This is a genomic window from Paenibacillus luteus (assembly GCF_006542765.1).
GTDB classification, from domain to species: Bacteria; Bacillota; Bacilli; order Paenibacillales; family Paenibacillaceae; genus Pristimantibacillus; species Pristimantibacillus luteus.
This window is the reverse complement of the sequence record NZ_SKCD01000021.1, coordinates 57,672-115,342: the sequence shown is the minus strand read 5'-3', so window position 1 is coordinate 115,342 and position 57,671 is coordinate 57,672. Positions and strand designations below refer to the sequence as shown.

General features: G+C 45.4%; 60 protein-coding genes and 1 pseudogene (1 of these 61 only partly in view). 4 read left to right on the top strand and 57 right to left on the bottom strand.

Translation table 11 applies throughout. The features are described 5' to 3' along the window. Positions 1–1,134 carry the 3' portion of a hypothetical protein gene (locus tag E0496_RS16770; protein WP_141502922.1) on the top strand. 411 nt of this gene lie to the left of the window's left edge, so only the last 1,134 of its 1,545 coding nucleotides appear in the window; its start codon lies beyond the left edge, outside the window; it ends in the stop codon at positions 1,132–1,134. Positions 1,135–1,729: 595 nt separating this feature from the next. On the opposite strand, the gene E0496_RS16765 is transcribed toward E0496_RS16770, so the two are convergent. The 3 genes from E0496_RS16765 to E0496_RS16755 all read right to left on the bottom strand — a co-directional run bounded on the left by E0496_RS16765 (position 1,730) and on the right by E0496_RS16755 (position 10,156). Beyond that, positions 1,730–1,984 carry a hypothetical protein gene (locus E0496_RS16765; RefSeq protein WP_141502921.1) on the bottom strand — a complete coding sequence of 85 codons (255 nt, stop codon included), beginning with the start codon at positions 1,982–1,984 and terminating at the stop codon, positions 1,730–1,732. A 5-nt stretch (positions 1,985–1,989) separates the two neighbouring features. After that, positions 1,990–2,421, bottom strand: coding sequence for a hypothetical protein (locus E0496_RS16760; RefSeq protein WP_141502920.1), 432 nt, complete (start codon positions 2,419–2,421; stop codon positions 1,990–1,992). Between the two features lie 445 nt (positions 2,422–2,866). Continuing rightward, positions 2,867–10,156 carry an S-layer homology domain-containing protein gene (locus E0496_RS16755; protein ID WP_161601451.1) on the bottom strand — a complete coding sequence of 2,430 codons (7,290 nt, stop codon included), beginning with the start codon at positions 10,154–10,156 and terminating at the stop codon, positions 2,867–2,869. A 185-nt stretch (positions 10,157–10,341) separates the two neighbouring features. Here E0496_RS16755 and E0496_RS16750 point away from each other — a divergent pair. Beyond that, positions 10,342–10,590: pseudogene (locus E0496_RS16750) on the top strand (MFS transporter); the annotation flags it as partial. Positions 10,591–10,619: 29 nt separating this feature from the next. On the opposite strand, the gene E0496_RS16745 reads toward E0496_RS16750, so the two are convergent. The 33 genes from E0496_RS16745 to E0496_RS16585 all read right to left on the bottom strand — a co-directional run bounded on the left by E0496_RS16745 (position 10,620) and on the right by E0496_RS16585 (position 37,275). Continuing rightward, positions 10,620–11,678 (bottom strand): oxidoreductase, encoded by a 1,059-nt coding sequence (locus E0496_RS16745; protein WP_141502936.1) that lies wholly within the window; start codon positions 11,676–11,678, stop codon positions 10,620–10,622. Further along, positions 11,668–12,447: a DeoR/GlpR family DNA-binding transcription regulator gene (locus tag E0496_RS16740; protein ID WP_141502918.1), complete on the bottom strand. Its 780-nt coding sequence runs from the start codon at positions 12,445–12,447 to the stop codon at positions 11,668–11,670. The genes E0496_RS16745 and E0496_RS16740 overlap by 11 nt, the downstream gene beginning before the upstream one ends. Before the next feature lie 197 nt (positions 12,448–12,644). Next, positions 12,645–12,827 carry a twin-arginine translocase TatA/TatE family subunit gene (locus tag E0496_RS16735; RefSeq protein ID WP_141502917.1) on the bottom strand — a complete coding sequence of 61 codons (183 nt, stop codon included), beginning with the start codon at positions 12,825–12,827 and terminating at the stop codon, positions 12,645–12,647. A gap of 24 nt (positions 12,828–12,851) precedes the next feature. Further along, positions 12,852–14,045, bottom strand: a complete 1,194-nt coding sequence (locus tag E0496_RS16730) for a ZIP family metal transporter (protein ID WP_141502916.1) — start codon at positions 14,043–14,045, stop codon at positions 12,852–12,854. 17 nt (positions 14,046–14,062) lie between these two features. Beyond that, positions 14,063–15,106: a multicopper oxidase domain-containing protein gene (locus E0496_RS16725; RefSeq protein WP_141502915.1), complete on the bottom strand. Its 1,044-nt coding sequence runs from the start codon at positions 15,104–15,106 to the stop codon at positions 14,063–14,065. Positions 15,107–15,374: 268 nt separating this feature from the next. Continuing rightward, positions 15,375–16,319 carry an alpha/beta fold hydrolase gene (locus tag E0496_RS16720; protein WP_141502914.1) on the bottom strand — a complete coding sequence of 315 codons (945 nt, stop codon included), beginning with the start codon at positions 16,317–16,319 and terminating at the stop codon, positions 15,375–15,377. Positions 16,320–16,887: 568 nt separating this feature from the next. Beyond that, complete coding sequence (locus E0496_RS16715; protein ID WP_141502913.1) at positions 16,888–17,310, bottom strand: class I SAM-dependent methyltransferase; 423 nt, start codon at positions 17,308–17,310, stop codon at positions 16,888–16,890. Between the two features lie 136 nt (positions 17,311–17,446). Next, the gene (locus E0496_RS16710; RefSeq protein WP_141502912.1) at positions 17,447–18,526 is read right to left on the bottom strand and encodes an AI-2E family transporter; all 1,080 of its coding nucleotides are present in this window, start codon (positions 18,524–18,526) and stop codon (positions 17,447–17,449) included. Between the two features lie 27 nt (positions 18,527–18,553). Continuing rightward, positions 18,554–19,642, bottom strand: a complete 1,089-nt coding sequence (locus E0496_RS16705) for a sensor histidine kinase (RefSeq protein WP_241674835.1) — start codon at positions 19,640–19,642, stop codon at positions 18,554–18,556. Then, positions 19,620–20,327 (bottom strand): response regulator transcription factor, encoded by a 708-nt coding sequence (locus E0496_RS16700; protein ID WP_141502934.1) that lies wholly within the window; start codon positions 20,325–20,327, stop codon positions 19,620–19,622. The genes E0496_RS16705 and E0496_RS16700 overlap by 23 nt, the downstream gene beginning before the upstream one ends. A 38-nt stretch (positions 20,328–20,365) precedes the next feature. Then, positions 20,366–20,707, bottom strand: a complete 342-nt coding sequence (locus tag E0496_RS16695) for an Asp23/Gls24 family envelope stress response protein (RefSeq protein ID WP_141502911.1) — start codon at positions 20,705–20,707, stop codon at positions 20,366–20,368. Positions 20,708–20,916: 209 nt separating this feature from the next. Continuing rightward, positions 20,917–21,651 (bottom strand): DUF3105 domain-containing protein, encoded by a 735-nt coding sequence (locus E0496_RS16690; protein ID WP_141502910.1) that lies wholly within the window; start codon positions 21,649–21,651, stop codon positions 20,917–20,919. Positions 21,652–21,706: 55 nt separating this feature from the next. Continuing rightward, the gene (locus E0496_RS16685; RefSeq protein ID WP_141502909.1) at positions 21,707–22,564 is read right to left on the bottom strand and encodes a M56 family metallopeptidase; all 858 of its coding nucleotides are present in this window, start codon (positions 22,562–22,564) and stop codon (positions 21,707–21,709) included. Beyond that, the gene (locus E0496_RS16680; RefSeq protein ID WP_141502908.1) at positions 22,561–22,980 is read right to left on the bottom strand and encodes a BlaI/MecI/CopY family transcriptional regulator; all 420 of its coding nucleotides are present in this window, start codon (positions 22,978–22,980) and stop codon (positions 22,561–22,563) included. Before E0496_RS16680 ends, E0496_RS16685 begins: the two co-directional genes overlap by 4 nt. A 345-nt stretch (positions 22,981–23,325) precedes the next feature. Continuing rightward, entirely contained in the window at positions 23,326–23,838 is a 513-nt protein-coding gene (locus E0496_RS16675) for an acyl-CoA thioesterase (protein ID WP_141502907.1), read from the bottom strand. Between the two features lie 6 nt (positions 23,839–23,844). Beyond that, a complete protein-coding gene (locus E0496_RS16670) occupies positions 23,845–24,807 on the bottom strand; it encodes a nucleoside hydrolase (RefSeq protein WP_141502906.1) in 963 nt (320 codons plus the stop codon). Between the two features lie 113 nt (positions 24,808–24,920). Beyond that, positions 24,921–25,652, bottom strand: coding sequence for a ZIP family metal transporter (locus E0496_RS16665; RefSeq protein ID WP_141502905.1), 732 nt, complete (start codon positions 25,650–25,652; stop codon positions 24,921–24,923). A 72-nt stretch (positions 25,653–25,724) separates the two neighbouring features. After that, positions 25,725–26,189, bottom strand: coding sequence for an SRPBCC family protein (locus E0496_RS16660; protein WP_338325865.1), 465 nt, complete (start codon positions 26,187–26,189; stop codon positions 25,725–25,727). A 19-nt stretch (positions 26,190–26,208) separates the two neighbouring features. After that, the gene (locus tag E0496_RS16655) at positions 26,209–27,009 is read right to left on the bottom strand and encodes an inositol monophosphatase family protein (RefSeq protein WP_141502903.1); all 801 of its coding nucleotides are present in this window, start codon (positions 27,007–27,009) and stop codon (positions 26,209–26,211) included. Between the two features lie 22 nt (positions 27,010–27,031). After that, positions 27,032–27,727, bottom strand: a complete 696-nt coding sequence (locus E0496_RS16650; RefSeq protein ID WP_175598076.1) for a hypothetical protein — start codon at positions 27,725–27,727, stop codon at positions 27,032–27,034. Positions 27,728–27,743: 16 nt separating this feature from the next. Next, the gene (locus E0496_RS16645; RefSeq protein WP_241674834.1) at positions 27,744–28,103 is read right to left on the bottom strand and encodes a glyoxalase superfamily protein; all 360 of its coding nucleotides are present in this window, start codon (positions 28,101–28,103) and stop codon (positions 27,744–27,746) included. A 142-nt stretch (positions 28,104–28,245) separates the two neighbouring features. After that, positions 28,246–29,244, bottom strand: a complete 999-nt coding sequence (locus E0496_RS16640) for an ABC transporter substrate-binding protein (protein WP_421924057.1) — start codon at positions 29,242–29,244, stop codon at positions 28,246–28,248. 152 nt (positions 29,245–29,396) lie between these two features. Further along, positions 29,397–30,131 (bottom strand): alpha/beta fold hydrolase, encoded by a 735-nt coding sequence (locus tag E0496_RS16635; protein ID WP_141502902.1) that lies wholly within the window; start codon positions 30,129–30,131, stop codon positions 29,397–29,399. Positions 30,132–30,164: 33 nt separating this feature from the next. Then, positions 30,165–30,560: a GNAT family N-acetyltransferase gene (locus E0496_RS16630; protein ID WP_141502901.1), complete on the bottom strand. Its 396-nt coding sequence runs from the start codon at positions 30,558–30,560 to the stop codon at positions 30,165–30,167. Beyond that, entirely contained in the window at positions 30,541–31,089 is a 549-nt protein-coding gene (locus E0496_RS16625) for a hypothetical protein (protein WP_141502900.1), read from the bottom strand. Before E0496_RS16625 ends, E0496_RS16630 begins: the two co-directional genes overlap by 20 nt. A 12-nt stretch (positions 31,090–31,101) precedes the next feature. Then, entirely contained in the window at positions 31,102–31,764 is a 663-nt protein-coding gene (locus E0496_RS16620; RefSeq protein ID WP_141502899.1) for an HAD family hydrolase, read from the bottom strand. 61 nt (positions 31,765–31,825) lie between these two features. Continuing rightward, complete coding sequence (locus E0496_RS16615; RefSeq protein WP_141502898.1) at positions 31,826–32,248, bottom strand: hypothetical protein; 423 nt, start codon at positions 32,246–32,248, stop codon at positions 31,826–31,828. A 2-nt stretch (positions 32,249–32,250) separates the two neighbouring features. Continuing rightward, a complete protein-coding gene (locus E0496_RS16610; RefSeq protein WP_141502897.1) occupies positions 32,251–33,189 on the bottom strand; it encodes an aminoglycoside phosphotransferase family protein in 939 nt (312 codons plus the stop codon). 232 nt (positions 33,190–33,421) lie between these two features. Continuing rightward, on the bottom strand, positions 33,422–34,171 hold the full coding sequence (gene hisA / locus E0496_RS16605; protein WP_141502896.1) for a phosphoribosylformimino-5-aminoimidazole carboxamide ribotide isomerase: 750 nt from the start codon (positions 34,169–34,171) through the stop codon (positions 33,422–33,424). Positions 34,172–34,249: 78 nt separating this feature from the next. Beyond that, positions 34,250–34,807 (bottom strand): NUDIX hydrolase, encoded by a 558-nt coding sequence (locus E0496_RS16600; RefSeq protein ID WP_141502895.1) that lies wholly within the window; start codon positions 34,805–34,807, stop codon positions 34,250–34,252. Between the two features lie 33 nt (positions 34,808–34,840). Further along, positions 34,841–35,065: a hypothetical protein gene (locus E0496_RS16595; protein ID WP_141502894.1), complete on the bottom strand. Its 225-nt coding sequence runs from the start codon at positions 35,063–35,065 to the stop codon at positions 34,841–34,843. Positions 35,066–35,203: 138 nt separating this feature from the next. Continuing rightward, complete coding sequence (locus E0496_RS16590) at positions 35,204–36,046, bottom strand: aldo/keto reductase (RefSeq protein ID WP_141502893.1); 843 nt, start codon at positions 36,044–36,046, stop codon at positions 35,204–35,206. Between the two features lie 29 nt (positions 36,047–36,075). Then, positions 36,076–37,275 carry an MFS transporter gene (locus tag E0496_RS16585; protein ID WP_141502931.1) on the bottom strand — a complete coding sequence of 400 codons (1,200 nt, stop codon included), beginning with the start codon at positions 37,273–37,275 and terminating at the stop codon, positions 36,076–36,078. Positions 37,276–37,433: 158 nt separating this feature from the next. Between E0496_RS16585 and E0496_RS16580 the strand changes: the two genes are divergently transcribed. Beyond that, positions 37,434–37,796 carry a winged helix-turn-helix transcriptional regulator gene (locus E0496_RS16580; RefSeq protein WP_141502892.1) on the top strand — a complete coding sequence of 121 codons (363 nt, stop codon included), beginning with the start codon at positions 37,434–37,436 and terminating at the stop codon, positions 37,794–37,796. A 68-nt stretch (positions 37,797–37,864) separates the two neighbouring features. Here E0496_RS16580 and E0496_RS16575 read toward each other — a convergent pair whose 3' ends face one another. Next, positions 37,865–39,058 (bottom strand): oxalate decarboxylase family bicupin, encoded by a 1,194-nt coding sequence (locus tag E0496_RS16575; RefSeq protein WP_141502891.1) that lies wholly within the window; start codon positions 39,056–39,058, stop codon positions 37,865–37,867. A gap of 186 nt (positions 39,059–39,244) precedes the next feature. Between E0496_RS16575 and nagZ the strand changes: the two genes are divergently transcribed. Beyond that, positions 39,245–40,516 carry a beta-N-acetylhexosaminidase gene (gene nagZ, locus E0496_RS16570; protein WP_141502890.1) on the top strand — a complete coding sequence of 424 codons (1,272 nt, stop codon included), beginning with the start codon at positions 39,245–39,247 and terminating at the stop codon, positions 40,514–40,516. A gap of 130 nt (positions 40,517–40,646) precedes the next feature. Here the strand turns inward: nagZ and fabI are convergent, their stop codons facing one another. The 20 genes from fabI to E0496_RS16475 form a co-directional block, all read right to left on the bottom strand. Beyond that, positions 40,647–41,423 carry an enoyl-ACP reductase FabI gene (gene fabI, locus E0496_RS16565; RefSeq protein WP_139998665.1) on the bottom strand — a complete coding sequence of 259 codons (777 nt, stop codon included), beginning with the start codon at positions 41,421–41,423 and terminating at the stop codon, positions 40,647–40,649. A 174-nt stretch (positions 41,424–41,597) separates the two neighbouring features. Beyond that, positions 41,598–41,720, bottom strand: a complete 123-nt coding sequence (locus E0496_RS16560) for a DinB family protein (protein WP_277755862.1) — start codon at positions 41,718–41,720, stop codon at positions 41,598–41,600. Between the two features lie 24 nt (positions 41,721–41,744). Further along, a complete protein-coding gene (locus E0496_RS16555) occupies positions 41,745–41,993 on the bottom strand; it encodes a hypothetical protein (RefSeq protein ID WP_141502888.1) in 249 nt (82 codons plus the stop codon). 92 nt (positions 41,994–42,085) lie between these two features. Then, positions 42,086–42,841, bottom strand: a complete 756-nt coding sequence (locus E0496_RS16550) for a class I SAM-dependent methyltransferase (protein WP_141502887.1) — start codon at positions 42,839–42,841, stop codon at positions 42,086–42,088. A 43-nt stretch (positions 42,842–42,884) separates the two neighbouring features. Beyond that, positions 42,885–43,157 (bottom strand): hypothetical protein, encoded by a 273-nt coding sequence (locus E0496_RS16545; protein ID WP_141502886.1) that lies wholly within the window; start codon positions 43,155–43,157, stop codon positions 42,885–42,887. 44 nt (positions 43,158–43,201) lie between these two features. Further along, the gene (locus tag E0496_RS35875; protein ID WP_175598075.1) at positions 43,202–43,372 is read right to left on the bottom strand and encodes a hypothetical protein; all 171 of its coding nucleotides are present in this window, start codon (positions 43,370–43,372) and stop codon (positions 43,202–43,204) included. 164 nt (positions 43,373–43,536) lie between these two features. Next, a complete protein-coding gene (locus E0496_RS16540; RefSeq protein ID WP_141502885.1) occupies positions 43,537–44,064 on the bottom strand; it encodes a hypothetical protein in 528 nt (175 codons plus the stop codon). Between the two features lie 30 nt (positions 44,065–44,094). After that, a complete protein-coding gene (locus E0496_RS16535) occupies positions 44,095–45,033 on the bottom strand; it encodes an ADP-ribosylglycohydrolase family protein (RefSeq protein WP_141502884.1) in 939 nt (312 codons plus the stop codon). Positions 45,034–45,241: 208 nt separating this feature from the next. Then, on the bottom strand, positions 45,242–46,303 hold the full coding sequence (gene add / locus E0496_RS16530; RefSeq protein WP_141502883.1) for an adenosine deaminase: 1,062 nt from the start codon (positions 46,301–46,303) through the stop codon (positions 45,242–45,244). A gap of 68 nt (positions 46,304–46,371) precedes the next feature. After that, entirely contained in the window at positions 46,372–46,755 is a 384-nt protein-coding gene (uraH, locus tag E0496_RS16525) for a hydroxyisourate hydrolase (RefSeq protein ID WP_141502882.1), read from the bottom strand. Next, positions 46,752–47,717: a factor-independent urate hydroxylase gene (gene pucL, locus E0496_RS16520; RefSeq protein WP_338325864.1), complete on the bottom strand. Its 966-nt coding sequence runs from the start codon at positions 47,715–47,717 to the stop codon at positions 46,752–46,754. The genes uraH and pucL overlap by 4 nt, the downstream gene beginning before the upstream one ends. Positions 47,718–47,731: 14 nt before the next feature. After that, on the bottom strand, positions 47,732–48,232 hold the full coding sequence (gene uraD, locus E0496_RS16515) for a 2-oxo-4-hydroxy-4-carboxy-5-ureidoimidazoline decarboxylase (protein ID WP_175598074.1): 501 nt from the start codon (positions 48,230–48,232) through the stop codon (positions 47,732–47,734). Then, a complete protein-coding gene (locus E0496_RS16510; protein ID WP_141502881.1) occupies positions 48,229–48,714 on the bottom strand; it encodes a nucleoside deaminase in 486 nt (161 codons plus the stop codon). Before E0496_RS16510 ends, uraD begins: the two co-directional genes overlap by 4 nt. Then, positions 48,711–49,211, bottom strand: coding sequence for a (2Fe-2S)-binding protein (locus tag E0496_RS16505; RefSeq protein WP_141502880.1), 501 nt, complete (start codon positions 49,209–49,211; stop codon positions 48,711–48,713). Before E0496_RS16505 ends, E0496_RS16510 begins: the two co-directional genes overlap by 4 nt. Before the next feature lie 6 nt (positions 49,212–49,217). Beyond that, the gene (gene pucD / locus E0496_RS16500; RefSeq protein WP_141502879.1) at positions 49,218–51,494 is read right to left on the bottom strand and encodes a xanthine dehydrogenase subunit D; all 2,277 of its coding nucleotides are present in this window, start codon (positions 51,492–51,494) and stop codon (positions 49,218–49,220) included. 108 nt (positions 51,495–51,602) lie between these two features. Beyond that, complete coding sequence (locus E0496_RS16495) at positions 51,603–52,547, bottom strand: FAD binding domain-containing protein (RefSeq protein ID WP_141502878.1); 945 nt, start codon at positions 52,545–52,547, stop codon at positions 51,603–51,605. Between the two features lie 21 nt (positions 52,548–52,568). After that, positions 52,569–53,498 carry an ABC transporter permease gene (locus tag E0496_RS16490; RefSeq protein ID WP_141502877.1) on the bottom strand — a complete coding sequence of 310 codons (930 nt, stop codon included), beginning with the start codon at positions 53,496–53,498 and terminating at the stop codon, positions 52,569–52,571. 16 nt (positions 53,499–53,514) lie between these two features. Beyond that, positions 53,515–54,645: an ABC transporter permease gene (locus E0496_RS16485; RefSeq protein WP_141502876.1), complete on the bottom strand. Its 1,131-nt coding sequence runs from the start codon at positions 54,643–54,645 to the stop codon at positions 53,515–53,517. After that, complete coding sequence (locus E0496_RS16480) at positions 54,642–56,177, bottom strand: ABC transporter ATP-binding protein (RefSeq protein WP_141502875.1); 1,536 nt, start codon at positions 56,175–56,177, stop codon at positions 54,642–54,644. Before E0496_RS16480 ends, E0496_RS16485 begins: the two co-directional genes overlap by 4 nt. Before the next feature lie 287 nt (positions 56,178–56,464). Next, positions 56,465–57,625 carry a BMP family ABC transporter substrate-binding protein gene (locus tag E0496_RS16475; protein WP_141502874.1) on the bottom strand — a complete coding sequence of 387 codons (1,161 nt, stop codon included), beginning with the start codon at positions 57,623–57,625 and terminating at the stop codon, positions 56,465–56,467. Positions 57,626–57,671: the final 46 nt, after the last annotated feature.

Here is a 57,671-nt window from a genome sequence, read left to right as displayed (position 1 = left end):
CTGGTTCTTCATAAAGAGGTGGTCGGCAGCACCATCAAGATTACTGGCGGAAGCCTCTCTTATATCGCAGATATTAGTCTTTCTGAATCGGAAATGCGGGAACAAAAGTTCTCCTGGGGAAAGGAATTAGAGGAACTCGGGAAAATCGGTTCCAACTTCGAACCATTGGACATCGAAACAGAAGAACATGAACTAGAACTTCCGAAAGCCACTATTCACACTTCTAACTCATTGTGGAAATTCGTTCAAATCAGTCTCTCCGAGAGCGGCGCACTCATGTGGAAAGAATTGCTGGAGAACAAACAAGGAGAACAACTGCCTGGCGTTCATCAAGTTACGATCACATACAGCAATGGCTATACCGATTTTTGGGAGGAAGGTCGACTAAAACCCCGATTGCCTTCTTTCGACAAAGGCAACATATTTCACTTCAGTTTGCCTGCCAGTATCTATCTGGGTCAGTTTGGGCCAGAAGTCATCACCCTTACGGATCCGAAGATTGAGAATGAAACGCATGTGATCGTTTCCGGGGATCCTATCGTGGAGCATGTTATCGTTACGTTGATTGGCAGTAACGGCCTATCTATGAGCCAAACCTTCACCTCTGAAGGCGGTAAGCTCTCTCATAAGTGGACTACAGATGAGATGCAGACCTTGGAAGTCAATTGGGAGGCTGTGATCAAATATAGTCCCAAAGGGTGGCCCGAAGTGAAGGAGAGCGGGAAGTTGTCGGCTCATGAGAACAAGCTTATCACCATGATTAAACCAGAAGCATGGCTCAGGAAGCATGCCTTAACCTTTCTCCTTGTAGACAATCAAGGGAAACCTCTCCCGGACAGCTCCACCCAATCGTATCAGGTGTATGCCGAATTCATTTTCACGGCTCCATTCATTGAGGGTAACGGGGTCATGAGATCAACCTATCAGATGGAGTCTCAGAAAACCTTGGATCTCTCCTTTCCTAAACCTCCTGAAGAGGGGGCAGGAGTTCTGGAATTAAGGGTATCTGCATTCGTGAATAACAACAAGAATCTTAGAATATTAACATTAAAAGAAGACGAAATTATGGTGACCGCACAAATTTCCCCAGATGCCAACATTGTGGTGGAAACCAATAAAACTATAAGGCAATAGAGGAAAGGCTCCCTTAGTCATGAGTGATGACAGGGTGCAGCTTTTTTCTTACATATAAGCAGATTCAATCAATCAAGAGCAACTATAAGTTCTTTAATGAAAAATAAAATTCTTTGCGACAGCGAGCATTAGCAACACGAAAGTTGAAATAAGTTATCTAAATCAAAAATACCGAAGCAAGATGAAAGTAGGTCGGGTTAGCGTTCAAGAGCGGCAGCTGCATCAGTTGCCGTGGGGCCCCCTCGATCCCCCACGTCAGCAGACGCGGCTACCTATCCTTGAAGTGATCAACCGTACTACTTTTCCTCGTTTCACAATTGAAAAAGATTACCTAATTCGCAATTACGTGCGTAAAAGATCGGTTGAACAAGTGGGGTGTCCGCAAAGCCATACGTTATTTAACGCACAATTTTCCAACTAGGTTAAATACCTTAAATCCCTTGCTGTATAAGGGATCTAGTCTGAAACACCTAATTAAAACGGAATATGCCTCGTTTTCATCGCTTACATGACCATTTACTTCGAATTTCTCTCATTTTCTCCAAATATCAATTTTTAGGGGGACGGTGATATCGTAATGTTTACCAAGGGACCCCTAAACCGCCATTTTACGCGCTTCATCGGCGTTTTCAATATTAGCTGAAGGCTGTTCAGCATTAGAGAGCAGGGAAGACATTTCAGCAACACAATGTTCACAGACAAACATTTTAAAATGCTCCTGGAGTTGCAACTGGTACATGATCTTAACTTCATCTTCGTAACGATCGCAATGATCGCAGTTAATTTGGTTTTCTTTGTATTCCTCGTCCAGCAAATCTGCAGTAAGGTTAGCCACGTTAATTAGTTTCAAAAAAATTACCTCCTTTGGGATTTAGAATGCAGTTTTCGAAAATATTCGGAACGAGAGAGCACAGAGCCGGCTTTTATAATCTCGTCGATCACAACCCATTCAAACTCCGGAAGCGTGATGGAGACCTTAACCGACTTTGTTGGCTCTTTAGACTCGCCAGAAACGGTTGTAGTGCGCTTAGATGCTTTTTTGAGATCAGGGAAGCGCTCATAAGCTAATTCGACCTGATAATCGAACTCTGACTTCACATGATCGACGTGACGTCGGTACCCAGGCAGCAACATGTCATCGCGCTTCATGAGGTTCATTGACTTCATGCACAGATTAGTGAAATGCCCAGCGTGAATGTGTGCGCTTCGATTACGCAGCCGTTTGACAAACAATTTGGAAGCCGTGATAATGGCTTTGAGCTCCGAACGGAGCTGATCACGTTGCACGTTGAAAATGGAACCTCCTTAAGGCATGGAACAAGTGAGGGCAGTTGTTACAAAAAAGGCTCGGCTATGGAATGACCATAACCGAGCGCAAAACGCTTCTCGTATGTACATATGTACAAAATACGAGTTTTGTGCACATGTGTGTTGAATTTTTGTAACCTCATGGATTTATCTATCCATGTTATCAACAGCCATTCTCATTTCTTCATCTGCTATTTGTGTATATATCATCTTTGTTTACATCGATAAATATCCTAATTGAGTTTTCAATCTCGGTAAAATTTTTTTTGTCAAACGGTTGCGCAATCGAATTGTACATATCCATATATGACTCTATTGCTTCATCTGTAGTAGTAATATAGACCTACGTTTTGCATAGTCCTAATAATAATATACAAAGGGTCGTGCAGATCTCTGCACGACCCTTTGTAATTTTTATCAACATTTATTGACTTCCGTTGCTCCTCTGTGACTTAAGCTTTAGCAAAACCGTCACAGCCTCGGCTCTTGTTGCCCGATCTTGCGGCACGAATTGCCCAGCATCCTTACCTTGCATGATGCCCGCTTGCTGTACGGCAGCAACGCTGCTTTTTGCCCATAATGGAATGTCTGCATCATCTGAGAAATGAGTTACTGCATTCGCACCGAATGGCTTACCTAGAACGCCTGCGATCACTACGGCCATCTCTGCACGCGTAATCTCAGCGTTCGGACGGAAACTTCCATCGTCATAGCCATTCATCCAGCCTTCTCGCACTGCGAGCGAGATCGCGATCTGTGCCCAAGCCCCGATATCCGCGCCATCTGTGAAATTCAGCTTCGTGCCCTCCCCTTGCAGCTTCAGTGTATTCAACAGCATGACTGCAAATTCCGCACGCGTCACAGTACGATTAGGCTTGAACGTACCATCCGGATAGCCTGAAACGATGCCATTCTTCGCGGCTTGCTTAATCCTTTCCTCTCCCCAATGGCCAGCAATATCGCTAAAATTCGCTGCTACAACTACTGCTTGGCCCACAGCAAATACCGCATATTTTGTAAAATGGTTCACCCCTACGGTGATTTGATTCCCATTAATTGTACCGCCAGGAACCTCCACCCACACTTTGTGGACTTCATCATAATAAAAGACCGCTGCTGTTTGGCCACTTTGCAAACTAGCTTTGTCGAAAGTGAAGGTCATCGTAATCGGCTTACTGAAATTCTCCGTAAAGTTTTTCAAAATTTCGAAGATCGGGCTCGCTAGAACTTCTTTATCCGTGACTAGCTGTTTGGTATTTAATACTTTGTCTATCGTAATCTTGAGTTCTTTGGCTGAAGCACCCGCTGGGATTGAGATCATAACCTCTTTGTTCAAACTAACTTCGCCCATTTGACCTATCCCCAACGTCAAATTCCCATCTGTAGAAGTAACCGTCGTACGGATTGGCGGCGTTGTATTGCTGTCATCTGGGACAACGACTGGTATGCTGTCACCACGTGTCACGATCACGATATACGTCTTAATGCTCCCATCCTGAGCAGTAACAACAAGAGTGATTGGATTGGGACCTACACGCAAGTTAATCGCTCCGCTGGCTTGTCCACTTACTGTGGAAATACCGTTCACGGTCATCGTCGCTTTGCTGTCATACACACTTCCTGTTACCGTAAGACTCGATATGTCATTCCCCACATTGGACGTGTAGGATGTTGTACCAGAAGCAAAGATAGGACTAAGCACTCCGCTCGATAACAAAACAGCGCTCAAGTCAGCATTGCTGCTGATTACCGGAACAACCGGTGCTCGGTTCACGATCAATTGATACGTATTCGTCGCCAAACCATCTTCCGCTGTTACCTGAATGTTGATCAAATTAGCTCCCACATTTAAGCTAGGCACGGTATAGGCGTATACATTGCCCGTTACAGAAGTAGAATGGAAATTCACACCCGTAACCGTCAGTGTTTGGTTGGAATTCGTTTTGGTAACGGTCCAAAGATGACTTGTGACCGAACTCGCCACATCTACACGATAAACAAGTTCAGACGGATCAAACGTTAATGTGCCTTGATCAACAACCAGATCATACAGTAAGGCTTCGTTGCTGACCCTTCTGACTTGAATCATGTAGGTTTTCGTGGTCGTACCATCCTGAGCGGTCACGTCTACGATAATGGTTTTCGTACCTACAGCCAAAGGAATCTCTGCGCTCTGCTCTCCACGTGCAACTAAAGTTCCGTTTACTTTTACAATCGCCGTCCCATCTGCCGCCGTTGGCGCAACCGTTAGACTCGCGATGCTGTTCGGCACGCTCAGGGTATTGCTCGTTACTGCCGCGTCTAATATTTCGTTCCATGCTCCGCTGCTTACACGCAAGCTGCTCAATTCTGCGTTATTGCTTGCTGCTTCTGCAGCTACAAACAGAGTGAATACTTTAGTCTCGCTTGCTACGCCTTTGCTGATCGTCGCAGTTAATATTACCGTCGTATTGCCTACTGTATGTGAAGGACGCGTTACCATACCAGTGGTGTTAATTGCGGTATGGTTGGATGACCAAATAACTGTCGTTTCGTTTATTCCTGTTGCTGGCAAGCCTACAGCTTGCGTTACACTCTCTGCCCCATCGCTGCCGCCATACGTAATGGAGAGCGCCTGAATTGCAGCGGTTACTGCTTGTATATCCGTCTGCTCAACGATTACACGGGTTGGTAAACTTTCGTTCAGTCCTACATCCGTTGCCGTAATCGTAAGCTGTGTGCCTGCTACTTGAGCTGCAATCGGTACGGAGTAGCCTCCACCTACTGCTGCTAGGGCAGTTCCAAGTAAACTTCCCCCTGCTTTTACCATTACCGTAGAACCAGCCTCCGCTGAGCCTGTTACGAAAACATCGTAAATATTCACTGCGTTCACTAAAGGTGCTGTTGGTGCTGTTGCATCGGCTGTTACCGTTACAGTCGACGTTAAGCTGACATTGTTTGCTGCATGCTTGGCAAATATCGCAAGCGTCTTCCCTACGGTTTGAGCAGCAATTGGTATGGCGAACGTACCATCTGTCACAACAGCTGTTCCCAATGTGTGCGCATCCACACTTACCGTTACGATGGAGCCAGCTTCCGCTGTACCCGTAATGACAGTATCATTAGCAGCTACCACATTGACTACCAATGGCATGGTTAACGGGGATGATACCGATAGGTTGATAGGCTGGCCATTGCTATCCTTGAATGCCCCAGCAGCGATCTGTAAGGTGTTACCTGATCCAATCAATGCATCCTTAAAGTTGATTTCAAGTATACTCGCGACTGCTGTAGACGATTGGATCTCAACTGTATCCTCTGGGCCTAGTGCTGTGTAGGCTGCCTGGCCTGCTCTTTTAATCGTAATCTTACTCTTCAACGCATCTAAAGTGCCCGCCTGGATGGCATACATATGAAAGGTAACCGTCACTTTATCTGGGCGTTCGCTTATGATTGAATGCACTGAGCTATCCAGCTGGACTGCGCGGTAATAGCACTTTTTATAGGTATCTGGTGCAGGATCCATACCACCGAACGCATCCCTGTTACATCCAATACCATTTGTAACGACTTTAGATAAATAGCTATAATTAGCCGGCACTGCAGGTGCGCCTATTCCCCAGTATCTCACCTCTTTCGTCCCAGAAAAACTACAATTGCCATTGTCTGCAGCACAATCTGTCCAATCTAAAGTGCCATCTGGTGCAGTGGGCAACAACGTTAAAGAGGACGTAATGGTTATGTTAATTGTCAAGCCATTGCTATCCTCGAATGCCCCAGGAGCTATTTGTATCGTATTTCCCAAACCAACTAAATTGTCCTTGAAGTTGATCTCAAGCGAGCTCGAGTCAGCTGTCGAGGTTGGATTTGCAACCGTATCTTCTGCATCTAGCGCTGTGTAGGATGAAGAGCCTGCTTTTTTAACCTTAATTTTACTCTTCAAATCTGCTAAAGATCCAGCCTGAATCGCATACGTATTAAATGTAAAAGTAACTTTCGTATTGAGCCCGCTTACCACTGTCTTTACGTTATTATCAAGCTGTATATCACGGTAATAACACCTTTTCGTCGTGCCAAATGCAGGATCAACATTACCGAAAGCAGCCTTTGAGCAGACTGTAATATCGGTAGCAAATAGGGATCTAAAACCGTAATTAGCGGGTACGGCAGGCGTACCTATACCCCAATATCTCACTTCTTTCTTACCGGAAAAGCCACAAAATTTGTTTTCTTCCGCACAATACGTCCAACCCAAGTCGCCGTCTGGCGCTGCGGGTAACAACGTTAGAGGGGATGTCACCATTTGGTCAATGATCTTGCCATTGCTATCCATGAAGGTTCCCGAAGCGATCTGTATCGCATTGTCTGAACCCATTAACGGTTCCTTAAAATAAAATTCCAGCGTACTTAACATAGCCGTAGATGTTGGGTTTACAACTGTATCTTCTGCACCTAACGCTCTATAAGCGGTCTCTCCTGTTCGTTTTACTGTAATCTTACTCTTTAATTCCTCTAAAGTGCCAGACTGTATGGCATACGTATTAAATGTCATCTTCACTTTATTATTGGGCCCGCTAACCGCTGTCTTTACTGCACTATCCAACTGGACGTCACGGAAGTAACATTTTTTAGTCGTTCCAGGTGCAGGATCGGTACCGCCGAAAGCAGCCATGGAACACGTCGTATAACTCGTAACGATTTGAGAGTTAAAACCATAATTAGCTGGAACAGCAGGTGTACCTGTTCCCCAGTATCTCACTTCTTTCGTCCCCACAAAGCTGCAATTCCCGCCATCCGCAGCACAATTCGTCCAACCCGGGCTACCGTCCGGTCCAAGACCTAACAACGTTAAAGAAGATGTAATCGCTATGTCGATAGGCTGGCCATTAAGATCCTTGAATGCTCCAGGAATTATCCGGATAGCGTTGTCTGAACCAACTAGCGTGTCCTTTAAGGTGATTTCAAGCGTACTCAATGTAGGCGTAGATGTTCTAATGGCAACTACATCTTCTGGACTCAACGCTGTAAAGACAGCGTCACCTGTTTTTTTAACGGTAATATGATTCTTTAAATTTTCTAAAGTGCCAGCTTGTATGGCATACGTATTAAAGGTGAACGTCACTTTATTATTGTGCCCACCAACGACGGTTGACACGTTATAATCCAGCTGGACATCCCGGTAGTAACATGCTTTTACTGTTCCATAGGCAGGGTCGCTATTACCAAAGGCAGCCATTGTACACGCCGTACCTCCCGAAGTGACTTTGGACCGAAAACCATAATTAGGGGCTGGCGTGCCTATTCCCCAATATCTCACTTCTTTCAGCCCTGCAAAGCTGCAATTCTCGCCATCCACAGCACAATAGGACCAGCCAGAGCTGCCGTCTGGAATAACGCCTATTACGACAGAATTCACCGCTTTGTCGATGAGATCGCCAATACTATCTTTGAATGCGTTGGATGCTATCCGTATAGCGTTCTCCGAACCAACTAAAGGGTTCTTCATATTAATTTCGAATGTGCTTAAAGTAGCCGTAGAAGTTACATTTGCTAGCGTATCTTCGGTATCTAGCGCTGTATAGGCAGAATCACCCGTTTTTTTAATCGTTATCTTACTTTTCAAATCTTCTAAGGTACCAGCTTGAATGGCATAGGTATTGAATGCGACCTTCACTTTCGTATTACTTCCGCTGACGGCCGTCGTCACGTTATTATCCAACTGTACGTCACGGTAGTAACACCTTTTGGAGGAATCAGATGCCGGATCACGATTACCGAAGGAGGCTAGGGTACATGCCGTATCATTAATGCTTACGATTGATTGAAACTTATCAGGTTGGTCGGTTGCCCAGAAGCGTACTTCTTTCCTTCCTGTAAAGCTGCAATCCCCATTCTCTACGGCACAAAACGTCCAACCTTGGCTGCCGTCTGGTGCATCGTCTATGGCAAGAGGTTCCTTGAGTGCAGTTGACACCAATAGATCTATTAACTCACCATTGGTGTCCTTGAATGCCTCAGAAGCGATTTGAATAGCGTTTCCCGACCCAACTAGCGGATTCTTAAAGTTAATTTCGAGAGTACTTGAAGTAGTCGTAGAGGTTAGATTGGCAACTGTATCCTCGCTACTTAGCGCTGTATAGGCAGAATCACCCGTTCGCTTAACCATAATCTTACGCTTCAAGTCTTCGATCGTGCCTGCCTGTACGGCGTACATATTAAATGTGAATGTCACCTTGTTATTTAGTCCGCTGACGACTGTTTTCATTTCACTATCCAGTTGGACATCACGGAAGTAACATCTTTTCGGAGAACCTGGTGCAGGATCATAATTGCCAATAAAGTAGGTTTGACATCTCGGACTATCCGTAACATCTCTAAATATATGAGTGACAAAGCCAAAATTAGGACCTATCCCCCACAACCTCACTTCTTTTGTCCCTCGAAAAGAACAATTCCCGCCTTCATCGCCACAATCTGTCCAACCCGGGCTACCATCTGGTCCAGTTGGCAATGACGTTATTGAAACAGTTACCGGCAAATTAATCGGTTGGCCATTGTTATCCTTGAAAGCCCCAGGTGCTATTTGTATGGAGTTCCCCGGACCGACTAACGTATCCTTGAATTTGATGACAAACGTACTCGATGCAGCCGTAGAGGTTGGATTCGCAACCGTATCTTCAGCACCAAGAGCCGTGTAAGCAGCCTCACCTGTTTTTCTGACCGTAATCTTACTCTTTAAATCATCCAGCGTGTCCGTTTGTTTGGCATAGGTATGAAAGGTCAACGTCGCTTTATTATTGGGACCGCTCATTGTCGTCGTCACGGCACTATCCAGTTGTACGTCACGGTAGAAACACCGTTTAACCGTCCCAAAAGCAGGATCCGTGCCACCGAATTCAGAAACGGAACAATACGTACTGTACGTACTGATTTTAGATACATAATCATAATCAGCGGGTATAGCCGGAGCGCCAGTTCCCCATAATCGAACTTCCTTCGTCCCATCGAAGTTACAAAATCCGGAAATTGCAGAACAATTCGTCCAGCCAAGGCTGCCGTCTGGCGCTTCGCCTACTACGGAAGATGTCACCGATATTTCTATCGTGTCGCCGATGCTATTCTTGAATGCCCCAGGAGCTATCTGTATCGTGTTCTCCGAACCAACTAATGCGTCTTTAAAGTAGATTTCAAGCGTACTCGACGTCGATGTAGATGTTGGGTTCGCAACGGTATCTTGGGTGCCTAAAGCTGAATAGGCTGTTTCACCTGTTTTTTTAATTGTAATCCTACTCTTCAAGTCATCTAACGTGCCAGCCTGTATGGCATAAATATGGAATGTAAAGGTCACTTTCTTATCGTTTTCACTAGCCATGGACGTCACTTTGCTATCAAGCTGGACATCACGGTAGTAACACTTTTTAATAGTTCCAGGAGTAGGATCAATATAGCCAAAAGCAGCGGATGTGCATAGCGCCCCGCCCGTCAACAATTGAGAAGTAAAGCCATAATTAACGGGTATGGCAGGCGTGCCGATTCCCCAGAAGCGTACTTCTTTGGTCCCTGAAAATGTACACGCCGCACCTTCTGCAGCACATTCCGTCCAACCTTCGGTACCGTCTGGTCCGCTGGCTAGCACGGGCAACGTGAATAAAGACGAAAATGGCATCGATGAAACGATCATCAATCCCAATAATAAACGAACCGTAAATCTCTTCAATATCATCCTCTTGCTCATATCCACCTTCACTCCTCTTATCTCTGTACATCCCTTGTCGCAAACTAATTTAAGTCTACTACAGCTCAATAAAAGAATAATGAAAGATTCGGTCATAAACAGACAAAAACCGCGTAGCAGAAGGCTTCGCGGTTTTTGTCTGTTTTATTGGTAATACCGAGTTCTTGACTTATCATGCAGATAAGTTGGCTTTGTTGTTCAAAAATCGAGGTGCTATGCTGCTTCTGATGTTCAATTTTTTTGGTCTTGCCGGTATCGGGTTGGTTATCCCAGTAACCCCTAAATACATAACAATGCTTGATATTAACGGTAGCACCGCTGGCTTGCTTACCGCATCCTTCGCATTTACACCGCTGGTTTTCTCACCGCTGGCGGGACGGTTATCCGATTCCTTCGGACGTAAGCGCATCATTGCGACTAGTGGGTTGTGTTTCTAAGGTACTTATTTTGTTCATGATACTCCCTACCGTTCCATCTGAATATGCGGTATTTGTATCGTACATTGATCTCGATGGCTTTGAATTGCGTATTCAATAATACGGATCGTATGTAATGCTTGCTCCGCTGATACAGGTACTCGCATGTCTGATTGAATGGCTTTGGCCATACTCTCATAAAACACTTCATAACTGCCCGGCATAGTCTTGATCAACGCTTCCATTGACAGCCCGCCTACAACGCTGCTTAACTTTCCGTAATACTCTGGACGATCTTCCCCCCATCCAGAATCGCCGGGGTGCATTCCTGTTTTAAGTTGATCTTCTTGAGGGTCTAATCCATATTTGATAAAGCTTCCTTTATCTCCATGCAACGCAAACCGAGGACCTCCCATTTTCACAAGTGATCCGGAGTGCAAAATAACCCTTAGATGCGAATAACCGAGAATAAGGTGAAAATAATCATCCGTCTGGCTTCCGGCTCTCTCTGATCGAATATCAGCCCAAATCGTTTGAGGCATGCCAAATAGATGTAACGCCTGATCAATCAAATGTGATCCAAGGTCATAAAGAATTCCTGAACCCGGTTGGTTCTCTTCGCGCCAACGGTTTCCTACTTCTGGTCTAAATCGGTCATAGTGCGCTTCGTAGGTCGATAATTCACCTAGCATATCCGTTGCCAGTAAGGCTTTTATCGTTAAAAAGTCATTATCCCATCTGCGATTTTGATAAACCGCCAATTGAACGTTATGTTCTTTTGCCAGAGAAATCAGTTCCTGTGCTTCGCTAGAGTCCACTGTGAACGGTTTTTCAACCACAACGTTCTTTCCAGCTAATATTGCTTTTTTGGCAAAAGAATAGTGCATGGTATTTGGCGTGCAAATGACAACTAAATTGATTTCACTCTGCAGCAATAGGGACTCGATATCAGCAAATACTTCAACGTTAGGGTAGTCCTTATGTACCTTTTCGGCATTTGAAGAAACAACTGCCTGTAAGCTCATCCCCTCTGTGCTTCGAATGATGGGGCCATGAAATACGGAAGCGGATAAGCCGTAACCAACTAAACCAACATTAATTTTCATCATTGTTATCTCCCTCTTGTACGATTAAGATTTTAATTCGATGTCTATCAAGAATCTCTTTCACAGCTGCGGGCGGCTCACTATCTGTAATAAGAATGTTGATGTTCTCTAGACCACAGACATGATGAAGAAATGATTTTTCGAATTTGATACGTTCTGCAAGAACGTACACCCTGTCTGCCCTCGAAATCATTTCACGCTTCACATAAGCCTCCTCCAGCTGAGGGCAGGATAACCCATCAGGTGTAATGGCGCATGCTCCCAGAAATAAGGTCTGCACTCGAAAATCCCGAATCATTCCTATCGTTTGAGGGCCGGTCAGATTTCTGTTCCATGCGTTATATTCACCACCCAAAAGATGAACTTTACCAGTTTCTTTTTTACCTAGAAACGCGGCCGCATCGATCGAGTTAGTAACGGCAGTAATATCTTTCGCGGAGAGCGCTTCTATTGCAGCTTGAACAGTCGTTGACGCATCCAAAAATAAAGTCTCTCCGTCTTGAACCAAACCAGCTGCTAACTTGCCAATGAGTTTCTTCGTTGCTTGATTCTCTAAACGTTCATGATAAGGAACTGTAGAATTTCCAGACGAAGGAAGAATTGCCCCTCCATGTGTGCGGAGGATTAACCGCGCTTCTTCCAATTTGACTAAATCTCGCCTAGCACTATCCCGGGAGATACGATATTTTTCACAGATTTGTTCAATCCGAATTTTCCCATTTTCTTTTATGTGCTCAAGAATCCCCTTGAGTCGTTCTTCCTGCGTCATTTCCCCACCTCTTAATGATATAACTTATAGTTACTTAATCTTTTATAAGTATATTGCTTATATTTTAAGTTGTAAATCTATTTTTTCGTGGCTATAAGCTTATTACTAAAACAAAAGAGTAGTTGCCATTGTCAACTACTCCTTTATTTAGATGGAATTTTGAAAGTGATTAGTTTTGCGATCAACGAGTAATATATCTATGTCTCTTTTTTATCTTCCGGTTTTTCATCATTATCCATTAATCCCTTTGCTCCTCGTTTGAATTCCGATAATGTCGTCCCTATCGCTCTTCCTAATTGAGGTAACTTTGACGGTCCAAATAGCAGCAAACCCAAAATGACAAGCAAGACAATCCCTGCAACACCTATATTCATCGGCATCTATGCCCCTCCCCATATCCCGTTCTAAAAGTTAACCAACAAGGCTGTTCCATACATTACTAGAACTCCGAGCACTAAACCTGAGAAATTGGGCCAAGATACCGAAGGTGTTCCTTCAGTTTTAGCATCTCTTACAACCATTTTGGAAATGACATAAATAACTTGTATAATCGCACCAGCACCAATGCCAAAGAACAATGCCGCCAACGTCTGATTAAATACAAATCCCCCAATCCATGTGCCAATAATGGCTGGTCCTCCTCCCAAAACGGCTAAGGCGAGAAAGGTTTTTATTGTCGGCTTGGCTTTTAGAAGAGGAGCGGCGATACCGATTCCTTCTGTAATATTATGCAAAGTAAAACCAACAATGAGGAACGTGCCAAGTGCTGCTTCACCCGCAGCAAAAGCCGCGCCAATCGCTAGACCTTCCCCAAGGTTATGCAAGCCAATTCCTCCTGCTATTTTGAACGATACTCTCTTGCCATTATCATTACCTTTCTCTGCTCTCTTGGAACTCGATTGATCAATCGCAAGCAGAAATAAAAAACTTAGCAAAGCTCCAAACCATACAAGGCCCGTACCTTGGAAGACACCAGGCGCTGCCGCACCAAGTTCTAACCCTTCTTGAATGGTATCAACGACAAGGAAAAAAAGCAGCCCCACAGTAAAGGCCATAACCGCTTGTATCCCTCTTGATGAAAAACGACGCATGAATGGATACCATAATAATCCAAGTCCAACGGGAATCACACCGACATAAAACCCGATAAGTGAGTACTGCAAGAATCTGTTTGCATCAGCAGCTGGTGTTTTCATGGCAGCAACTACATCGCCAATAAAAATTAATCCGTTAGAGGTGATCAACTTAATTTCATGCGGATCTCCCTCTACCCACGGATAGGGGATGAAAACAGTAGAACTGCCCAAGCGCTCAATGGTAGCACTGGGAACATAAGAAGCATTCCAAAAAGCCCCATCCACGACAACTTGCGCAACTGTCACTTCCTTCGGTCCTGAATTAAGTATACGAACCTCGAATCCATCATCGGTTAAAATAATTCTTTCTATGTTTAGTACTTCTATTGGTGCCGCTTGTTCTTCTTTGACTCCCGTTCCCCAAGTTGAAATGACAGCAATCATGCCTGCTAGCAGCAATAATGGCATAAGGCCTAACAGCCAAAGCAGCTGATTATTTTTCTTTTTATGCGCAGTCTCCACGACATCTCCTCCTCTGGTTATCCCACTTCAAAAAAGCCCATCCAGCCTAATTCTGTAAACTCACTTTGATGAGCATGGAACATATATTTTCCCGGAGCAGGAAATGTTACTTCAATAATGCCTCTTTCCCCTTGGCACTGCATGATTGTATCGGTATAGTACGGTCTTGCTTCTGGATCAGCACCCGTCGCATAATAATGAAAGAAATTTGCATGTAAATGAAATGAATTAATAGGGTCAAATTCCGTTAAGTTGCTTAAGTAGATACGAACCAGTTCTCCTGTTTTCACTTTAATGGGCCTGGATTGGTAAGCAAAGGCATAGCCATTAACTGTGTACACCTCGTTCTCTCCATCTAGATCCAAATCAAAACCATTCATGACCATACTCAGCTCTTTAGCAGGTTTCCTTGGCTTTTTAGGATCAATTATAAAGTGACCGTACAGCCCCTTATGAATATGTCTAGCGAGCGGTGGGACATGGCAGTGAAAGGGATGAAGCCCCGCCGGCTTCGCTTCAAATTCATATACAACTTCTCCTCCCGTTGGAACAGGTTCGAGACCGTCCATATTCGTTGGATGAATGCCATGAAAATGAATGGAATGGGGATGCGCAGATCCATTTCCAAACTTAATCCGAACAATATCCCCTTCCGTACAACGGAGTGTTGGCCCAGGAACGGTACCGTTAAATGTCCAGCCTGGAAACTTAATCCCTTTTGCAATTTCCAACTCCGCATCCCAAGCTTGAATATCATATTCTCTTATTGTTTTTCCTTCCGCGGATACGGATACAACTCCATAATCGAAAGCGGTCAACGCCTTAACCGCTGCTTCCAACCCAGGTGTTGAATCCGTTCCCGGATCGTAACCATGTGACATCCCCTGTTTCATTTGATCCTTAAGCGTATGGTGCATTTCGTCCTTTCCCATAGCATGAGCAGATTTCCCAAATAAAGCACTTGTATTGAACAAACTGCTTCCCAGAATCCCCGCTATGCCAGCTGCGCCTACTTTAAGAATGCTCCTCCTTGAAAAAGATCGATTGGGATCAAATGCCATTCCTTCCCCACCTCCATGTTAATATAAGGGAATTATTTTGCCTAAATGCAAAATAATTAATAAAAAAAATATTTTTAATTAAGGACAAAAAAGTTTCCCTAAGTAAACTTTTTTAGTTGATTAAAATATATGATATCGTAGACTCTTTGTAAAGTATTATTTCTAAAAGTCTGTCCTACTGTCTCCGTTTTCTTTGATGTGACTGTTATACAAAAAAAATCGAACGAAACACATTTTCAACTGTGTCTCGTTCGACTTGTCCATTATTCTACTTGTCTACTTCAACTTCATTCATAAAGCTTCTAAAATTCTCAGCGATTTCTTTGGATTTAGTATGGTGCAAATAATGCTCGCCTTCAAAATTCATCACTTTACCATGTACAGAATCTTTAATCTGGTCATCATGCTTTTGTTCCCATCCTTCAACATCCGTGTTATTCGCTTCTAAAAAGAAGATAAGCGGAAGATTTTTAGGGAACGTTGTATTTTCAACGGCTTTAAAATTATATTCAAAATGTTCTCCTTCACTTAAAATGTTGGGATTAAACGAATTTTTAAGTGAAATCATTCTGATTTGCTCTCTAGTTTCCTCATCCACTTGTGGTGTAATCAGTTGATCTGGGCTGAGTTTCATAATCAATCGGTAGAAACCTGAATTGTTAAGTGCTTTATACATTTCTGACGGAAATGGATCCGAATTGTCTTGCGAAGGAACACTGGTATCAATTCCGACAAATGCGCTGACTTCGTTCTCATATTTGTTCACATAATCCAATCCATAAATGCCGGCAATGGAGTGGCCCATCAGAATATATTGGTCAATCTTTAAAGCTTGTAAGCATTCATGAATCTCATTGACAATATTTTCAATAGTTCGTTCCTTTTCGGACACATCACTCAAACCGTAACCAAAAGGCTCAATGACGACTACTTTGTAATAGGGAGTTAGCTCGTCCACTAACGGTTTAAAATCAAGCGCCGGTGACGCTGTGCCAAACCCTGGAATCATGACGACCGTTTCCTCGCCAGTACCTTGAATGGTAACATTCATATTTTTTCCGTCTACAGGCACAAGCTGTCCATAGGATTCAATTTTTCCTTTTTCTATTTTATTACAAATCTTGTTAACCGCAAAAACAATGACCAGAAAAAGAATAAATGCTAGCAATATTGCTCCTATGACTTTCAAAAGAACTTTCAACGTTTTTCTCATGTGTCTGTCCATCCCCTTATGTTTTGTCTCCTTCATTCTAACAAGCCAACCTTAGATCCTGTGTAACAAGGGTTTACCTAAGTCTTAATTCCATTCCTCATCTATGTCAAATAATTAAGCTCCCGTTAAGGTAATTTTTCAAAAAAAATCCCAGAGGCATCGTCTCCTGGGACTTTCAAATGGCTCATTATAAAAATACCCGTTTGTGAATTAAGAAATTCATTTAAATTTCGATTCTAGATAAGAAATAAGCTTTCCGGTGAAAAGACCAATTAAGAAAGTAACCATCACTACAACGATAATTACAAAACGATCTTTAGGTTGGATACCCAGCTCAACAAACAGTGGAGCAAGCAAGAATAAACTAACGTAAACTACAATTACGAATATAAAAGAAGGACTTCCAAGTATCAAACGGGTCCTCAGTGGCTTCTTTTCGGAATTTTTGGAGTTCATTTTTACCTCCTCTTAAATAGAAATATTCTCTCTGCATGTACCAAGGTAGATGGGAACAGGTATGAAATACAGTGTTCTCTGGAGCGTTAGCATAATAACGAGGCTTTCAAAGTTAAGGCAGCAATGGGGATAATGCAATATCCATTTTATCAGCAATAAGAGTATAAAATGCCGGAAACCGCGGATCCGTAGAGCTTGGTATTTCCTCAAATGTCCGTATAACTAACCCTGCTGTCCCAATTGCAGCGGCAGTCTGAATAGCGTACAACCGATTTTCTTCAGAAATGTCTACTACGGTAACATCAGCACCGAGCAATGCTAGTGAAATTGCCTTTCGGCCATGCGAGCCAAGGAGGTTAATCACTCTTTTGCCTGTGGGATTACCAATATACTTTAACCAATATCGAAGATGATGCTTGTGTTTCAGCTTCAGCTCACTCGCAAGTTCGTCAGGTGTTCCATACGTTTGAACCCAAGCCTGATACGCTTTCGTTTCCCACGCAACCTTGTTCGCATTTGCCAGTTCTTCTTGCATGCACATTCCTCTCAGATTCATGATTCGACTGTAGATGGTATATATTAACACTTATAATTCAATTGTCAACTTTTACTAAAAAAGGAATTTGCATTTACAGCAAATTCCTTTTTATTGTGGTATGAGGTCAGCGATTCTAAATATTTTCCCATGATTGTTTGAAAAACAATTCGTAAACCTTTACCCCCACGATTTTCACGATCATGTACACTGGGATAATGATAATGATCCCAATGATGCCGAAGATATCGCCCCCTACTAATACAAGCAGAATCGTAGTAAGCGGATGAATATTAAGCTGTTTTCCAAAAACGTAAGGAGCAATCACATTATCTTGAATTTGCTGCGCCAATAAAATAATAATGATCGACCATATCGCTACAGAAGGCGATTCGATGAAACCGATAATAACAATGGGAACAGCGGATAAGATCGCTCCAAAAAAGGGAATAAAGTTCATAATGACTGCAACTACGGTTAACAGCAGCGCATAAGGCAGTCCAATGATCAGAAAACCGATGTACATGAGAACACCAAGCGCAAGATTAACGAGTACTCGCCCGAGAATAAAGCCGCTTAATACTTTATCAACCTCACCCGTAATCTCTTCCCCTTCAGCACGGAATCGTTTTGGAAGCGCCCGAACCAACACTTTCCCAAAATTTCCGCCTTCTTTTAACATATAGAATAAGATGATTGGAAATACAAACAAGGTGATCGCCATATTTGAAATAAACGAGAACAGTCCTTTGATGTACTCCGTAAGAAATACAAAACCGTGGTTTAAGAAATCAGTGATCTGCGTAACGATAGAAAAATCAGCAGGGATATAGGCAGAAAGAAATTCATTTTTCTCTAACTCCTGCAATTGAAAACTTAGTTCCGAAAGGATGCTTGGTCCATTCTTCAACAAATTATTAATTTGCTCACGCAAAGATGGCCATACACCGGTTAGAAAGACGACTCCGATCAATGCGATGACGAGATAGATCACTAAAATAGCCACCGTACGGTTCGTCTTCTTACGCACCATCCAATCCACGATCGGACGAAGCATATAATAAGCAAAGAACGACAAAATTAGCGGAATCATTACAATATTGACTAGTGAAAGAATGGGTTTGAATATAAAATCAACGAGCGAGGCCAAATAAACGCTTGCTAATACGAGCATAATGGCCAAACACCATCGAATAAAACGATTTAATGAAAGCATAACTTCTCTCCTTGACCCTTTTTAGTATTATTTTTGCAAATGGATGGCAAATACGGTCGGCTCCCCGGGTTGTTCGCGCAGCTTAAGCATGCCTCCCATTTTTTCTGTGTTTTTTCTTGCAATGGATAGTCCAAGACCTGTCCCTGCTTCGCCGGCTCTCGCTTCATCTCCGCGAACGAACGGCTCAAAAATATTGCCCCACAACTGCTTTGGAATGCCTATGCCCGTATCTGCGATTTCAATAATCACATGATCTGCTTGCGGAATTAGCTCTACCCGCAGGTGCGTGCGTGACGGGTTGTAGGTTAGTGCATTGGCAATCAGATTACGAATAACGCTAGACAGCAAATCGATATCATATAAGGCATACACATTTTCCTCCGCAATGTTCAACTGCAGCACAAAATCCTTTTTTTCAATATCGCCATACAAATCCGCAACTACTTCACGAAGGAAGTCGCCGATTTCATTGCGCTCTAATTTCATTCGAAAATCGGGAGAATCTGTTTTGAGTAAATCCAGCATATTATGTATGAGCTTGGTCACTTGCTCTGATTTGTAATAAATATAACTTAAATATTTTTTTTGCCGCTCGTCGTCCTCTACTCTGCCTTCATACAAAGCCTGCGCATAGCCCTGTATGCTCGTGATCGGCGTTTTCAAATCATGGGAAAGATCAACGATTAGCCGTTGTTTGCTGTCTTCCGCATATTGTTTTTCCGCGGCCGTTTTCTCAATAATGCCTGCCATATAATTAAAGGTGTCGCGTATCTGAACGAATTCCTTTTCCCCTTCTAATGCAATTCGCGTACTGTAATCTCCCTCAATCATTTCCTTTAATCCAATAGAAATTTGCTGCAGTGGCTTGTTGATTCGCCTGGCGACCCAATAACTGTATACGAAAATAAGAACAGCCATCAGCGCTACCCAAATCATGACATAAACCAAGCTGCTATTATTAACAGCAGCAGGGTCGGCCCGATGGCTGAAATCGATAATTCCGATTACGATCATGGTACCAAGCAGAAGAAGCAAAAGGATGTTGAACCATAAGAAATCATAGATAAGTGAAGTGCGCAGTTTCCTGATTTTACTACTCTTCCCTTGGCGCTTCAATTTTATATCCCAACCCTCTGATCGTTTTTATATAGACAGGCTGCTTGGGGTCCCGTTCAATTTTCTCGCGTAGATTGCTAATATGCATCATAATGGCGCTATCCTCATGAACGTAATAATCATCCCACACTGACTCATAGATTTTTTTGCGGGTAAAGACACGACCCGGCTCCTGCATTAATAAATCGATAATTTTATATTCGGTTGATGTTAAAGAAATAGGCTCCTCACCATAAGATAGGGAGCAGCGCATCCGATCAAGCTTGAGCTCTCCAACTTTGCAAATGCTGCTCTGGCTGGAGCTCGTGTCAGCAGCATCAAAGTTATACACTCTCCGGAGGAGCGCTTGTACGCGGGCAACAACCTCAAGAGGGTTGAAAGGCTTAGACATATAGTCGTCAGCCCCTAAACCAAGGCCGAGTATTTTGTCATGATACTGGCTCTTAGCGGACAAGAATAAAACAGGAAACGTACGGGTTTCTCTAATCTTTTTCAATAGGCTGCGCCCATCAAGACCAGGCATCATAATATCAAGGATAGCCAAATCAATCGTCTCTTTTTGGACGAGCTCCAGCGCTTCAATGCCATCTTTGGCTTGCAAAATGGAATAGTCATTTTCTAAATAAAGTTGAAGCAATTCCATGATCTCAGGTTCATCATCAGCAATTAGAATGGTATACTTCATCATATCTCCTTATGTAAAACGTTTTCTTTCGAAGTGCCTTAGAACGAAACCCCTTCCACCTTAACATGAACCTCAATAAAGGATTTGCCTGTCATCATCTCTACCGCTTCATGAACATGATGTTGCAGTTCACGGCAAACGCGGCGAATATCGGACCCATAAGCGATAATAACCCGTGATTCGATCTCTGTCTTATGTTCATCTATGGAAACAGAAACACCTTTGGGAATATTTTTACCGCCGAGACGTTTCGCTATCCCTTCTGAGATGCTGCCGACTAATACAGCGACATCACTTTTGATAAGTGCTGCATGACCTGCTATTTTAGAGACAACCGCCTCTGATATTTGTACTTGACCTGCTAATACTTGCTCATTCATTATACTCACTCCTATCTTGGCTGATAGTATAAGTATATAATTTCACATTAAAAATTACATAAGCGTAACCTAAAGATTAGCTAAACTTTTTGGGAAAGTACACTCTTTTAGGGTTATAGATGCAATAAAGATTTTGCGAGGCGCTATAAAAAAGAACCGAGCTGCAGCAAGGCAGTACCGGTTCTTTCGAATATGTTCTTATCATCTGCTTACATGGTCCCGCCGCCGCGACGAATTTGAGCTGGTATCTTCTCAGGCCCTTTATTAATATACGTATAAATAAACGTCGCTACCTTCTGTTCGTCGTATTGATCCAGCTCCATCGTTTTGGTCCATGCGGTTACAACAACGGCTTTGCCTTCTGGTATATTCTCGTCAGGGACTGCCAATACGCCCGCTCCCGCTTCTCTAAAATTAACGAAATAATTAAGCTGTTCGATAATTTCGGGTTTGGCATCCTTAGGATAATGGATAATAATATCCCCATGCTCCATATTGTGAACCAGCAACTCATTGCGCGGCTTTTCTTTGTAAAAACCAAATTGAATGTCATGCGGGCTATGCGTTCCTGAAGTTGGAATTTTCATCTCATATTTAACAGGATCGTCAGAGTGCTCTGCTCCATAGTTCTGATCGTCGCTGACCTCTATCTCTGCCTTAAGATTTAAAGAATCGATATTGTAGGCTTTGCCCATATCTATTGCAAAATGAACAAAAACTACGATGATGGATAAACTCAAGAATAGATGAGCCGCTAAGCGCATTTTTTTCGTTTTCTTTCTTAAAGCTGCTTTTTCCTCTTTTTTTAAACGGCTCGTATTTTCCTTATTCCACTTTGAAGCGTACCAGTACCCCAAGACTGCCAATAATAAAATGACTGCTGCTGTGTACAATAAAAAATACGTAGACCCCGTTTGTTCGTGCAATAGCAAGTGTTCTTCCATTCCGATATCTGCCCCTTCGTCGCACTACAATCCGTAGTGCTTTTTCTTAAAAAAACTAAGTGATAGCGAGCAAGACCATACCCATAAACAAAAGCAGGACGTGAACGGAAATCACTATAGTAATCAAGCCTAGACGTACAGGCATCACTTGATCTGGATCTACAAGCTGCTGCAGTCTATAGTTTACAACGCCATCGTTAAAATGTACCAATACAGGCGTCGGATTATCACTAAAACCTTTCTTGATCAACTTCAACAATGCGCTTCCAAGCCCCAGCTCACTGCCAGTCTTTTGTACGGCATATTGATCGGCTAGCAGCTCACTTAGCAGCTTATAGCTGCTATAGCTCCATTTGGTAACGGGAACGAACCATAGCGATTGCGAGATAATTTGCAGCACAAAAATTTTCAAAGCATCGAATTTTTGTTGATGGAATGACTCATGCTCAATGACCGCCCGCAGCTCCATGTGATCAAGCATATTCATTAAACCGCTCGAAATCACGATAAGCGGCCGCCGGAAGCCAGCGGTAAAGGCCATAGCCCGCTCATGGTCAATCACGATAATATTTTGATTTTGCGGATGAAAGTCTTGGAAGACAGAGGCGGTTAAGCTAATATTTCTGATCGACATCAATCTGGCTTTAAATCTTCTCGAAAGAAAAAATTGCTGTGTTATTTTGATCATCGAAATTAAAATAGCATAGGCAATCAATGAATTTAAAAAAGTAATGACTAAAAAATAATAAAGCGTATTTTCTTTAAACAAGCTGATGCAAAAGCGGAAGAAGTTTACCTTCACGTTGACACCGAACAAGAGATGAGCGAGGTACATGCCCATCTGGCTCCATAGCATAACGGCAATCAATAAACTTAGAGTCAGAACGACTGTAGATTTTTTCTGCAGTCTCATGAAGGTTTGTCCTTCTTCAATTGCTGAATCTTGTGCTCCAATTTCTCCAACAAGGATTGGTCAACATCCTTTAGCGCGTCAATCATGTGGTTAATCACTACACCGCCGAACTCATCCAACAAATTTTCGGTCAACAGCTTGGACTGCTGCTCAATAAAGGTTTCCTTGGATTCAACTGGGCGGAACAGTGAAAGCCTCCCCTTCAGTCTTTTTTGCAAAACGCCTTTATCTAACAAACGGTTCATGACGGTCATGACCGTATTAAAATTGATCGGCTTGTCCTTCTCTAACCGAAATTGTACCTCTTTAATGCTAAGTTCATCGACTTCCCATAAGATATCCATAATCTTAGCTTCAAGTGAACCGAAGAAGCGATTCAACCCGACTTCGCCGTATTTAAAATTTTTAATCTCCATAGGTCTCTCCTTCCACTACATATTATAGTGTAGCTAGCACTTCATTTCAAGAGAATGTAATCGCGGAGTAGTTTAACCCAATCAACACATCAAAAAAGCCCCTATATAGGGGCTTTTTTGTAATGCGAACATTTGTTCTCTAACCGTATTTTGGCCATTTCCATAAAAATCGCTCTTTTTCATGCGGAATGGAGTCAAATACGAATAAAGGAACCATTTTGGCTAATTCTACCCCCAAACAACCGAGAACAAATGTTCTCATACCGTATTTTGGGCATTTTTTTTCATCAAAATGGGCTAAACAAACGATTTCCCGCTTCCTTTTTATGCACATAATGAATGGAATTAGTCCCAAGGATGCTTCACGGTAAGAAAACCCGCGAATTTTTTGCTTTCATCTCTTCTGATCTTGCGCATTTCCGCACGATGCGGCGCCGTTTCATAAAGCTTAAGCTCTTCTTCCGTCTCTGGAACGACGATCGGTACAGGTACGGGTTTGCGATTTTCATCTAATGCCACAAAAGTTAAGAAGGAAGTCGCGGCAACCCTGCGTTCACCGCTAAGCAAGTCCTCTTTGATGACCTTAACAAAAACTTCTACAGAGGTACGGCCTGTCCAAGTGACGAAGGATTCTAAACAAACCGAATCCGAAGGCCTGATTGGATGAAGAAAGTCAACGGAATCGGTGGACGCCGTTACGACGGAACGCCGGCAATGCTTGGTCGCAGCAATCGAAGCAATATCATCGATATAGGCCATTAATTTTCCGCCAAACAGTGTATTATGATTGTTTACATCCGGCGGAAATACCCTTGCTGTTTTGTAACACTTGGATTCACGTGAGTACCGTTGTTCCATCGTTTATTATTCCCCTTTGGTAAATACAGATAATAATTCCTCAATCGCTTTTGCCGAATCAACTTCCAAACAGAACTCCACAGGTCTTCCAACAAGCGAGCGTACTCTGCGATCCGTAATGACCATGCCAGCCGTATAACCGGTACCACAATCTATGACGGCATTTAGCGCTTGCGTCTTAACCAATGACGGATGAATAGCTACGATAACCGCTAATGGATCATGCATTGAGCATTCCCCGTCAAATCCGTTAGAGAACGCATAAAAATCAAAGTAGCGCTCTAGCGATGCTTCCAAGAAGGCTAACACGTCGCGTTTATCTTCAGCAACCTCACGAGACAAATAAGCCATATGGTTCTTGGTTAAACGTGTTTGCTGCGTCACATCCAGACCGACGATTACAAGCGGCAGCTCGGATTCAACGACGATTGCAGCGGCCTCTGGATCACCATACAAATTCGCTTCACTTACCGGCGTGATATTGCCTGGCACGAATACTGCGCCGCCCATAATGACAACCTTCTTGAATTTCGTAACAATCGATGGATCTAGCTGCAGAGCGAGTGCCAAATTCGTCTGCCTGCCAACGGTAACCAAAATGAGCTCACCTGGGCTTTCGTTCACTTTGCGAACGATAAACTCGGCTGCTGTTTCTTCAAGGGGCTGCTGCTTGGACGATGGCAGCTCCGCGTCACCGATTCCGTTATTGCCGTGAATATGAGGTACTCCTCCCGGAAATACCCGTTTAAGCGGCCCCGCGGCCCCTTTCGCTACGGGCACTTCATAGCCGCAGTTCGCGACTTGAATAACACGCAGCGTGTTTTCCGTCGCTTGATCCACATCTGTATTACCGAATCCGGTGGTAATGCCCTCTACCTTAATCTCGGGTGAAAGCAACGCATACAAAATCGCTAGAGCGTCATCAATTCCCGTATCTACATCAAGCAAAAGCCTGTTTTTTTCCATCATGTCATAATTCCTCCCTTTGCTATCGTTCATTGTAAACGAATGAGCAGGTTAATTCCAAGCTGTAATTGAAGAATTATGCTTTCCGCTGAAAATTCAACACTATTTTGTAAACATTAACCAAAGAAATGGCTGATGTAAATCATGACCAGCAAGCCAATGATGAAGGAATAAGTCGCTGATCGCTCGAATCCGTGACCATGTGTTTCCGGTATAAGCTCCTTATACACAATAAACAACATTGCTCCCGAGGCAAAAGCAAGTCCATATCCAATAAGCCCTTCCACATAGCTTGCTGCAAAATAACCGATGATCGCAGATACGACCTCCATTAGCCCGGTTAACGTCACAATGAGCATCAGCTTTAGCTTGCTTACCTTTGAATGGATGAGAAAAATCGCAAGCACAAGGCCTTCTGGCATATTTTGCGCGCCAATGGCAATCGCGACCATCGGTCCCAGTCCTCCATTTGTACTGGCATAACTAAAACCGGTGCTTAATCCTTCTGGTATGTTATGGATGAACAACGCAAAAATGACGAGCAGTGACTTGTTATCAAATGAGCTGATGCCTCTTTTTTGCTCAATGTCGATATGAGGAATATTTTTTTCAATGAGATCCAGCGCAATTACTCCAATAAGCAGCCCTAAGGTCAAAGGTATCAAACCCGATTCATTGAGCGCCTGCGGCAGCAATCCAAAGGTAGAGGCGGAAACCATAATGCCTGCCGTAAAGGCAATGAGGATATCCTTCCATTTCTCAGAGAGGCTTTTGACAAAAAGCAGTGGGATCGCGCCAAGCACTGTCGCCATTGCTGAAATAAAGCTTCCAATTAGCGCTTCGGCCATACGTTTTCTCCTTATTCACTTGAAGTTGCCATTCATTCCTTATTTTGTACGTTAACCCTTGAATACATCCGGCTAGCCTTGTTCCGCCAGTTGTTTCAACTGCTCGTTCCGATGCTCCAAAAATTTAGTCATGTAGGCTTTGAGCACCAGCCGTTCAGCGATCCAGCCTAGGACCCTTAGCGGCGCTTCGAATCTAAGTATATCTTTCATCAAGGTTCCCTCGCCCTGCCGTTCAAACAGGTGAATATGCTCTAAGCTCTTGAACGCGCCTTTTTGGGTTTCGTCAACAAATAAATAGGGTGCGTTATACTCGGTAATTTTTGAAGTAAGCCGCTGCCTAACCCCAAAATGCGTGGCTTCAAACGTAACCAGCTCTCCCCCTTGAATGCGACCAGACGTCACACCCGCTACTGCTCGCTCACGAGTATGCTTCCACACCGTTTTCGTATGTACATCGATATCTCGCGCCAGATCAAAGCAATATTCGATCGGCGCTTGTATAAAGATTTGAGTTTTAACCTCTACCAAGCCTTTCACCGCTCTTCTCTGTTATGCGTTATGCCAAACCTTCTTTAACCATGTTCATAAAATAAGACTGATGCTCCGGCCGGCACGCAATCAAATAAGGCTGGTCCATCATCCCTTTAAACGGTCGACCGTCATAGTCAATCACGATCCCTCCCGCTTCCTGCATCATTAAAATACCGGAGTATAGATCCTCGCCTTCTGAATTATAAACGATTATGGCGTCCAAATCGCCTCTAGCGAGCATCGTCCACTGGAGCGTTGGTGCCCACAGACGCATCATCCGCTTCGTATGGACATCTATGTAGTTTCTGAGTTTAACGGCTCTCTGCTCATTTTGCACAGCATGTCCTTGTATCCAGCCGACTCTTGCTTTTGTTAAGCTCTTCACTTCACGCTGCTTAAGAGGAAGTGCATTGCATGTCATTCCCTCGCCCTTGCTTGAAACATATAATCGATCAGTCATCGGCTCATAAATAACCGCGAGTACAGGCTCATGCTTATAAGCCAGCGTAATCGATATGCCAAAGAGAGGGAGTCCCACAGCAAAATTGTTAGTACCGTCAAGCGGATCGACCATCCACAGCCAATCGCTCAGAAGACCGTTCTCGCCTGCCTCCTCAGAACGTATCTGGTGGGTAGGGAATATCCGCCTGATCTTATTAAGGATAAGGCTCTCTGCCAAATAATCTACTTCCGTCACAATATCCCCATGGTCATCCTTTTCTTCAAAGTGATCCAGCGTAGCAAATCGTTCCCGGGTTAGCCGACCCGCTTCGTAGGCAGCTGCAATGGCCGTTTCCATCGCTATTTGTCTAGTCATTTGATCCATTTGATGGCCTCCCAATTTTAGGTTAATGTCTGTTTCCAATTGAAATTCCCGAAAGTTTTGCTCTTAATCTACGTTTATACAGGAGCCACGTTTTCAGAATGGATTCTTCGCTAACGTGGCTTGTAACCATGGAAACTAACGGAAAATCCTCTAAACCTACCTCCATTTTGAAAAGCGGAGATACTTCTTGTTCGCTTACCCATTCATCGAAGTAGACGGAAGCGCTGCTTGCTCTAACAAAGGATTGCTGCGGCAAAAAATAGAGGGTTCCGCTTATCCAAGGAATGTTGCTAATCGTTTGCTCTGTCAATGAAAAAAAATAATATCGGTATGGATGAGCTTTGATGCGCAAACAACCGTTTCGAAAGTTACCAACCAGCTTAGCGCGATTGAATACAGCATAAAAAATCGGCCAAATCGCATCCTTCGTTGCAAATACAGCATTTACATATTTTCCGTTATATAACGTTTGCCGCCTCGTCTCGAAATTTGTGATCTCTTGATTGTTAGAGCCATGAACGAGCATACCTTTCTGCTCAGCCATATACGCAACAAAGCGGTACTTTGGATACGGACAATCATAAACAATGCTAGCGACTCCAGCACGGATATCGGTATGTTGAATAAGCCGTTCATAGGCTTCTTTCTCCTGATGGTCAATCGCTATCGGCGGCATGCCAACAAAAAGCTTATTTAAAAGCAGCGATGACAATCCCATTTAATCAGGCTCCTTTTTACTTCAACGTATAAAAGTGAAGACGATTGCCAAATGGATCGGTTAAGCTCACTTGCTCCCATTCAGCGTCATACCCTGGCCTGGCGAATTTGTAGGCTTTGCTTAATAAATGCTTCTGAAGTGCCATGGCATCCTCTACTCCAATTCGTATGGCTGAACCCGGCGTACAATCACCGTGATGTTCAGATAAGTGGAGAATGCAATCCCCATTCGATATTTGCATGTAGAGCGGCAGATCAGGCTCAAAGCGATGCTCCCAGTCACATGTAAAGGATAAGAATTCAAAATAAAACTGCTTGGCCTTTTCTTCATCAAAAATTCGTAAAATCGGCACGACAGGCTTCATGTGAAAAGTCATCGTTTTAGACACCCTCCCCAGTATACTTGCTTCCACGATTATACATGGATATAGAGTGGTTATAAAGGCTGGTCATACAAAAAAGGACTGTCATCACAGCAATAATTGCCTGTAACAACAGTCCTTTTAGCTACTAACGCTCTTATTTCACTATGCTTTCCAATACATCATCGATAACTTGGGAGTATGCAATTGTACCTGCATACAACCAGCTGGATGTGCTTGGATATTCATATACCTTGCCGTTTTTCACTGCAGGGATGTTTTTCCAAATGGGATCACTCAGCGCTTGTGAATCTGTATCCGTACCGCTGTTGATTAAGAAAATATGTTCTGCATCAAGCTCCGCCAGCTTCTCAAGCGGAATCGCATTCCAGTTGCCCGTGCCCGTAGCGGAGATTTCTTTTACAACCGCCGGTACAGTTAAGCCAAGCTGATTGTAAAGCAAGTCGCCACTTGAGAGCTGGTCGCTTACGATATAGAAGTTGCCTTGGACAAACCAAAGCGCTGCCGCTGATTGGCCTGCCACTGCGGCTTGCAATTTCTCTTTTGCTTCTTTTGCTTTAGCATCATATGTGTCCAGCACTTTTTGCGCTTCTTCGCTTTTGCCTACAACCTCACCGATTTTCAGCAAAGCTCCGCGCCAATCTGCCGTCAGCTTATCACCAATCGTAAAGGTTGGAGCGATCTTTGTATATTGGTCAAATTTCTCGCCTTCAACATTGCCGTCATATGCCATTAGGATAAGGTCAGGTTCAAAGCTCGTCATCGCTTCGAAAGGAAGATCGTAAGCAATGGTAGGAATACCTTCAAGATCTGCGCTCAGGTAATCCTGAATGCCGTTAGGCACCGACCACTGCGCAACAGGTTTAATGCCCAAAGCAACCAAATGATCCTCTAAATACGATGCAACAATGCGTTGTGGATTGGCAGGTATGGTAACTTCATGGCCGAGCTCATCCGTTAATATTCTTTCAGTAGGCGCATCAGTAGCCGCAGGTGCATTCGTAGCAGCTTCGTTTGTTGCAGCACTGTTCGTCTCGTTGTTCGTCTTATTGTTGCCGCAAGCTGCCAGCCATAAGGACATAACCATCAAGCTTACTAAAACGAACATAAATTTTTTGTTGTTGCCTTTACTCACGGTAGTTCCCCCTGTAATACGATATATTGGCTTGAAGTGATAGCGTGTCACCCCAAAAGTCACCTAATGATAACAATTATCATTTTCAATGTCAAATAGGTTTTCAGCCTTTTATCTTATCCTTTAAAGGGAAGCGCTACCACGGTAATATCCTATCTTTTTGAGTGTTTATCCATGTCAGTTTGATCCAAAAACTGCCTGATTGTTTGATAAAGCTTATCTTGTTCCCTATAGCAAATATTGTGTGCAGATTGTTCGAATGATGCAATCGTTACGTTATTCATTATGCTTGTATATTGTCTAAGGTCCTGATCGTTGATCAATGATCCTTCAAGCAAACCTCGCATGACCAAAACGGGTAGCTTGAGATTTGCGTTTAAAAAAACAGCGGATGACTCTCGCTGGATGCCTTCTACGGCTTCAACTCGTATATTCGCAGTCCGATTCGTCGGAATGATATAGTTAGAAAGGTAATCAGCTGCCCATCCGGTCGGCATTTGCTTATGTTCCGCCGGATAGTCCTCCACTAACAGGGATTCAAGACGTTCCTCGTTGGTTTGCGCGTACCCAAGTGCGTAGGAAACACCTCGAGAGTTCCCCATAAGATGGAAACGCTTCACTTTGGAATGCTCGACTACCGCAGAAAGATCCGTTATATGCTCCTTAAGGTCATATCCCATTACTGGAGTATCGCTGCTGCCTCGTCCGCGAAAGGATATCGCGATCGCTCTTCTAGGCATAAGAAATAATAACAGATCCTTGTATTCTTCTGCCGTTTCCGATAATCCAGGACAAATGATAAGCGGCGTTAAACTCGAATCAGCTAAATACTTTGTGTCTATGTAATGAATGTTTGTATCCTGATTGACAGCCCAGTTTGATTCCATCTACATCCTCCACTTCTCTGCAGCTCACTCATGTTATCTTCCCCTAGCTATAACAAATCCTTTATCGGTTTGGGTAAAGCCAATACGCGGATAATACTCCATAGCCGATGGCGCGGAGAGAAGTACAAGCGATACCTCTGCTCCAAGCGTTTCCCTTAATCGCTCCACAAGCTGCTTGCCGATCCCGAGCTTTTGGTATGGTTTGCTAACCGCAAGATCTGAGAGGTAACAGCAATAGGAATAGTCCGTAACCGCGCGTGCCACGCCTACTAATGTATCGCCATTCCAAGCGCTTATGATAATATCCGCATGTTCAATCATTTTTTGCAGCCGATCCAGATCCTGAAAGGGACGTTTAATCCCCGAGCTTTCGAACACCTTGGATAGATCGTCCGCTGTTAGTTCTTTATTATTTTGATATCGGATCATCTTCGGATTCATCCCCTCTTTCTTGAGCTTCCAAATGGTAAAATTGCTCGCTATGGCTTTTTACATATTCGTTCATACGCTGAATGCTTTTCTCTGCTGAGGGCCGGTATTGCTCATAAAGCCTTGCCACTTGTCCGAGCAGCTCGGTATCGTGATCCAGATCCGACGCAAGCGCCTGACGCCAAGTTCCAACTGCTTGCTTGTTGTGAGCGGTCACCACCTGCTCCATTTCATTACAGATAAGGACTAACTGCTCTTCTCCGTAAAATAGAAGCCCCTTAGTCAGCTCTCGCCAGCCCTTCAGCTCACTTACAAAATAAGAAGCAAACCAATAAAACTCGGCTGTCGTGTTCGTATGATTATGGAAAGCATAAAAGAGATATAGCGCCTTTTGGGCATCATTCAATCGGTTGTAAGCATCCTTTTTAACGGCTGCCTCCTTCCCTCTTACCTCTTCCAAAATGGGCTTCACGCACAACCAGGAAAGCTGCGTGCTAACGATATCATTTTCACTCAAAATAACCTTCATGTTTTCCTCCTATCAAAGAATATGTCTTAATTCGTCGAACCTGCTAATCGAATGCAGAGGCTTTGCTTCCAGTTCCTCGCGCCACGGCTGATTTACCTTTATCCATATCGTGGACATTCCCGCACGCCATGCGCCCTCGATATCGTTTACTGGATGATCGCCCACGTAAAGGCATTGGTGTGCATAGAGATTCAATCCCGTGCAAGCAGCTTCAAAGATCCGAAGATCTGGCTTCTTATAGCCCGCTTCCTCCGAAACGATGATAAAATCAAATGCCGCCCGAAGTTCTAAATGATCCAATTTCCCATATTGAATAGAGTTTCTTCCATTAGTAATCAAAGCGGTCTTGTATTTGCCACGTATGTAGCCAATGACCGCTCGTGCATTTTCCATGAGGACCGCGTTATTTGCATAGTTCTCATGATAATACCTCATAAGCTCGGCTTGCTCAGGCTTGTTCAGCCATGGCAGGCTGACAAGAAGCTCATCGAACAGATCCCGCTTGTCCTTATAGCCATCCTGGTCTAACTCCATCACAAGGTTAAGCATTTGGGAATGATCTGCTTCATGATTAAAATAATGCTCCAGCATGGAAGATGCGAATGATTGAAATGAACTCGTCCGGTCTATAATCGTATTGTCTAAATCAAAAATAACCGCTTGGATCTCCTTCATCGCTTCCCCTCCCTTTATTTCTATGAGTATCTGAGAAGTTTTAATTAGAGTTGCCTTCCGATTATTCAAGTAAGCGTCTTTCAATATATCTCCCAATTTCTTCGAACAGTGCTTCACGTTCCCAAATGACTTTGAAGCCTTGCATAAATGCATCACCTGCCGCTTGCTCGATTGGCACTTGCAGCCAGGCTTCATCAGCCACGCCAAACTCAGCTTCTAAGCCGCTAGTATAACTGATTCGAATCGTAACCAGCGATCCCCGGTCTTCTTTGGACACTTGCTCCATTTGTTCAAAATGAAACTGCTGTAAAATGGCATCTATGGTTTTGGATTTTTTATCCGAAATAAGCAGGAAGGTAAGCTCTCCCGCCTCCTCATTCTCATCGTCTGCGCAGGGACCTACAAGTGCTATGCCTGCAATATGGGATTGCTCACCTGCCCAGCTTACAAAATCGTACATTAGCTTATAATGATCCGGTCTCATTGTTATGATTGCTCCTTCAAATACCAACTTGGAATCGTTGAATGAAAATGGTCATGCTCCTCCAGCACTCGCTCAAGCTTGGATGTCATAATGCCAAGCTCTTCAGGCTTGACTTTCAAAATCCAAACAATAGACGAAACAATACTCATCGCCAAATACAAAGAATAGAGTGTCCAAAACAGCTCATCAGGTTCCCGATTGCCATGGTAGCCCTTGATTTGGCCGATCGTAAAGGGGATGCTTACTTCGCTGCTGAACATTCCTGCCTTCAAAAAATCATGAACAGGATCGCCCCAATCCATCCGGTTAAAATCGATAACGCCGGCAAGCTCGCCTTGCTTGATAATCAAGTTGCCTACGTGAAAATCGTCGTGCTGGAAAACGTTCGGCCTTCCCTTCATCCGATGCAGATGACGGTCAATAAAAGCCAGAAATCGCTTGTCGTCCTTTATCCTATACTGGCTCGGCAGTCTCAAGTACTCGTCCATATAGCGCTTGTGCTTAGCCAGCTTGCGGTTATGCCACGATTCGCTAGACGCAGGTGCATGCCATATGTGCATTTTAGCCAGCTCTGCTCCCGCTTCCAAACCAATCGCATACTGGATGTCTGGTGAATACGTGGGAAGTGCATCCGTTGCTTCTTCACCCTCAACATAGGTTAATACCATATAACCTATATTTCCTTGCGGCAATAAGCCGATAGTTATCGGTTTGGAGCATCTAACATCGAACTTCTGCATCTGGCAAATCGCGTCATATTCGGCTTGCTTGGCAATTAACTCCTCCATAGCAAAGCCTTTTAACAAATAGAGCACGCCATTCTTCTCAACAATAAATTTCTGGTCATCGGAATAGCCTTTATTGATCTTTTCAATCCGACTGCTGCCTTGGAAAAACTCAATTTCCCGTAAAAAAAGTTCAGCTTTCATTTGATCGCTCATCCCTCGCCTCCTTCCGTATCTGATATATTACCACCTATAAATGGAGAAACCATTTTTAAATCTCGTTTTTCCCATTTCGTCTTTTCCAAAAAGTAAACGTGGTTCAATTTGTCGGGTCAAGTGATTCACCCTTGCACCGAAACAACACAAGAAATAAAAAAACGGCTAACCTATAGTCAGCCATTTACTTTACCATTCGTTCATTTAAGTCCAAGACGGTCAAACTCATCGTCTATTGTTTCTTGCTGTACGCCACAACTTCATCATAAGATAAATTGCCGCCAAAGATATCAAGGGCACTGCCGATCGTTATATCAAGCTTGCCGCCAGACAACTCACGAAACTGATCCATGTCCGCAATGGATCTTGCCCCGCCGGCATAAGTGGTCGGAATACGGACCCAATTCGCGAGTGAGCTGACAAGACTTTGTTGAATCCCGCGCTGCTTACCCTCGACATCTACCGCATGGACCAGAAACTCATCACAAAACTGCTCGAGATAGGCGATGTTTTCCTGATTAACTTCAAAGTTACTGAACTGCTTCCACTGATTCGTTACGACGAACCATTTCCCGTCCTTTTCCTTGCAGCTAAGATCGATTACGAGTCTTTCCTTGCCTACCTCGGAAACGATCTTCGCCAGATGATCCGTATTCAGTTGACCATCTTTGAAGATATAGGACGTGACGATGATATGCGAAGCGCCTTTCTCCAAATAGAAGGAAGCATTATCAGTGGTAATACCGCCACCAATTTGCAGCCCTCCAGGATACTGCTCAAGAGCGCTAACTGCCGCTGCTTCGTTTCCGCCGCCAAGCATAATCACATGCCCGCCTGTTAACGCATCCGTCTTGAACAGCTCGGCATAATATGCAGAATCTTGCTTGGATACAAAATTTTCAATGATTTCGGCATTCAGCGTTTCACCGACAATTTGCTTCACTTTCCCGTCATGCAAGTCGATACAAGGTCTAAACTTCAACTTCATTCCTCTATTCTGTAGGTTCTATGTAGGGATATCCTTATATGCAAAATAACCTAAACCGCACTCATAAATCAACTATAACCTGCAAATGATCACTTGTTGTTTGGCTATACAGCTATGAAAAAAAATCTCCCTGCTTACTTCATCGTTTTCGATATCCGGAGATATCCGGTCATGATGAATGTCTAGCAGCTTCCCCTTTTCATACACACAATGATGATTGAAGCATTCCTGTTCATTTAGCATGTATGGCAGCGTGATGGGTATATTCGAAACAATGCCGACATTATCCGAGTGCAGAATCCAATCTATTTTTTTCCAATCCAAAATCCCCTCGTCCGTTTTAACCGGCGTGACATATTCAAAGTCATCAGGCACTTCAGCGACATAGGCATACATCCCACCAAAGTCAAAATCATCGCCCGTCCATGTAACCAATCCTTTGAATTTCAATAAATAGGATTGAATGCCTGTTTCCTCTTCCAGCTCTCTAATCATGGAGTCGCGGGGCGTCTCCTTAGGATCAAGCTTGCCTCCAATACCGTTCCAGCAGCCCATCCAACTAGACCTTTCCCGGTTGAGCAATAGGATTTCATCCCCGCGCTTAATAAAACAAATATTATACTTTAGCATGTTAAAAATATCTCCTAAATATGAAAGTAAAAATCAATAGAAATTTGTGCTAAGTGCGATAAGGAGCATAGCTACAGCAAGTGCAGTAAAAATATAGCCAATCACCCGAATGCCCTTGGGCAGTGTACTCCAAATCACCTTTTTAGGGACGCCACCGCCTTCAATCCGCTGCGCATCCTCATAGAGGGGTTGAAAGGAACTTACCGTTTCCATTCTTGATGTCTGCGTTTCATGAAGGTTGTTTTTGTCTTTTTCCATTTCATGGCCTCCGCTCATCATAATTTGGTCTAATACATATTTTAACACAATTTCCGATTGGTGCCGAGTAACTTCATGGTTAGGTGGGAAATACCAAAAAAAGAGACAAAGAATATAACATTCTTTGTCTCTCCCCTATTAAAAATCGAAATTATCCGGGTCCGGACCTACGCGGTGATTCTCATTCAAGCCGCTAATGCGGGCCATATCCTCTGCAGATAGCTCAAAATCAAATACGTCTGCATTAGCGATGATTCGTGTTTCCTTCGTTGATTTCGGTATGGTAACAACGCCATTTTGCAAATCCCAGCGTAAAATGACCTGTGCCACTGATTTGTTATAGCTGTCCGCAATTTCCCGCAGAAGCGGGTGGTCAAGCAGCTGCCCTTGCATCAGCGGTGACCAAGCCTCGAGTTGAATCCCGTTTTGCGCGCAGTATGCTCTAAGCTCTTCTTGCGTTAATCGCGGGTGATACTCCACTTGATTAATCATCGGTTTGATTTTCGCTGTTTTCATTAAATGCTCGATATGATGAACTTGAAAATTGCTTATCCCAATCGCCCGCACTTTTTCTTCTTTATATATGGTTTCCAATGCACGCCATGCTTCCGCGAACTTTCCTTCCACTGGCCAATGAATCAGATAAAGATCAAGATAATCAAGTCCAAGCTTGTCAAGACTCGCCTTATAGGCCGCAAGCGTCTCTTCGTAGCCTAAATCTGCATTCCATACTTTAGATGTCACAAACAGCTGCTCGCGACTAATGCCTGCTTGCTGAAGTCCCAGCTTGATTCCTCTTCCAACACCCGCTTCGTTACCGTAGATGGCTGCGGTATCGATGCTCCGATATCCATTTTTAATTGCTGAAGCTACCGCCTGTTCCAGCTCTTCGCCTTCCTCTACTTTAAATACGCCTAGGCCAAACCAAGGCATTTCCACGCCATTATGCAAAGTTGTTGTCGCTTGTAAATGTTTCATTATAGGTTTCCTCCGCTAGTCAAATAGTATATTTAAACTGTCTTTTCTTTCAAATTATCCTTGCGCTCCAGCTTGAGACTCCAGCCCGTCAACAGCACGGCTGCCACCACCATAATCCCGCCAAACCAAGACGTATGAATCAGTCCAATGGAATCGGTCACTACTCCGCCTAGATATGCACCAATGGCAATACCTGCATTAAACGCCGCAATGTTAATGGCTGAAGCAACATCGACGCCGCCAGGCATCAACCTCTCAGCCAGCATGACCACATAGACCTGAAGCCCTGCAACGTTCATGAAATGGAACAGGCCCATCAGGAGGATCGTAATCAGCGCGGCGATTTTAAATGGAGCTGTAATTGCCAGAATAAACAATACAACGGCTTGTATAATAAACATATAAAATAATGCTTTTAAAGGCTTGCGATTGGCTAACTTCCCGCCAATTACATTGCCAATTGCAATCGCGATTCCATAAAAGAGCAGAATAACGGTCACATGATTTTCTTTAAACCCGCTTAATTCCTGTAACATTGGGGCTAAATAAGTGAATACGGCAAAGGTTCCGCCATAACCTAATGCTGTAATGATAAAGATGAGCAGCAATCGGCCATTCGTAAACAGCTTCATTTGCTGGGCAATTGTCGTCGGCGTACCTTTGCGCAAATCAGATGGGACAAGAATGCTGTTCGCGATGAACGCTATAATTCCTACAATAACGATTGCAATAAAAGCAGCTCGCCAACCCAGTTGCTGTCCAATAAACGTTCCGATAGGTACACCGGTTATCGTAGCAACGGTCAATCCCGTAAACATAATCGCAATCGCGCTTGCTCTGCGGTCTGAAGAGACAACGTCAGCGGCGATCGTGGACCCAATGGACATAAACACACCGTGTGCAAAAGCCGAAATAATTCTCGCAATCAGCAAAAATGTTATCGTCGAAGCCGTAGCTGCTAGCGAGTTTCCGATAATAAAGACAACCATGATCGCCAGCAACAGCGTTTTTCGCGGTATCTTCGTCGTCAAGGATGTGAGAATCGGTGCGCCGAACATCACTCCTAGCGCATATAACGTCACGGTTAAACCGGCTGTCGTAACCGAAATATTCAAGTCCTGCGAAATGAGCGGCAGCAATCCGACGCTAATGAATTCCGTTGTTCCTATGGCAAACGCGCTAACTGCTAACGCCAGCAGCGCTAATGTACTTCTTCTTTTTTCTGTTGTCATCATGCTTCCCCCATCCTCTGTCTATATAATAAATAGTGTAGCGTTGATCGGCCGATGAATGTTATTATCGGTTATGCCGAGCAAATTGAACAGTACGTACTTATAAGTACTATAGGTACTTTTAAGTACCCATATCATGAACATAGAGGAGTCACAGCATGATCAAAAAGAAATATAACGTGAGTGTGGAGGCCACACTAGAGGTTATCGGTGGCAAGTGGAAATGCATCATCCTATGCCATTTGACGCATGGTTTGAAGAGGACAAGTGAGCTCAAGCGGCTCATTCCTGACATTACCCAAAAGATGCTGACGCAGCAGCTTAGAGAGCTTGAAGAAGACGGAATTATAAATCGCATCGTATATAATCAGGTTCCCCCTAAGGTCGAGTATCAACTCAGTGAATATGGCCAAAGCTTGAAAGCTATCTTGGATTCGCTATCGGCTTGGGGAGAATGCCATATCGTGAAAGTATTGGGCAATAAACATGATGTGCTGGAAGAAAATATTTTCAACAAATAAAAAAAGAAGAATTTCCAACGCGCCCGGCTCAGGCAAATGGAAATTCTTCTTATTTTGTATCAGATTCTTTAAGGCTCATAAGAAAAACCCGGATACTTCACAACCGGCCACTTTTGTTTGCGCAGCGCATCCAGCAGCTCGTCTCCGACATTCAAATTACTCTTAACCAACTCACACGGCGTTAAAGCCATCCATTGATTCAGCGAAACATCGACGAAACGGTCGCTTTTGAATATTTCCAAAAACCATAAGGATTGCTCTCCCGTATTTTGGATATAATGACCATACGCAAATGGAACATATCCGACATCTCCCGCACGATAGTCGAAGGTTCGCGCAGCCCCGTTTCCGGCAAAAACCGTCATCCGCCCTTGTCCGGCAAGGTAATACTGCCACTCGTCATTATTCGGATGCCAGTGTAGCTCTCTCATTCCTCCCGGCTCTACTTCCACTAAGGCGGCAGCAACCGTCTTCGAGATCGGAAAGTTGGAGGAATCCACAATACGCACGCTGCCTCCAGGCGTTTTAAGCGGCGGCTGAGCAAGCAGGCTGTGCGTAAAGCTCAGCGGTATCGTTCCGTAGGGAGATTGAACCTTCTGACTCTCAAGTGTACCTGGCACTTTATCCTGATAAATATAGACCTGATCGGATGGTATGTCCTTAAACGCCTGTTCCGGGACGCCAAAATTAGCAGAGAGCACTTCCTTTGGCGTATGAGCAAACCAATCGGAAATCGAAAGTGTGTTGAGGTCGGAGAAGCTGCCGTCATCAAAAACGAGTAAAAACTCGCATCCGCCCTCAAGGCCTTGAATGGAATGAGGAATGCCGGCAGGAAAATACCACAGATCACCTTCTCCGACATCAGCAATAAAATTACGGCCGACTTGATCCACAGAAGTAATCCTTGCTTTTCCAATAAGCATATAGGCCCACTCTGCCTGCTGGTGCCAGTGAAGCTCGCGAACTCCGCCTGCATTAAGGCTCATGTTCACGCCAGCAAGTGTTGTCGCAATAGGCAGGTCACGGACCGTAATTTCCCGAGACCAACCTCCTTGATTTAGTTGCATATGCGTATCTGAATAAGAAAATTTCAAATTGGGAAGCAAACCGGCGTCTGTCACTGGCGGCACGAACATATTCGGATTTTCTTTATCACGCATGATATCCCTCGGACCACGGTCAATCCCGCCAGCACCGTCACTCTTTCTAAAAGGCTGTGGAACTTGTTTGTTGTCTTTCCCGTCATGAGGTGGATTTTCCATTCTTCCACTCCCTATCACTTGTTCATCTAATCATGGCATTCATGACCTATACAGCTTATGATGTGAGAGAGTGATATATGTGGTTTTCTGCTCCAACATCTGATCGTCAATCCTCGTCAGTTAAAAACATTAGCTTGGTATGCCCCAACTTATTCAAGGGGATATTGCTAGAAAGAGGTATCGTTGATGAACTTGAAAATAGCTACCGTTATTTCCATTATGCTTATTTTTTCAGGCTGCAGCAGTACAAACACTTCAAATGGAACCGATTCTTCTACGAATCCAACTGTTGTTCCGAGCACACAACCTATTATCGAACCATCCGCAGCTCCAACTGCCGAGCCTACAGCAGCCATCGATCCAATTGCAGAAAAAATTGCCGATATGACCCTGGATGAAAAAATAGGCCAGATGGTCCTTGTCGGATTAGAAGGCACATCCATACAGGATCATGCCAAAGAAATGATCGACAGCTATCATGTTGGCGGATTTATCCTATACAAGGATAACATTACCGGTGCATCACAAACACTCAAGTTTTTAAATCAGCTTAAACAGGCAAACCAGGGTAACCAAGCGCCGCTATGGCTAAGCATCGATCAAGAAGGCGGGAAAGTGAGCCGGATGCCGGATGAATTTAAGAAGCTGCCGCCTGCTGCCGATGTTGGCAAAGCTGCTAATGCCAACTATACGAATTTAATCGGACAAGCTCTTGGCGAAGAAGTACGCGCGCTTGGCTTTAATATGGATTTTGCGCCCGTCCTTGATATTAACAGCAATCCCAAAAATCCGGTCATTGGCAATCGCTCCTTTGGCGCTAAAGCTGATACTGTCATTACACATGGCATCGAGACCATGAAGGCCATTCAATCCAAACAGGTAGCGGCTGTAGTCAAGCATTTCCCCGGTCACGGAGATACCTCCGTCGATTCACACTTGGACCTACCTGTCGTTAACAAGACGCTCGATGAATTAAAAGCCTTCGAGCTGCTTCCGTTTGAAGAGGCCATTCAGCAGGGTGCCGATGCGATCATGATTGCTCATTTATTGATTCCAAAGATCGACCCGGATTACCCGGCTTCCTTGTCGAAGAAGATGATTACCGGATTGCTTCGCGAGGAACTTGATTATGATGGTGTTGTCATTACTGACGATATGACGATGGGCGGAATTACGGAGCATTTTAATGTCGGCGAGGCAGCCGTAGATTCCGTGCAAGCCGGTAGCGACATTATTTTAATTGGGCATGATTATGCAACACAAATTTCAGTCCTCAAATCGCTTAAGCAAGCTGCCCGCGATGGTGTGCTTACTAAAGAGCGGATGGATCAGAGCGTTTATCGCATCCTGAGCTTAAAGGACAAATACCAGCTGAAAGATAATGCGACGGCCTCCGTTGATATCGAAGCCGTGAATCATCACATTCAATCCGCATTACAAGCGAAAAAACAAAAGTAGATGGCCATTGCCCTTCTATCACCTTAAAATCAGATCTTGGAGCGCTGAACCAGAATCCTCTTCGTTAGAAAAAGTTGGCCATATTAAAAGGCTCAGATTCCATTACGGAATCTGAGCCTTTTTGTACTGCTTACAAACCTAGAATATGATAGCCGGCATCGACATGAAGCACTTCGCCAGTAATTCCACGGGACAATTGGCTTAGAAGGAACATGGTCGCGTCGCCAACCTCGTCCTGGTCGATATTGCGGCGCAGCGGCGCTCGTTCTTCAATGGTCGACATAATGTCGTTGAAGCCTGATACGCCTTTGGCTGCCAGCGTTCGGATCGGTCCTGCGGATACCGCATTGACACGGATGCCGTATTTCCCCAAATCCTCTGCCAAATACATCACGCTGGCTTCAAGTGCAGCTTTCGCCACACCCATCACATTATAGTTTTTCACAACGCGTTCTGCGCCAATATACGTTTGCGTTACAATGCTTCCGCCTTCGGTCATTAGCTTCTTAGCTTCGCGGGCAACGGCAACCAATGAATAGGCACTTGAATTCTGTGCGAGCAGATAGCCCTCTCTAGTCGTATCCACATATTCCCCTTGCAGCTCATCCTTATCGGCAAAAGCAACCGAATGAACCACTCCGTGTATGATACCAGACTTCTGCTGAATGTCCTGAAAAGCAGCCGTTACGCTTTCATCATCCAGTACATCGCAGGATACCGTCTGAAGAGCGGTGATTTGATGCTGCTCCAGCAGCTTTGTTAGCTTATCCAATGATCTCTCTTTGCGGTAAGTAAAAATAAGGTTGGCTCCTTGCTTGTGAAGGGATTTAGCTACTCCCCAAGCAATGCTGCGGTCATTCGCAACGCCCATGATGACGATGTTTTTGTTTTCCAGTAAGTTCGACATGCTGCTCCTCCTAGTTGTGCTTCTCTCTTTTTTTGAAATCGTATAGGTGTAACCCGAGTGGATACGCGCTCATACGGTTATCTATGCAAAAAAACGTCATGCCTTGTTCTATACTAACGATATCGTTCTAAATATTCAACTTCATAATGAGAAACCAAGCAATACGGAGCATGATTAGCCTTCAAAAGAACGCACATAAGCAATATAGTCGGTATTGACCGGTTCAGCCCCGGCTTGTCTGAGCGATGAGGCCATTTGCCCGCGATGATAGCTCCCATGCAAGGAAACATGCATCAAAATATCACCTACGGCTGTTGAGAATTAGGTGCCCTTACTATTCAGATAAACTGCCTTTTTCGCCAAAGCGGCCTTGTCGAGCTGCTTGAACAGCAACTGATAGCCGTTATTATTTTGCTCCATCAGCTGCCTGCATTGTACAAACGTAAGCACAGGCCATATTTCGTGTCCGGCAGTATCTTCTCCAAGAATACGGGCTAGCCAGATCTGCTCCGTGGCCAGCACATGACAGTGTAGTGCCATTGGCTTGTCAAATGGTTTTGATACCGCCATTGACGTAAATATTTATAAATTGAAACCAAGCATTCATACAAACCAAGGCAGAGGCTATTAATTGCCATGTAAACGTTTTTTGTGGTTGAAGGTTAATTAGCGTCCCTCCTTTTTCCCAGGTCCATTGCGCCAAGTCCGCTTGGCTTTTTTCGCGCTACATAGGTGATGCAATCACTACTCAGCAAAACATCCCTGTCGTGTCGTTTGATCATAAACTCTAGCTGTTTGACGTGAGTATTTAAAACCTCCCAGCTAGTATAGGCTTGCTGAAGCAACGTTTTCATTTCTTGTGTTCCCATATTGATTTCCATTAACGGTTCGAGTTTCACATTTGTTTGTACATCAATCTCATGAATATTTGTATTGATAATGATGCAGTTGATTCCTCGTTCTTTTGTCCCTGCCGTCATTCGGTTTAACACTTCAATAAGAACCTCTTCGGATATCACATGCTCCAACGAAGATACAGCAACGATATAATCAAAAGCATCCTTGGCAATGTCATATCTACCAATATCGCTAGCAACAGGCTGTAAATAGCGGCTAACGCCATATTGTGTAGCATAATTCATCATACGGACAAGCGCTGATTCAAGCAGATCAACGCAAATCACACGACCTCCCGATTCAGATAAAGCTTGAGCCATTGGAATACTGTTCCTTCCCACGCCGCAGCCCAAATCAAGAATGGAAGGAGCGGGCTCATTCGCCAATAATGCAAGGTTATCCATGACGGTTTTCACTGGCCGATGGAGCCACGAGCCTTCTTCGAACAGTTGATGTTGTTCGTAACATGCCTCATGATATTTTTTCTCTTCCTCCCGGATGAGTTGAAGCCTTTCGTTCATTTAAAAACCCCTCTCCTGCTCCCTTTACCTTTTACAATTTCAACTAAGGCTCAATGGAGACCAAGGTTGGCTTTTCCCACTCCCGGTGTTCGTATTTAATCCAATAAGATTTGTCTGCTTCGATTAATTTCGAGATGCCGTCTGGAATTCGAACAGTGGAGCGTTGTCCGCTCAGATCTTGAATTTCAATATCATGCTCATGCACAGCGATTACTGTTACTTGCGCAGAAGTAAGATGCGTGAAAGCATTCCATCTAGACAGGGCAAACAATAGAACGATCGTACCTGCAAGCAGTGCCCAATTTCTCTTTTTCATAACATCCTCCAAAGCTTTCTTCCATTGTTGCAGCCTATATTTTCTTACTTTTTGGCTTTTGATGCAAAATAAGTGCTTGTTAAAAACGCAATTAGCCCTAGAATCCAGCCTAGGATTGGCGAATATTCAAAACCGCTTTTTACCGCCATCCCTCCAATAACAAACACGACGCCTAGAAAGAGAAACAAAAGTGAAAGCTGCTGATCCTTATTCATCTACATCACTCCCAAATTCGTATAATAGCTTCCTTATATCACGAATTCCCAAGCTATAGACTACAAATAACCATCTCTTTGTAATGTATCATTTCTATCTCGAATTGGAAATAACGAACTGCTCAAATAATGGAATTTCTGAATGCCAAATGTAAACCGCATGCTTACTGATCTGAAGCTAACAATGCCTTAATACTCTCGATGCTGTTCGCCGCCCTAAGATTTAGAGAGCGTTTGTCCTTCAAGCCAAATAATTGCAGTTCATGGCCCGGGTCTATAATTAATGGCTTCGAAATAATATCCTCCAAAATGAGCGCTGTTTCTTTGTACGCTTTATGAAGCGTTTCAATCGCGGTGTTAGCTTTGACCAGCTTAATGATTTCAATCATAAGCTCCGCGTACATCAGCTTGACAATGCTGTCCGACGACATAATATGCCGGGAAGCAAATGCAACGATCTGTTCCACTATCTTACTGTCAGGATAGTTTTTGGCGATGGAAACGCATTGCAAGGCGGCATCCCAGTTCCGAATGGAAAGCTTTTTCACTTCGTTTGCAATCATTTCCTCATACCATTGCGTTTCCGCTTCCTTTGTTACCTCGTATGTTTTGTATTCTTCGAGCAGTCCGTTCTTGTGCATTTGAAAGTAATTGCCGAAATAATTGGTAAACAGCTCTTTTGCTCTTTGCATTTCGTCACTCCCACTATCTCTACCTACAACCTAAGCGGTTATGGTTGCCTCAAAGCGCTCACATAAATCCGTAATATCATCTAGTCTTGCCAGTTGGCTAATCCAGCTTTGAGGAATAGCATCCACGCCATAGTAGATCCCTGCCAATCCGCCTGCTACAGCACCTGTTGTATCCGTATCTTCCCCCAAATTAATAGCCTTCAGAACAGCTTCGCTATAGTTATCCGTGTTCAGCAAGCTCCATAGGCTCGCTTCTAGCGTGTGCACAACATAACCAGAGGATTGAATTTCTTCCTCAGAAAGCTTGCCGAGATCGCCTTTCAGGATGCGGTCGAATCTTTTTAAATCTTCTACTTTCAAATCCTTGTAGTATTCAAGTACCGATTCTCTCATTTTCACGATGCCATCCTCTAAATTTGAACCATTCAATAGATGGATAGCGATTTCAATATAGATCACACACGCGATTATCGAAATAGGATGTCCATGCGTAACCGATGACACTTTAGCAATCAGCACCGCCCGATCCTCCATTTGTTCATTCCGAAGCAGATAGGCGAGCGGCAAAATACGCATTAATGAACCATTCCCATTGCTGTATATGTCAACGCCGCCAGCCAAATCCGGCCGTATGCAGAGTTCCCAATAACGCTCAATCGCTTTTGCGGTTGCAATTCCTACGTCAAAGGTTACCCCGTGCGGCGTCCAATAACTTTTGTTCAACCAGTCTACGAAACGATCTGCCAAATCATACAGGTCAATTTGCGGATGGGCCGCGCAGCTTTCCATTAAACAAAAAACCAAAGAGCTGTCATCTGACCATGTTCCGGCAGGTTGGGCATGCGAACCATAGCCAATCATATCCGTCAGCGGCTTGTCCATGAGCGTCTTGCGTGACTGAAACTCGACAGGGACACCAAGCGCATCGCCAACACATAAACCAAGAATACCATCCCGCACATTTGTCATTTCTATGCTACCTCCATATAGAAGCCATTTTCGAATTTCTAGATCCAGTATAGCAACGATAGATGAATTTGGAAACGATAGCCATAGCAAAGGGGCTTTGCGTTCCGTAAAGAACACAAAGCCCCTAAAGTGATTTAATCACACATTTACACTTTCTAATTTCGCGGCATACCAGCATAATATCAACAAGATATCATCACTCCGTGTCTTATGCGTGAATGCCTCGGGCCGTAAGCTCCGCTGCAAAATTCGCAATTAACCCCCGCTTCTCTGTTTCCTCAAGAAAAGCTGCTTTGATTCCGTTCATTATGATCTTCCCTATATCATCAAGCGAAAGACCGCAATGGTCCATTAACAGCTCATACTCTTTTTGGATAGTCGTATCAGACACCGTTCGATTATCGGTATTGACGGTGACAATAATCCCTTGCTCCATATAACGACGAATGGGATAAGCGTCCCAGCCCGTGACGGCTTTGGTCTGAATATTGCTAAGCGGACACATTTCCAGTGGAATTTGCTTATCTTTAACCAGTTCGACAACTTCAGAGTCTTCTAGCATTCGAACGCCGTGGCCAATCCGAATCGCGCCAAGCTCCGTAATCGCAACCTTTACACTTTCCGCTCCAGCCGCTTCGCCTGCATGGATCGTAATCGGCAAGCCTAACTGCCTAGCCCGCTCAAATAGCCGGCGGAACATAATAGCAGGGAATGATGCCTCATCGCCGGCTAAATCTACGGCAACGACCCCTTTTTTATAAAAACGCGCTGCTTCTTCAACAACGTCTATATTCAAGTTTTCAGCATGGCTTCTCAAACAAATAATAATCGCTCTTGCTATCGTACCAAAGGCTTGCTCGCCGCGCTTTAAGCCCGCGATAACATGGGAAATTACTTCATGGTTGCTTAATCCCTGCATACGGTGCAGTTGAGGGGCAAAGCGGACCTCAATATAGCGAACATTTTCCTTGGCCGCCTGTTCGACAACCTCAAATGCCACCCGCTCTATCGCAGCACCCGATTGCAAATAGGGCAGAACAAAACTGAATTTATCTAAATACTCCTTGAGGCTCTCGCAATGGTCCTCTACTTTCATTTGGGACAGCAGCTCCGCATCCGATTCCAACTGCATAGGTTCTCCTTGCTCTTTAGCCAGCTCCACTAAGGTTTCCGGCTTAACGCTTCCATCCAAATGCACGTGCAAATCAACCTTTGGCAGCTGCGACAACAACGCCTTAACAGCTGCCGCTTGTTCCTTCACTAACGCCATCGTCAAAATCCCCTTTCGGTATATTCATACACATCAATCAGGCTGGATAAACATGCCTGTCATTTCTTCTAGCTTCCACGATAAGTGCTGTATCCGCCAGGAGCGACTAGCAGCGGAACGTGGTAGTGCTCCCCAGTTTCCCGGATATGGAAACGGATTGGAATATAATCGAACAAGCTCTCCGATATAGCAGCTAAATGGGTCGTTCGCCGAAAAAAATCACCTGCCGCAAAGATCAGCTCATATACGCCTGGCCTTAGCCCATCACCCTCAAGCAAGGGCTGATCCACCCGTCCATCTTTATTCGTCCGATAAGCGCCAACTAGCTTTGGGGATTGACCAAGGTCACCGCCTCCCGCTTGCTCTCCCAAATACCACAGCTCTATCGTAATACCCTCCACCGGCTTTCCTCCTGCCAAATCTAGCACATGAGTCGTAATCCGGCCGCTCATTCCAGCCCGCTTTCTTCCTCAAGGTCAGCTCTAGTTAGCGTAAAGCCCTGAAAGCCATATGGCGGTCGAGGCTCTGTGTAGACGCCGGCTGCTGCAGAGTGCTCAGGCTCCACAATCGTCTCCCAAGTACGGTTATTGGATTCAAAACGAACCTCAGCGAGCTGAGGAAAGCTCCTCAGTATACTCGTTCCGATTCGATAAATCAAATATTGAATCGAGGGCGAATTGGCGGAATGGAACAGCGTATGGGCGAGATCATGAACCTGCTCCGAGGGGACATAGCGAGCCCGCCTGCTGTCAAAAGCATCTTCTGCCTCTGTATAGGTCCAGAATATATCCAAAAAAATAAATAATGGACGGTCAAAGCTCTCCGGCAGCGTCGTATATTCATCGCGAACGAAGCCATAGAAGGAGCTTCCGCTTACCTTTATAAGCTGAATTTGGGCTAAGGCACTTTCATGAAGGGTAAGTTCAGCCGTGCCATCAACACCGCGAGCCCATTTCAGCGAGGCGCTTGCATGCTCGTTATGGGAGCGGCGAAAGACGAGCTGACTATTGCTCCATCCCTTCTCCTCGGCTACGATTACCGAAGTGAAAGGCAGCTTGCTTGCGCTTATTTCAATCGCATCGATATGCGGGTACCGCTCCAGAAACCTCTTGCTAATGAACGCAAGCAAGCCTTCCGTCGTGCTGCCGTTGTAATTAGCGGTCTGCCTTAAAATAAAATTTTTCATAGAATCTGTCGCAACGACCTGCCTGTTGTCCCCTTCCGTGAAAGAGGTAAGCAGCACCTCGCTGCTGACGGAAAAGGTGATATTATGAGCAAAAATGACATTGCTGTCCCCGATATAAGGGGATTCAGCTATGGCTTTGACGGTTAGCGGGGTAGCATAGGTGCGATAAGTCAGCACATCCCCTTTCCCATAATAAAGCGTGCGACCGCTGCGTAATTTCAGCATCATACCTCATCCCTTCTCTAGTCGACTAATAGCTCCCTCAGACGAAACCCTGATATTTTTTCAATTTCAAGCAGCGCTTGTTCTGCTTCCTCGCTTGAAGAGTTCCAAATTCTTGTCTCCATTGCAGCAAGAATATCCTCCTTCGCCTTCCCCCTCACCGCAAAAATAAAGGGAAAACCAAAGGTTCTTACATACGTTTGGTTTAAACCGTAGAAACGCTCATACTCCTCGGCTGACAGCTGATTCAAACCCGCTCCATGCTGCTCCTTCGCCGAATATTCCCCTACCGCAAGGCGCGTTCCCAGATCGGGATGCGCACGGAACAAATCGACAATCGCCTCTACTCTTGATTCACGAACGACGTTAATCATGGCTGCGTGCAAGGCTTCAATGTTAGCAAAAGGAATCGCATGGTAAACGGATGCCGCCACCCAAGGAGAATATTCAAATATCGTACCTAATCGCTCAACGAATTGTTCACGGCTGCATGCATTAATTTCATCTATCGTCATTTTCATTTCCAATACCCCTCGTGAACCGCCACCGCTGCTTCCTCTACTTCAGGAAACGGGCCGATGACTTGAATTGGCTTGCGGCCTTGTGCAAATACAATGCGACAAGGCAAATCGAGCGTAGGATTCTGCTCATCGTCACCTGTGATCTGCGCCAAGCGCTTCTCCGATATGCCGTAGACAACGGTGCCTACATTACCCCAATAAATGGAACCCGCACACATCGCGCAGGGCTCGGCAGAGGTGTATAGCGTAAAATGCCAAAGCTCATCCTTGCTGAATCTCTTCGACGCTTGCTCCATCAGCGTTCTCTCCGCATGGCCTGTGCAATTGAATTCCGTTATCTCAATGTTTCCTTGTTCCAATAGAATTTCGCCTTCAGCGTTGACCAATATCGCGCCAAATGGCGTATTTCCAGCTTCCCTGGCCTGCCGGGAAACCTCTATGCTTCTTAATAAATAATAGGAGTGCTCATTTTTGCTTGTCATGTCGTTTGACGCCTCCCTTCCGCTGCCCGTTTTACCGCTCTCCATATACCTCCATAGCCGGTACAGCGACAAATGTTGCCGGACAATGCTTCAGCAATTTCATCATCGGAAGGGTCTGGATTTTCATCAAGCAGCGCTTTAACGGATATAATCATGCCGGGTGTACAATAGCCGCATTGAAAGCCGCCCTCCTCCAGAAAAGCTTGTTGAACAGGGTCCATGCCTTGCACCGCTATTCCTTCAATCGTTGTAATTTGCTTCTCCGAGCACTGATAAGCCATCGTAAGGCATGAATTAACCGCCTTCCCTTCGATTAACACCATGCAAGCGCCGCAGCGGCCAATTTCACAGGAACGCTTAGTTCCCGTAAGGGAAAGCTCATCTCTTACAATGGTTAGCAAGCGAGCAGCTGGTTTCGTATCAATTAATTCTTCCTTGCCATTAACGAAGCAGCGCAGCACATAAGGGGATTCTGACTTCACGGCCTCTTCACTCATTTCCGCTCACCCCTTCCCTAGAAAAAATGGCGCTTCCTGCAAAAAGCTTGGCTCCACTGGCAATTTTGTTGCCCATTTGCCGCAGGCTTGCCGTATGGCCGCCGCAATGGCAGGCGCTAGCGTGACAGATCCAACCTCTCCGATACCTCGGGGTCCATAATCGTCCCCCTCTGGCAGTTGCTCAATCGCTTCAACCTCGACGAGGCCACGTTGATCCTCTATCGTTGGAACCAAATACGTATCTAGATTGCGGGCAATGTAATGACCTTTCTCCATGACCGAATCCTCCAGCAGCGTAAAACCAAGCGCCATGCTGCTTCCGCCTTCGATTTGGCCCAAATAACCCTGCGGATTAATGACAGGACCTGCGGCAACCACATGGTATTGCTGAAGCACTCTGGCGCGTCCGCTTAGCGTATTCACCTCTGCCTTTACGACAACAGCGGAATAGGTATACATATAATGGGCACCTACCCGCTCCGTAGACGAGGTTGGAAAGGAAAACGAGGTTTCACAGCGGATCGGCTCGCCTGCAGCATCTGCAAGCTCTTTGTAGGAAAGCAGCAGCGAATTCTCTCTTGTCCCCTTTATCCCGCCTTCCCCTAGCTGGAGCTGCTCAACTGGGCGATTGAGTACAGCGGCTGCCCGCTGCAGCAGTTGACCTGAGAATGGCGCCTTCAGCTTTTGCAGCGATTTCCACATCATTGCGGTTGCCCGCGAAGCTGTGGTAGAACCGCTGTCAGGGACGACATCGGTGTCTCCAATAATCATTCGGATATCCTTCGCCCCGAATCCAAACTGCTCAATCAGCATTTGCTCCAGAGAAGCCAGCAGTCCCTGCCCAAACTCTTCATAGCCGAATACCGCCTCGATTTTCCCGTCAGCCGCCAGCTCTAGGCGTCCACCTGCAGGATCAGGAATACCGACGCCAAGTCCTGCTCCGTGCATAGTGAACGCAGCGCCGATTCCCGTTTTAATCCAAGGTTCATCACCGCTACTGCTCATTCGGGTCAAATGCTCTTTCTCCAGCCATAACGGGCATTTTGCAATAGCCTCCCAAACCTGCTCGGCTCCCTCTGTCATTGCGATCGGCTGATCGAAAGGCCCAAGATTATCTGATTGCCTCATATTCAACTTTCGAAAAAACCATGGCTCCATGCCCGCCATCTCTGCCAGCCGATCCATTTGACCTTCCAGCGCAAAGATCGCCTGATTGCCGCCAAAGCCGCGAAACTCCCCGGACATTCCGTTATTCGTAAACACCGAAACGCCTTTAACATCCAGATGCACATACTGATATGGGCCGATTACATGCTCAGTCGCAAAATTCAACACCTCAGCGCCTAACGTGGAATAAGGACCGGTATCAGAGATCAGCGAAACTTGATGCGCCATAAGCTTTCCGGCAGCATCTACTCCCGTCTTCATCGTTATTTTCATGGGATGCCGCTTGAGTCCTGCACGGACCGATTCCCATCTGGAATTGTGTATTTTAATGGGCCTTCCTGTCTGCATCGCAAGCAGCGCACCGTAGGGCTGAACATTTAACTCATCCTTGCCGCCAAATGACCCCCCGATCGGACTCGATACGATCCGGATCTCCTCCTGGGGCTTCTTCAAAATACGCGACAATTGCATCCGGTCCATGAAGCCGTGCTGCGTTGGAGAATATACGGTCAAACGCCCATCCTCTCCCGGCACGAACAAGCCGCCTTCGGTTTCCATATAGGTGTGCATTTGACGGGGAGTATAATACGTTTCTTCGACGATGTAAGCACAATCGCGGAAACCTTGATCAACATCCCCCCTGCTGAATACCGTGCGATGCAGCTCATTCCCGCCGGGATGGAGCTGTGGCGAACTCGGCAACAACGCACATTCGGGATCATCTACGACCTCAAGCACCTCATAGTCCACTTCGATCAACTCAAGCGCTTGTTGCGCAGCCGCGAGCGTGTCTGCTGCCACGGTCGCAAGAGCATCGCCAACGTATCTGGCACGATCCTCGCAAAGCACAGGCTGATCTGGATGCGCGATCCCATAGGCATTCAGGCCGGGAATATCCAGATAGGTGAGAATCGCATGCACTCCGGGCAGTTTCTTCGCTTTATCCGTATTAATCGATAGGATATGGGCATGAGGATGCTCGCTTCGCAGCACAAGGCCATAGAGCATATGGTCAGTCGTCATATCCGTCAAGTAAGCCAAGCCGCCCGTCACCTTCCCCGGACCATCGGGACGAACTCGCCAACGTTCTCCACTACTAGCACGGTTTAAAAGCATATGCCTCACCCTTCCTGTTTTGCTCAGTAAAGACGAACACTCCGTATCCAAGCAACGATATTCTAGCAACGTGTCTCATTCACATTTCTAATTTCAATTGATATCGCATTAAAGTTGTTTCGTATTGTCTTTGGCAGCTTTCCAAAGCTCAGAAACAATCAAGTTGGCGGCTGTCGATTTCCGGTAAGCTGCAGAGGCGAATAAATCCTCACGCGGTTCAAAAAGCTCGATAGTTCGGTCATATACGTGCCGAAGAAGCTGACCATCAACGTCGGCACCGCTTATTTCCTTCTCCAACCCTTCGAGCCTGACTGGCACCGTCTGCCCTCCGCCTAGCGCTATCCGAATCTGCTTGATAACGTTGCTACAGGTAAGCACGCCATTGATACAAGCTGTGACGACAGACGGAGTAAAAGCTTCACGCCGTCCAACTTTATGGTAAGCGCCAAAACGCTTCATTTGCGATGTTAAATCCTCAGCCCCATTGCTGACGGGAGTCTCCCCAAGCGATTCCTCAAAAGGAAGCAGCACACTTAGGAGCAAACGTTCATTCCCACGCTTCGCTGCGCTTGCTTCATGCAGCCATTCCGATAATAAGGCTCGGTGCTCTCTTGTACCGTCGAACCAGATGACCTCTGCGTCATATCCGAGCAGCGCTGCGATCGAATCCCCAATGCTGGAGGCGACATTACCTCCTATCGTAGCGAGCTGCCGGACAGATGGAGCCGCAATGGTTCGGATCGCTTCGGTAACCATTGGGAAATGACGGCTGAGCAGCGCATTCGAGCGGCAGGACTGTAGACTGGTTTGACCGCCTACCACTAGTCCCGCTTCGCCAACTCTCAGCTCATTCAAACCGCGGATCGCGCTTAAGTCGATTAAATGCTGCGGCATCGCCGATATGCCTGACTCCCACTGGGTGCGAAGCAGCGTTCCGCCTGAAGTGTAAACCGCCTCTATGTCGTAGGTTTGTTTCAGCTGCCATGCTTCCGCAGCTGTTTGTGGATGCCACACCAGAGGAGACGCTATGGTCTCCTGTATGTTCATGCCCATCGTACTCCCCTCCAGTTGCCGTTAAAATCGTTGTTCGCGAATATAAGGTAAGCCAAGCGATTCCGGCGAGCCGGATGGTTTGTTGCGATTGCGCCAGCCAAGAAACATGAGTACCAATATCGTAACGACATAAGGAATCATTTTTAGAAAATACGATGGGATATCGCTCCCGATTAACTGAATGCGGAAACCAAGCATATCGAGCGCTCCAAAAAAATAAGCACAGAAGAGAGCGCGAATCGGATTCCATCTGGCGAAAATAACTAAAGCAACCGCAATCCATCCCCGCCCCGTCGTCATGCCCTCCGTCCAGGTCGGCGAGTATACGAGAAGCAAATCCGCTCCTGCCAGGCCGATAAGAATCGAGCCGACGATAATATAGCCATATCGAAACGCTTGAACGTGAATGCCCATGACATCTGCCGTTGCCGGGTTATCTCCCATGGCCCGCAAATGAAGCCCCCATGAGGTTCGATGAATAAACAAATGAAGTGCAATAACAAGGACGAAGCTAAACCACGTTAATAAATCAAGTTGGGCAAAGATACGTCCGACAAACGGCACACTCTCCAGCCAAGGCATATCCACCTTAGGTACTGCTCTTGGCACAGGTAGACCGCTGACGGGTTTCCCTAAATAGGCGCTTAGGCCGGCACCGAATAGCGTCATTGCGAGCCCGCATACGATCTGGTTGGCCCTGAGGGAAACACTAAGAAAAGCATGGATGCCGCCGAGCAATATACTGATGCCGCATACCGCCAGAAGCGTGATGCCCAGGCTTCCGGTTTGTAGATACGTAAGGCAGGCTGTGACGGCACCCATCAGCATCAGTCCCTCTGCGCCAAGTTGAATGATGCCTGAACGTTCAATCAATATGCCGCCTAGGGTTGCGAACAATAACGGCGTACCGGAGGAGATGGCAGCGAGCAGCATTTGATACACAATTTCCATCCCTTACACGCCCCTTTCAACGGATTCTGCGAAGACGGAATTTGCTTAACGTGCCGCCTGCAATAAGAAAGAACAATATAGCTCCCTGCAGCATTTCCGAAATCGAGGATGGCAGCCCGATCGTCTGTACGCTGTAACCTCCGACAATAAGACCACCGAACAGAAAGGCGGAAACCACAAGCCCGATCGGATGCAGCTTGGCGAGCCAGGCCACTATGATTGCCGTATAGCCATAACCAGGGGATATGCCGTACATCAGTCGATGCGTGACGCCAGACACCTCCGCCATGCCAGCCAGGCCAGCTAAGCCGCCGCTGATCAGCATCACAAGCAAAATATGTCTACTGATACGAATGCCCGCGTTTTTGGCCGCTTCAGGATTGGCTCCGATCAGCCTAAGCTCATAACCCCAACGCGTATACTTAATGAAGAAACCGTATAGAACGATAGCAATTATGCCGAACAACAGTCCCAAATGCAGCCGGGTATCACCCAATACGGGAAGCGACTGAGCCTCTGTAAACATCGGCGTGCCCGGAAAGTTCATTCCTTTTGGGTCTTTCCAAGGACCGAATACGAAATAATCCATCGCCAGCAGCGCGACGTAATTGAGCATGAGTGAGGTGACAAGCTCATTGACTTGAAAATAGGTACGCGGAATTGCCGTGAGCAATCCCCAGATCCCGCCTGCAACTATGCTGAAGACGATCATTGTCGGAATAATGAGAAGACCGGGCATAGTTGGAAAATAAATCGTAACCGCAGTCGCGGCCATCGCTCCCGCCGCAAATTGCCCTTCCGCTCCGATATTCCATACCGAAATTCGGTATGCAATGGCCACCCCGAGTCCACACAGCAGCAGCGGTATCGTTTTGACGAGCGTTTCCGTTAAGCCATACGAGGTGCCAAACGCACCTGTAAACATTTTCTTATAAACCGGAAAAGGGTTCATGCCGTTCGCAGCAATGAAAATGCCGCAAACGATGAGGGCCAGCAGTACCGATACAAATGGAATCCACCACGAGCTGCCATTCTTGGTACTGTCGATTTCGATGCGGTAGGAGCGCCTCTTCGGCCTGCTTGCTTGCTGCGTTGCCTCGATGGAGATCGTCCCGGCTTTGTTAAGCACTGGCTTTTGTTCACTCATCCAGCTTCCTCCTCCGCCGATTGGAGGCCTGCCATATACATGCCGATCTTCTCACGATCTGCATCCTCCCGCGCCATCTCGCCAACGATTTTTCCGTTGAAAATAACGAGAATGCGGTTAGACAGCTGAATGACCTCATCCAGATCCTCTGAAATCAACAATACACTTTTACCTTCATCCCTCATTTTCCCTAAAAGTAGATGAACCCCCTCCGCAGCCCCGACATCAAGCCCCTGCGTTGGATGCACGGCTACCATCAGGAGCGGCTCCTGGTTAACCTCCCTTGCAAAAAGCAGCTTTTGTTGGTTTCCACCCGACAATTGCTGAACTGGCGTATCCAGTCCCGCCGTTTTTACATCGAATTGATCGACCAGCCCTTGTGACCAGGAGCGATTTTTACCTGTTCGAAGAAAACCTAAGCGTGATCGCTCTTCCGTTCGGTACGTTTTGAACAACAGATTGTCAACGATCCCCAAGCTGCCGGCAAGCCCGCTTTTCATTCGATTTTCCGGTACATGAGCGATCCCCGCCTCAATCGCCGCCCGAACCGAACCGTTCTTCAACTCCTTGCCTGCAAAATGAATCTTCCCCTGCTTCCAGCTCCGAAGTCCTGTCAGCACCTCGGCAAGCTCCTTCTGCCCATTACCCGCTACGCCGGCGACACCGACAATTTCCCCCTCATGGACATTTAGCGAAAATTGATCAAGCGATTTTCTTCCATGATCCGCCTGCACATCGACTCGGGACACGGTAAGCAAAACCTTTCCTTGCGGGCGCGGCTGGAACGTCCGGTTCTCGCCAATCTCCTTGCCGACCATCAGCTTTGCCAGCTCACGCTCATTTGTAGCTGTCTTCTCCATAGAGTGAATTAGCTTCCCCTTGCGCATAACCGAAATATGGTCCGCAGCGGACATGACCTCCTTCAGCTTATGGGTGGTCAGAATGACCGTCTTGCCTTCATCTTTCATTCGCTGCAGCGTCATGAACAGCTGCTCAGCCTCGCCAGGCGTCAGCACCGAAGTAGGTTCATCCAAAATGATGAGCTCCGCTCCGCGGTATAGCGTTTTGACGATTTCTACCCGCTGCTGCTCACCTACGGACAATTGCCAGATCGGCCGGTTCACTGGAAACGCTAAGCCAAAATGGTCCGCTATCGCTTCAATTTCCTGCTGCTTGCTGCTCATCCATTTCGGCCCCCGCCAAAAGGAAGATTTCTCTCCAAGCACAATATTTTCTGCAGCAGTCAAGGTTTGGACCAGCCGGAAATTTTGAAAAACCATACCTACTCCAAGCTTCATGGCATCCTTCGGCGATCGGATCTTGACCGGTTTGCCATGGATGAGAATATCGCCGCTCGTGGGTCGATAGACACCCGAGAGCATACACATCATCGTGCTCTTGCCCGCTCCGTTCTCTCCAAGCAGCGCATGAATTTGTCCGGGCTTCGCATGAAAGTCAACATGGTCATTCGCGATGACCGTCCCGAACTGCTTTACAATCCCTCTCATCTCTACCGAGTACGTTTCATGCATAGGTTCCCTCCTAAAGTTTTTTACCAGAAACGTAAGGTTCATCTACGTTTCTGGTAAAAAACTACTTCGTAAGCATTAACTTAGTTTTGTACCAGAAACGTAAGATTCATCTGCGTTTCTAGTACAAAACAGCTTCGTAAGCATTGACTTTGTTTTGTATTAGAAACGTAAGTTTCGTCTGTTCCGTTTTATGAATGGGAAGCGGGCGTTTGCGGAAATAGCTGTTTATAAATCAACAAATCCCTTCATTCAGGGATTTGTTGATTTATCGATATGCGTAAATCTGCTTATTTCGGAATCGTTCCTTCAACGCCTTTGACAAACCAGTCCATAACTAAAATATCGTCGAGCGTCAGCGTTTTACCTTCTTCGACCTTCACTGCTCCCGAAGCATCCGTGATTGGTCCAGTAAAGACATTCAGCTCTCCGTTAATGAGTTTGGCTTTCGTGTCTGTGACAAGCGTTTTTACATCCTCAGGCACGCTGGGCCCAATCGGTGCGATATCAACCATTCCATCGGCGAGTGAACCCGAATATTGCTCGCTTTTCCAAGTACCATCGATGATGTCCTGAACGGTCTTCGTGTAATACGGACCCCAGTTCCAAATCGGGTTCGTCAAGTAGGCTTCTGGAGCAAAACGCGTCATATCCGAGTCATTGCCTCCAGCCATTGCGCCCCGTTCGGCTGCCGCTTGTAGAGTGGCTGGGGAGTCTTGATATGCCAGCAGCACATCCGCTCCTTTATCAAGCAAGCTGACCGCCGCTTGCCGCTCGGTTGTCGGATCATACCAGGTATTGGTCCATACGACGCTTACTTTGGCATCCGGATTTACGCTTTGCACGCCAAGCGCAAAGGCATTGATGTTATAGATAACCTCCGGTATAGGAAACGCTCCGACATAACCGATCACGTTTTTCTTCGTTACTTTCCCTGCTGCAATGCCGCTTAAATAGCTGGCATCATAGTTTTTCCCGAAAAACGTGCCCATATTGTCATTCGTTTTGTACCCGGCGGTATGAAGAAACTTTACGTCAGGAAATTTTTTGGCCACATTTAACGTGTAATCCATATAACCGAAGCTTGTTGTAAAGATGACGTCGTGGTTTTGCGCAAGCTCCGTAATGATTCGTTCGGCATCTGCGCTCTCCGGTACGTTTTCGACCGTATCCGCTTTAATCCCCAGCTTCTCCTCCATGTACAATCGGCCCTTGTCATGCTCAAATGTCCAGCCGCCGTCTCCTGGAGGACCGATATAAACAAATGCGACGCGCGGAAGTTTTGCGGGCTCATCTGTCGCGGTGCCTTCAGTGGCTGCCTCCGTCGGCTTTGTGGTTGCGCCACCGTTAGCATTCTTGTTTGCGTTGTTGCCAGAACAACCGCTAAGGACCAATACGAGCGATAAAAGAAGTGCTGCACCTGTGAACATTGCCTTTTTGTAAGGTTTCATACTGTTCCTCCCCGACTCTCTATTTTTCAAGAGATAGCAGATGACT

Coding starts and splice junctions, on each gene's coding strand:
- E0496_RS16755 (WP_161601451.1), bottom strand. CDS start 10,156: ATGAGCAAGAGGATGATATTGAAGAGATTTACGGTTCGTTTATTATTG.
- E0496_RS16745 (WP_141502936.1), bottom strand. CDS start 11,678: ATGAAAATTAATGTTGGTTTAGTTGGTTACGGCTTATCCGCTTCCGTA.
- E0496_RS16740 (WP_141502918.1), bottom strand. CDS start 12,447: ATGACGCAGGAAGAACGACTCAAGGGGATTCTTGAGCACATAAAAGAA.
- E0496_RS16735 (WP_141502917.1), bottom strand. CDS start 12,827: ATGCCGATGAATATAGGTGTTGCAGGGATTGTCTTGCTTGTCATTTTG.
- E0496_RS16725 (WP_141502915.1), bottom strand. CDS start 15,106: ATGGCATTTGATCCCAATCGATCTTTTTCAAGGAGGAGCATTCTTAAA.
- E0496_RS16720 (WP_141502914.1), bottom strand. CDS start 16,319: ATGAGAAAAACGTTGAAAGTTCTTTTGAAAGTCATAGGAGCAATATTG.
- E0496_RS16715 (WP_141502913.1), bottom strand. CDS start 17,310: ATGCAAGAAGAACTGGCAAATGCGAACAAGGTTGCGTGGGAAACGAAA.
- E0496_RS16710 (WP_141502912.1), bottom strand. CDS start 18,526: ATGCTTTCATTAAATCGTTTTATTCGATGGTGTTTGGCCATTATGCTC.
- E0496_RS16700 (WP_141502934.1), bottom strand. CDS start 20,327: ATGAAGTATACCATTCTAATTGCTGATGATGAACCTGAGATCATGGAA.
- E0496_RS16695 (WP_141502911.1), bottom strand. CDS start 20,707: ATGAATGAGCAAGTATTAGCAGGTCAAGTACAAATATCAGAGGCGGTT.
- E0496_RS16690 (WP_141502910.1), bottom strand. CDS start 21,651: ATGGAAGAACACTTGCTATTGCACGAACAAACGGGGTCTACGTATTTT.
- E0496_RS16685 (WP_141502909.1), bottom strand. CDS start 22,564: ATGAGACTGCAGAAAAAATCTACAGTCGTTCTGACTCTAAGTTTATTG.
- E0496_RS16680 (WP_141502908.1), bottom strand. CDS start 22,980: ATGGAGATTAAAAATTTTAAATACGGCGAAGTCGGGTTGAATCGCTTC.
- E0496_RS16675 (WP_141502907.1), bottom strand. CDS start 23,838: ATGGAACAACGGTACTCACGTGAATCCAAGTGTTACAAAACAGCAAGG.
- E0496_RS16670 (WP_141502906.1), bottom strand. CDS start 24,807: ATGATGGAAAAAAACAGGCTTTTGCTTGATGTAGATACGGGAATTGAT.
- E0496_RS16665 (WP_141502905.1), bottom strand. CDS start 25,652: ATGGCCGAAGCGCTAATTGGAAGCTTTATTTCAGCAATGGCGACAGTG.
- E0496_RS16655 (WP_141502903.1), bottom strand. CDS start 27,009: ATGGATCAAATGACTAGACAAATAGCGATGGAAACGGCCATTGCAGCT.
- E0496_RS16650 (WP_175598076.1), bottom strand. CDS start 27,727: ATGGGATTGTCATCGCTGCTTTTAAATAAGCTTTTTGTTGGCATGCCG.
- E0496_RS16645 (WP_241674834.1), bottom strand. CDS start 28,103: ATGACTTTTCACATGAAGCCTGTCGTGCCGATTTTACGAATTTTTGAT.
- E0496_RS16635 (WP_141502902.1), bottom strand. CDS start 30,131: ATGGAATCAAACTGGGCTGTCAATCAGGATACAAACATTCATTACATA.
- E0496_RS16630 (WP_141502901.1), bottom strand. CDS start 30,560: ATGATCCGATATCAAAATAATAAAGAACTAACAGCGGACGATCTATCC.
- E0496_RS16625 (WP_141502900.1), bottom strand. CDS start 31,089: ATGAAGGTTATTTTGAGTGAAAATGATATCGTTAGCACGCAGCTTTCC.
- E0496_RS16620 (WP_141502899.1), bottom strand. CDS start 31,764: ATGAAGGAGATCCAAGCGGTTATTTTTGATTTAGACAATACGATTATA.
- E0496_RS16615 (WP_141502898.1), bottom strand. CDS start 32,248: ATGAGACCGGATCATTATAAGCTAATGTACGATTTTGTAAGCTGGGCA.
- E0496_RS16610 (WP_141502897.1), bottom strand. CDS start 33,189: ATGAGCGATCAAATGAAAGCTGAACTTTTTTTACGGGAAATTGAGTTT.
- E0496_RS16600 (WP_141502895.1), bottom strand. CDS start 34,807: ATGCTAAAGTATAATATTTGTTTTATTAAGCGCGGGGATGAAATCCTA.
- E0496_RS16595 (WP_141502894.1), bottom strand. CDS start 35,065: ATGGAAAAAGACAAAAACAACCTTCATGAAACGCAGACATCAAGAATG.
- E0496_RS16585 (WP_141502931.1), bottom strand. CDS start 37,275: ATGACAACAGAAAAAAGAAGAAGTACATTAGCGCTGCTGGCGTTAGCA.
- E0496_RS16580 (WP_141502892.1), top strand. CDS start 37,434: ATGATCAAAAAGAAATATAACGTGAGTGTGGAGGCCACACTAGAGGTT.
- E0496_RS16575 (WP_141502891.1), bottom strand. CDS start 39,058: ATGGAAAATCCACCTCATGACGGGAAAGACAACAAACAAGTTCCACAG.
- nagZ (WP_141502890.1), top strand. CDS start 39,245: ATGAACTTGAAAATAGCTACCGTTATTTCCATTATGCTTATTTTTTCA.
- fabI (WP_139998665.1), bottom strand. CDS start 41,423: ATGTCGAACTTACTGGAAAACAAAAACATCGTCATCATGGGCGTTGCG.
- E0496_RS16555 (WP_141502888.1), bottom strand. CDS start 41,993: ATGGCGGTATCAAAACCATTTGACAAGCCAATGGCACTACACTGTCAT.
- E0496_RS16550 (WP_141502887.1), bottom strand. CDS start 42,841: ATGAACGAAAGGCTTCAACTCATCCGGGAGGAAGAGAAAAAATATCAT.
- E0496_RS16545 (WP_141502886.1), bottom strand. CDS start 43,157: ATGAAAAAGAGAAATTGGGCACTGCTTGCAGGTACGATCGTTCTATTG.
- E0496_RS35875 (WP_175598075.1), bottom strand. CDS start 43,372: ATGAATAAGGATCAGCAGCTTTCACTTTTGTTTCTCTTTCTAGGCGTC.
- E0496_RS16540 (WP_141502885.1), bottom strand. CDS start 44,064: ATGCAAAGAGCAAAAGAGCTGTTTACCAATTATTTCGGCAATTACTTT.
- E0496_RS16535 (WP_141502884.1), bottom strand. CDS start 45,033: ATGACAAATGTGCGGGATGGTATTCTTGGTTTATGTGTTGGCGATGCG.
- add (WP_141502883.1), bottom strand. CDS start 46,303: ATGGCGTTAGTGAAGGAACAAGCGGCAGCTGTTAAGGCGTTGTTGTCG.
- uraH (WP_141502882.1), bottom strand. CDS start 46,755: ATGAGCGGCCGGATTACGACTCATGTGCTAGATTTGGCAGGAGGAAAG.
- pucL (WP_338325864.1), bottom strand. CDS start 47,717: ATGATGCTGAAATTACGCAGCGGTCGCACGCTTTATTATGGGAAAGGG.
- uraD (WP_175598074.1), bottom strand. CDS start 48,232: ATGAAAATGACGATAGATGAAATTAATGCATGCAGCCGTGAACAATTC.
- E0496_RS16510 (WP_141502881.1), bottom strand. CDS start 48,714: ATGACAAGCAAAAATGAGCACTCCTATTATTTATTAAGAAGCATAGAG.
- E0496_RS16505 (WP_141502880.1), bottom strand. CDS start 49,211: ATGAGTGAAGAGGCCGTGAAGTCAGAATCCCCTTATGTGCTGCGCTGC.
- pucD (WP_141502879.1), bottom strand. CDS start 51,494: ATGCTTTTAAACCGTGCTAGTAGTGGAGAACGTTGGCGAGTTCGTCCC.
- E0496_RS16495 (WP_141502878.1), bottom strand. CDS start 52,547: ATGGGCATGAACATACAGGAGACCATAGCGTCTCCTCTGGTGTGGCAT.
- E0496_RS16490 (WP_141502877.1), bottom strand. CDS start 53,498: ATGGAAATTGTGTATCAAATGCTGCTCGCTGCCATCTCCTCCGGTACG.
- E0496_RS16485 (WP_141502876.1), bottom strand. CDS start 54,645: ATGAGTGAACAAAAGCCAGTGCTTAACAAAGCCGGGACGATCTCCATC.
- E0496_RS16480 (WP_141502875.1), bottom strand. CDS start 56,177: ATGCATGAAACGTACTCGGTAGAGATGAGAGGGATTGTAAAGCAGTTC.
- E0496_RS16475 (WP_141502874.1), bottom strand. CDS start 57,625: ATGAAACCTTACAAAAAGGCAATGTTCACAGGTGCAGCACTTCTTTTA.